The sequence below is a fragment of the Pseudarthrobacter sp. NS4 genome (assembly GCF_024758005.1).
Classification (GTDB): Bacteria; Actinomycetota; Actinomycetes; order Actinomycetales; family Micrococcaceae; genus Arthrobacter.
On sequence record NZ_CP103288.1, the window covers coordinates 57,520 to 115,190 of the forward strand.

Here is a 57,671-nt window from a genome sequence, read left to right on the forward strand (position 1 = left end):
CATGAGCCGCCACGTTCCTCGAGGCGAGCGTGTGGGCGATGGCAGCCCTTAATCGCACCTCGAACTCAAGCAGGCCTTCCTGGCAGATCCGAGCCAACTTGAAGTCGAAGGCTTCCAGCTTCATGACGTGCTCGATGCTCGCACCAGGTATGTAATCGTCTGACCGGTACTGGTGCAGGCGAGCATCGATTGTGTCCGCGGGGAGCAGCCTCCGGAAGACGTATCGGTACGCGCCGGAGCGGAAGTAGCCGACTCGTGTCAGGAAGTTGAGCGCCTCGGCGCGGTCAGGAATCGCGAGGCCACGGACTTCGAGTTGTTGAAGCAGCTCGTCGCGCTCTTTGAATTCCTTCGTATACTCCACACTTCACCGTTTGTCGCACAATGAAAATCGCCCCCTTGAGCCGAGGCTCAGAGGGGGGCGATGTCTGATAAATAGAATCTAACACATTCGCCACAGAGGGGTTTGTATGAGCCTCCGTTTGAAAGAGGAGAGCATACGCGCCGGTGGTGGGGCAGCAGGAGTGCGCCTCATATGCAAGACAAGCTACAAAATGGCTGGCGACTCTGCAGGAGGAGGGCTCCCCGCCTGCTTGGCTTGGCGCAGGTACTGGTAAACAGTCTCCCTGCTAATCCCGTAATCATGAGCAAGAACGACTTTTGGAATCCCGCTGTCAGCGCGTTGGACCATTTCGGCGGCTCGTTCCGGTGTGAGGGTCTTTTGCCGTCCTTTGTACGCGCCGCGTTGCTTGGCCAGGGCGATGCCTTCACGTTGGCGTTCCCTGATGAGGGAGCGCTCGAATTCGGCGAAGGCGCCCATGACGGAGAGCATGAGGTTGGCCATGGGGGAGTCCTCGCCGGTGAAGACCAGGCTTTCTTTGACGAACTCCACGCGCACCCCTTTGCGGGTGAGGTCTTGGACGAGAGCACGTAAGTCGTCAAGGTTTCGGGCCAGCCGGTCCATGCTGTGCACCACCACGGTGTCCCCGTCGCGGGTGAACCGCAGCAGTTCCGTGAGTTGTGGCCTACCAGTGTCCCTGCCCGAGGCTTTATCCGTGAAGACCCGGTCCAGAACCTGGCCTTCGAGTTGGCGCTTCTCGTTCTGGTCCAGAGTGCTCACGCGCACGTACCCGATTCGTTGTCCGGCCACTGTTCCTCCAACCTCTGCCTGTGAGGTTGAGTCCTAGACCCGTCCTGCAACGAAGTCAAGACCAAAACCCTCGGGCGTCAGGTTTGGGTGTGCCTGAACTAGACGAAACGCTTGGCCAAGCGCCCCTGTGGCGCCCTTGTCATCGGACCACCCACACAGACTGACATTCCCGGATATGGAACAGTCTGAGCTTCTCCGCGCCCAAATGCCTAAGCTGCTCAAGGCGCGTCAATAATGGCTAGTTGGCCGGTTGTGTCAGGGACGCCAGGAAATTGCGCGTGCAGCGTCTCATTTGCAGTCATCGGCGCCTCGCCGAGGGAGCGCATGCGAAGAAGTGCAACTGCGGAGATTAGGAACCAGGCGATGTTCGTGACCACGGACGGCCATGCTTCGTGGAAAGCACCATTGACAATGAAGGCGCAAGAGCCCAGGAGATTCGCGGTCTGGAAGCCCCTGCCGGCTTTCAGCCAACCCATGGACACAGCCAGGTAAGCACTGAGTATTGCAATCGCCCCTGCCCAACCTGCGATTTCCCACAGCAGTTCCATGATGTCCTTTCAAAGGTAAGGCCCGGTTGTAACCGTTAGCGGAGTAAAGGGCGGCTATAGGTGTTTGCCTCAGGAGGATCATCGTCGAACCAGCGTTCACACGGCGCTGCCCAAGGATCCGATCCGTTGTACTTCAAGGCAATTATGCGAAGGACTACCCTTTAGATCAATTGCATTTGACTGAAGCCATGGTTTAGAACTTCTTAACATGGATATTGATCCGCGCCGCCTGCGCGTGCTTCTTGCGATTGCTCGTACGGGCGGTGTGCTCGCCGCGGCTGATGAGTTGGGGATTACGGCGTCGGCAGTATCCCAGCAGCTCAGCAAATTGGAAGACGAGACGGGGCACGCCTTGGTTGTGCGTACACCCAAAGGCTCGGTTTTGACACCCTCCGGCCTCGCGATCGCAGAAGCCGGCGAAGAGATCGAACGCGCACTCAATGTTGCCCGCTCCCGCATGGAAGGCGGGGCCAAGGTCGCAGGGGTGGTGCGGATTGGCGGTTTCACCAGCTTTATCCGCACAGTGTTGATCCCACGCCTGCCCGAGTGGCGCAGCCAATACCCCCAATTACAGATCCGGATCGTCGAGGGCGACTTCCCTGCGCTGACGCGGTTGCTCCGTCAGCGCCAGCTCGACGCCGTCGTGGTCGAGCTTGACTCAACGACGGCCGGACAACGTGCACTTTCCGCCGGCATGACCGAGGAACCGCTACTGGACGAGCCATGGAAGCTGGTGGTTCCGACGGGTGCCCTGCTCAGCACCGAAAACATCGACCTTTCCCGTCTGCCGCTTCCATGGCTCGGCGTCGAGTCCTCCGCGGCCAACGCTTCTGTCCTGGGCCGGCTCCGTGAGTCAGCGGGCGCCTGGATTGAAACTATCCACCAGTACCAAGACACACTGACCGCTTTTGCCCTCGTCGCTGCCGGCGAGGGCATCGCCGTCGTGCCCACCCTGGCCTTGAGTGGCATTGTTCAGGATGGGGTGGACGTCCTGGACGTCCCTGGTCTGGGTACACGACGCATCGTTCTGCGGCGGTTCGACCCGCGCCGGTCAACCAGCGCGCCGATAGACACCGTTGCACGCCTCCTACGGGAATCGGCTGCAGCGTTCGACACACGATCGACATCCTGACCGACCTCACGTTCAACCATCGTCATCGTCTTCGCTTGCAGGGTCCGGGCTTCGGCTGGCTTCGGAGGGCGCGGCCACTACGAAGTACATATACCGCATCGTCGCCAAAGCACCCGCCGCTTTTGCCTTTTGCTGACCTGAGTGCAGGATGCGAGGGCGGTAAGTTGCAAGCGAAGCTGACCCCTCTTTCCCAGCGGACAAAGAGTCCTTAAGGTGCGGCTGGCATAGATTTCTTGAAGTAATTACTACTTCTCTATTGCGTTGTTTGTGATCACAGCTAAGTTGGAGGTGGCACTTCTCACGGAGCTTGGGCGGGTTGTGGTTGCTTGCCGCATGCCGTCTTTACCCGCATCGGTCTAAGAAGCAGCGTGTCTCACCGTGCCAAAAGGATTGTATTGACTGACGAACTTACTGCAGTGTGCGGACATGCTGAGATTTCCGCCGACGCGGGCGCGGGTGATGCGAAGGCTCTGAAAAGAGTGACCGTAGGAGCGAACCTCGTCGGCAATCGAGCCGTTGGTCTGGCACGTCTTTTTGACTACGACGACGGATATAGGCCGGCCTGCATTGATGGGCAAGTTCACCCGGCACTCGCCAAGCCGCTCCAGCGGTCATCGACGTTGATACCAGCGGCGGTCTTGCCATGAATGCGACAGTTACAGACAATCTCCGCCATCCGATAGCTCTGGGCAGGAATCCGGCCGAAAGGATATCAATGGGCGACAGCGCCAGTACGACAGTAAACGCACAACAGATCCTTGTCCCGGGGGAAGCACGGGGGGAGGTGGCAGCTAGCGAGCGAATGCTTAGCTTCTGGGGCGGCGTCGATCCGTTGACCGGAATCGTCATCGACCAGCGCCATCCACTTCACGGCGTTTCCCTGGCCGGAAAGATCGTGGTCCTCCCCAAAGGGAAAGGATCCAGCACGGGAAGCTACGTCATGCTTGACGCCTTGGTTGAAGGGGCAGGCCCGGCAGGCATCCTTATGAACAAAGTTGACGAAATTATCTCCTTGGGAGCGGTTGTGTACGACGAGTTCTATTCAAAAACGATTCCCGTTCTGGTGCTCAATGACGAAGACTTCTCGCGTGCTTTGACGGCCACGCATGCAGAAATCCTCGCGGAGGGGCAGGTGGTCCTTCATGGGTAGGCTCCACCAACGTGACGTTCCGGTGTCTTTGCTTTCCCTCTCCAAAGAAGATCTGGAGATGCTCGACGGAAGCCATGGCAAAGCTGCGCAGCAGGCTATGCGAATTATCGTTCGCATGGCTCATATCCAGCAGGCCACGGAGCTGGTCGATATTTCCCACGTGCACATTGGGGGAAGCATTTACACGGGCAAGGGAAGCCTGAACGTCATAGAAGAGCTGGTTTCCAATGGGGCTCAGGTTCGTGTCCCCACCACGGTCAACTCCATTTCCATCGACCGAAGCCAGAGAGGGGTTTGGAACAGCGGCAACGAGTTCGACACCAACGCAGGTCGGTTGGCAACAGCACTTGAAGCAATGGGTGCAAACCCTATCTTCTCCTGCACACCCTACGTGTTCCCAAAGACGCCCCAGTTTGGACAAAACGTTCTGTGGGCGGAGTCCAACGCGATCGTTTATGCCAATAGCGTGATAGGTGCTCGGACAAACCGTCACGGGGACTTCATGGACGTGTGCGCTGCACTGACCGGACGCGTTCCAAAATCAGGCCTGCACCTGAGCGAGAACCGACGCGGAACCCTTCTCGTGCACGTCCCGGATGTAGCCGGTGCTGACCCAAGCTTCTATACCGTTTTGGGATACCTCATTGGGAAGCACGCCGCGGCGGATATTCCTGTAATCGAGGGAATCCGGCAAAAACCCTCTCTTGAAGAGCTTAAGAGCCTCTGCGCGACGCTCGCCACCTCCGGGGCTGTCGGGATGTTTCATATGGTGGACGTGACACCGGAGGCCCCGACACTGGAGGCTGCTCTTGGCAACGTCGAGCCGCAGCGCCGGTTCGACGTGACGAAGGACCAGCTTCGCCAAGTTTGGAACGAGCTATCAAGTGCTTCCAGTACCACTCTAAGCATGGTGGCAATGGGAAGCCCACACGCGACCTTGGGCGACCTGGCCGAACTCAGGGCCCTTGTTAGTGGGAAGAAGAAGCACCCTCGCGTCGAGTTCCTGATTACTACTAGCAGATTCGTGCGTGACCGAGCCCAAGAGCTCGGCATCGTGAAGGATTTGGAAGAGTTCGGAGTGCGGATCAGCACCGATACCTGTTTATGTATGTTCAATAGCAGCCGCGTTCCATCAGACGCTACCGGCATCATGACTAACTCCGGGAAGTTTGCGCACTATGGCCCAGGATTGATCAGTCGGGGAATTTACTTTGGCGCCGCAAAGGATTGCGTTGACTCGGCTATTGCCGGCAAGCCGGTCATTAGCGAACCTGGCTGGTTGCGGTCTTGAAAACCGTTGATACCTCACGCTGCAAGGGGGAGTTGTAACCGATGCGCCGCAGTTAGGCCATTCGGACAGGATTGCAGTAGACAGCCATGCAACTTAAATAAGCTGGCTATGCCGGTTCAAGGCCCCTAGACGATAGGGGGTAAAGAGGATCCGGGCCGGTCGTGGGGCCTGCTTCGGTCCTTCTATGTCATTGCAATCCCCGGCCGCCACGTTCCTTCTGCCACACCGGACTCAGGCCTGTCATGCTGGCGGCTTCCTCCAGACCCGGACCGCGGCGACCAGTGCATCGTGGCCCAGTACAGGTTCTTCATCCGGTCCAGGAATCAGGACATGGAACGGTTCCAATGTAGTGCCGTCTTTCAGCTCTACGGTCCCCGCAAGTACCACGACAGCCACGGGACCGCGTCCGGCCCCGACAAGGAATGGGGCCCTAATCTGCAGCATTTCAATCGAACCGCCGCAGACTTCCCGCCTCGTCATGAGGTTCAGGTTTCGGGTAGGGCCCTGAATGACTTCCACGGCGACGTCCGCCTCGCCGGCGAAAACAGCACGGGAACCCAACGCGAGCTGCCGCGGCCGGCCGTCAATGATCATCTTCAAAGAGCCCTTGGTTCCCATCAGGAAATGGCGGTCGACTCCCGGCAGCGATGAAAACGGGCCGCTTTCGACAATGTCAGCGAGGCTTAAGCGCCAGTCGAAGTCCGCGTACCCGGCACCCTGCGGTGCTAGGGCGATCTCGCGGGTGATTCCACCACCATTTTTCCAGTGCACCGGCGGAAGCAGAGAGGCGTAGAGCACCGACCGGACGGCGCCGGTGGTGCTTCCTGAGGAATTGGATCCAGGCATCGTGCAGCCTTTCAATTGTCGGAGTTTGGTGCCGTCGAGGAAGCGGTTGCTATCGGGGCTGCCAGAAAGGGGATGCCCGGCAGTGGCGACGCCGGGTTTCCTGATTGCCCGACACGACCGTTTGTCCTGCCCGTTACGGCACTGATCAGGAACCTACATGTTGAACAGGACACGGGTCCGGCGGGAGTCTTCGGAGGGTCCGTGGTCTGATGAGGCGCAATTGTTCGCCGGGTATGATCGGCGGCGACCATCAGTCCTCCGTAAGGTTTTTCGCGGACTCCGGTGTCATTACGCGGAAGCCGAATTCATGGTCGTAACCGTGGATCTCCCTGGTATCCAGTGCTGACATGAAGTCGAGGATCCCGGGTGTGATGGTTTGGCCAGGCACGAGAATGGGGAACCCGGGCGGATAGGGGGTAACGAAGCCGGCCGATATAACTTCTTCGCCTGCTTCGAGCCTCTGTCCGATGTCTGTGGCCGAAAGGTACTCGGTTGCGCCGGTTTCGTAAGTGTCGAAATAAGCGGCTCTGAGGTCGCCGTCCGGCGTCTCGGGATGGCAGCGGTACCTTTCGGCAAAGTGGGAAAAGTCCGGTAGGGCCGGGGGAGCGGTGGTGAGCCTCAGGACCCGTGATGCCCGGGCTTCGGTTGCCCGGGGGCTAAGGGCTCGTTGTTCCTCTTCAAGGGCTTCGGCGAGCTTAACCAGGACCTCGATGAGGTAGGCCACCGAACTACGTGACGTGCCGATGTTGGTCATGAAGAGCACGCTGTTCCGGGAGGTCTTGTTGATCTGGATGCCGAACCGGTCCATCAGATGCGTGTGCTTGAATGTGTCACCGTCGATGCCGGTGAGCCCGATATAGAGAGTGAGCCGGCTTGGGTCAACGACGAATTCGTCCCGCCGCCAGGCTTCGTCCATGGCTGCCAGTCCCTCACGGAGGGGGTTTTCGTAGCTTGTTTCCCTGTATTGGCCGGGAACCAGCTCGGCGGTGGAGAGGATGCGGAAGTACTTCTTCAGGAGGCGGTGCTGACTCACGGCTTCAGTGATGCTGATCGCGAGGTCGGCTTGTTTCTGGACCAGTTCAAAGCCTTCGAACTCCGCCTGGCGCCGTCCGATGTCCAGGGAGGCCAGGATTTGGTAGTTCGGTGAGGTCGACGTGTGGGTCATGTAGGCCTCGCGGAACGCCTCTTCGTTCAGGCGGCTGAAGTCTTGGTCGTAGACATGGATCATGGACCCCTGCCGAAGGGATGTCAGTGTCTTATGTGTGGACTGGGTCGCGTAGACGCGCAGGCGTGCCTGCTGAGGATCCGGGATAAGTCGCGTTGTCAGCCACAGGTCATCATTGATTGGTGCGTGAGTCTCCGGGTCGAACAGATCCGTGCGCTGCTGTTCGTACCGGGCTGCGTAGCCAGGATCCCGGAACATGGCTTCGAGTTTGCGCGCGGATGTCATCGCGGTGCGGCGCCGGTACACGGGGTGGAAACCGGCGAACGCGAACCAAGCTTCGTCCCAGAGGAACACCAGGTCGGGTTTTATGGCGAGGCATTCGCTCATGACGCGTTCGACGTCGTACACGATTCCGTCGAAGGTGCAGTTGGTCAGGGCAATCATCTTAACCTGATCCAGCCTTCCGGCCCGGCGGTAGTCGAGCAACATTTTCTTGATGCTGGACAGGGGAACGGCCCCGTAAAAGGAGTACTCGTCCAACGGGTAGGAATCGAGGTAGGCGACTCTGGCCCCTGCCAGCATGAGTGCGTAGTGGTGGGATTTGTGGCAGTTGCGGTCCACGAGCACGACGTCTCCGGGTTTCACAATGGACTGGTGCACGATTTTGTTGGCGGTCGAGGTGCCATTAGTGACGAAGAAGGATTTCTGCGCCCCGAAGGCCCGGGCCGCAAGAGTCTGGGCTTCTTTGATGGAGCCGTGCGGGTCCAGCAGAGAATCCAGACCGCCGGAGGTCGCCGACGTCTCGGCGAGGAACAGGTTCAGGCCGTAGAACTCGCCCATGTCGCTGATCCACTTCGAGTTCACGACGGATCCCCCGCGCGAGAGGGGGAGGGCATGGAAGACGCCGGCCGGTTTCCTGCTGTGGCTCTGCAACGCCGTGAAAAACGGCGTTTCGTAGCGGTCGTTGATTCCCCGGAGCAGGGACAGATGCAGTTCAAGACTGTCAGCCCTGAGGAATATGCGGCGGAAGCGCCGGGTCAGTGACCCGGCGAGTTTCTCGATGGCGACGCCGGCAACAAGGTAGAGATCCAATTCCGGCCGCAGCCCTGCCAACTTGTCGGCAAGCATCAGGATTCGCTGGATCGGCCGGAGGGGATCGAGGTCCTCGCCGGCGAACGCAGCCAGGAATTGACGCAGATCCGGGCCCAGTGGATGCCCGGAGGCAGTACAAAAACCCGGCCGGATAATGCAGGCTTGGATATCGGGATTCAGCAAGATCGCGACCAGGGCGTCCTCAAAGCTGGGGACAACGTTTACTTCGTAGTCAAAGGCGTCGCCTTGGCGGCGCTGGCGGCGCATCTCAGCGCGAAGGGCCTCGCTCTCTTCCACAGGGCAATCGTCGATAACGAGCACTTCGAATTTGGGCTTTAGCCGGCCGCGGGAGGGTTCGTCTCCAGTGACGGTCTGTTCGCCTTCTTCCGGTATGAGGGCATTGCCTTCCTCGATGCTGTGCGGGGACCTCTTGATGCCGCGCTTGACGTTTTCGACGATCTCAAAGGCATCCTTGTACTCGCCGGCCTCCATCTTGGTGCGCAGGTCGCTGACCTGTTGGAGGCCGGGAAATGCCCAGTAGGGCTCGATGGCTTCGAGTAATTGAAGCAATCGGCGGATTTCGCTGTGGAGATGAATGCCGGCGGCGCCGCCCGGGGCGGGCGTGACAAGCTGCTTGGCGGCATAGGAAAGGAAATCCCAAGTGTCGATCCGGAAGCGCCATGCGCTGCTCGGTGTTCCTACCTGTAAATTCTCAAGGATGTTCTGCGGCATTATTCGGTTCAATCTCACTTAGTCGTGTCTGCCTCGTTGCAGGACGGACTGTCGAAGTTCCAGGGATGTGCCGGATGCGGCACTGGGTCGGCGTCCACGGCAGCGCTCAGGTGGGGCTAGCCCAGTGACTGCCCGCCTTGGTTATGGCTTGAGCAGGCCGTGGGCGGCTGCCACCCACGGACCTGTCCGCTGCCCTTATCAGAATGGTCGGGAGGCTAAGGCAGCTCAGCATGGCTGGTCTCGGTTGGCCGGACCAGCCCTTCCAGCGCCTCGGCCAGGGCGTGCGCGCCGGCCTCGGCGTCGTCATTTTCCACGTGTTCTTCGGGTGAGTGGGATATTCCACTGGGGTTTCGGACGAAGAGCATTGCGGTAGGAAGGACCTCGGACAGGACGCCAGCGTCGTGGCCTGCCCCGGTATCCAGAACGGGGGCATCCGGGAGAATTACTTGAAGCCTGTCTTTGAGCTGGCGGTCAAAGTGGACCGTCCTGCTCAAGGACTCCTCGCGCAGTTCAACGGAGCATCCTTCTTCGGCTGACAGAGCCTGGGAGCGGGTGAGAATGTCCTCGATCACGGCTGCGGTGACGGCGTCGTCCGGGTGCCGGACATCGAGCCACAAGTCAACACGGGAGGCGATGACGTTTGTGCCGCCCGGCACAGGCTGGACCCTTCCGACGGTTGCCCGTGCCTGCGGGTGGCCTTTGGCGCTTTCGCGGATGGCGATGATGATTCTGGCGGCGGCAATCATCGGGTCTTTCCGGTCTTCCATCAGGGTCGTTCCGGCGTGGTTGCCCTGGCCGTAAACGGACAGCTTCCACCGCCCGTGGCCAAGGATGGAGGATCCGATAGCCACTGACCTGTCGAGGTCGATCAGGCCGCGGCCCTGCTCAACGTGGAGTTCGACGAATGCGCCGATCTTGGACAAGGTTTCGGTATCCTGGCCGATGAACCGAGGGTCCAGTCCGTTGGCAGCTGCAGCTTCAGCGAAGGTGGTCCCGTCCTGATCGCGCAGGTTGCGTGCCTTGTCCGGGTCGATGGCGCCGGTCATCAGCCGGGACCCAAGGCACGCGACTCCAAAGCGGGAGCCCTCCTCTTCGGGAAAGACAGCTATGGCGATGGCGCGCGGCGGAGCGCTCATCCGGCCGCGGAGAATGTCCAGGGCAACCAAGGCCGATGCCACACCGAGGGGGCCGTCATAGGGCCCGCCGCCTGGTACGGAGTCCAGATGGCTTCCTGTGACCAGGGCGTCGTCCCGATCGCCGGAGGCGGTGTCCCACCACGCCCAGATCACGCCATTACGGTCGTGCTCGACCGAAAGTCCGCGCTTGGTGGCCTGCTCGATGAACCAGGAGCGCAGATCCAGTTCAGCGGTAGAGTACACCGGCCTTGTATAACCGCCCCGTTGGGGATCGGTTCCGGTCGAGGAGATCTGATCCAGGAGACCGGCCACTGATACGGTTTGGAGAGAGGGGTTGACGTTCACGGCGTTCCTTTGAAAGCTGGACGGCATCGGCAGTTAGTGGGTGGCTGGTTGGCTGCGGACGCCGACCCGGAATTCCTCGGGCACCGGGGCGGCCCCGGTGGCAAGATCCGCGGCGAACTGGCCGATGAGGGGCGCGAACTTGGCGCCGTGACCGGAACACGGGGAGACCACGGTGATGTTTTCTGCCTTGTCGATAATGAAATCTTCCGTCGGGGTGTTCGTGAACAGGCACGTCGTCTCCGCGTAGGGTTCCGGAACCAGTCCAGGCAGGTACTCCTTGACGTAGTCGATGACGCGCTGCCGGTTTGCCGGGTCGATGCGGCCGTCCTGCGCGGACGCGGACGGAAGAATTTTCCCGCCGTTGTATTCGGCAACTTTCTGCCCGCGCCACTCCGCGTCGCGGCCGCCGGGCAGTCCGTAGGTCTGGATCCCTTCCCGCTTGTGGATGAAAGTGGGCCAGTTCTCCGCCGGCTCGGGCGAGCCGTCCTTATAGGGGAAGTGGTAGGCCTGCTCCTGCCTGACGTGGATGCGGGGAACCTGTGCCAGGAAGGCTTCCGGCAGGGACAGGTTGCCCAGCAGGTCCGGGAGCCAGCCGCCTGCACTGACGATGATGTTCTCTGCTTCGAGCTGCCGGCCGTCTGCCGAATGCACCGTATACGCCTTGCCGGAGGGCCGCAGGGCGCTGACTTCCCAGCCTGTCTCCAGTTGGGCGCCCTCGGCGACGGCCAGGTCAACCATCGCCGTTACCGTCGTTTCCGCGTCGATGACTCCCGCCCCGGGGTGCCACAGCACGTTGGTGTCGAAGGCAATCTGAGACCAGCGGGAGCGGGCTTCGTCGGCGGAGAGCAACTCGTGCTCCACACCATTAGCCGCCAGAACCGACGCAAGCCGCTCCGGCTGACGGGTCGATCCATAATCAACGGCACCGGTGGGCGTGATGAGCTGCTTGCCACTTAGACGGGCCAGCTCATCCCATCCAACCTTTGACTCCACAACGAGGCGGGTGTAGAAGTCTTCGGGGTAGGCGTACCGGAAAATGCGTGCCGAGCCGTGGGAGCTGCCGGCATGGTTCGCTGGCACAGACCGCTCCAGAATGGTCACTTCATGTCCTTGCGAGGCCAGTTGCCACGCTGTGGCCGCCCCGGCAAGACCGGCACCAACGACGACGTATTTGGAGACTGTCATGTGAAGACTTTCTGCTGAGCGGATCCTCGGTGATCCTGCCGGATGGTGGATTTGGCCCCGCCCGAGGCGGTGGGTCTATTCCAGTTAGCCACCAGCCGCACCACCGCGTCCAATATCTTTTAGCTGCAGATTATTAGCGAATCAGCAATAATCGAAAGATGGAACTGCGACAATTGCGCTATTTTCTCGCCGTAGCGGAAGAGCTGCACTTCGGCCGTGCAGCGGAGAAACTGCATATGTCCCAGCCGCCCCTCACGGTTCACATCCACCGCCTCGAGAAAGAGCTCGGCGCGAAGCTGTTTGACAGGTCGACACGCAGAGTATCCCTGACCCCCATGGGGGAGTCGTTCCACAACCGGGTCAAGGCAGTGCTGGAGGACCTGGAGGACGCCGTTGCGGAAATTCATGATGTAGGCAGCGGGCGACGGGGCCGATTGCGCGTCGGCTTCGTCAGTTCGGCGAGCTATACCGTCATTCCTGAAGCGGTGAGGCGGTTCCGGGAACTTCAACCTCGGATCGACCTCGTGCTGCGCCCCCTGACCAGTGGCGAACAGGTGGACGAATTGTTTGAGGACGCCCTGGACCTGGGGCTGATCCGGGACCCCGAGCCTGCCCCCGGGTTGACGCTGGAGCCGCTGCTTACAGAAAATCTGGTAGCCGTCATTCCGGAAAGACACCCCTTGGCCCTGCGTCAGGAGATCGTGCCCGAGGACCTGGCGGAGGAAGGGCTGATTCTTTTCCCCTACCGCCTGATGCCCGGATTCGTCTCGCAGGTTCTGAGAATTTTCGCGTCGGGAGGTCGCAGACCCACCGTGGTACAACAGGCAATCCATCAGGAGACCGTGGTGGGACTTGTCGCGGCAGGCTTGGGCATCTCCATCCTCCCGGAGTCCATATCGCGGTTCCAGATGGCAGGGATTGTCATCCGGCCGATCACGACCGGCCCCAAAACCTCACTGCTGATAGCGCAGGCAGGCCGACCTGCCCCGGCTGCGGCACAGTTCGTAGCGTGCCTGCACGAGGCAGTGACTGCTGCCGCCGCGGCTGAACCGATACCGGAGGCGTAGCGAAAAGCATCGGCGTCCTATTGCCGGCGTTGGAGCGAGTCCCCTGGATCCAGCAGGAGACCACTTCTCCGGCTGTCAGCACCAGGGCGTCCGGGCCCTCCTTCCTGCCTCCCTGCAAAATGAGGGTGCACCGAACCAGGTGCGGCGGGACACCGGAGTCCTTCCACAGCCGGCCCTCCTGCGGGAGGCCGCTGAGTGGGCTGCCCCGGAAATTTTTCTTTTAAGCCGTTGCGTGATATGTGATCACAAAGTAGGCTTGAACTAGCAGACCACGCAAGCTAAGAAATCCACATATTGCCGCTGCTGCCAAGGCGGAACCCCTACCCGAGCCAACCTAAGGAAGATTGCCATGAAGAAAGTGGCATCAGTGAACGCGAACACCAGCACGATTCTTCTCGAAAATCCCCGCCCGGCTGTGGTGCCCGGTGCGTTGCTGGTGCAGGAGGTTGGGTGCTGTGGGGAGTTCTCCCTGGATTGCCCGTATTGCTGGAGTTCCGATGCTGGGTCTCCGGTCCAGGACATCCAGTACGCCAACCTCTACTAATTCCTCCTCGGGCATTCTCTGTGCCTGGTTGCTGCAGAGCGGCGCCGGATAAGCAGACCGGTAAGAGTCACAACAGATTTGTCTTTCCACTTCTCGTCTACCTCGAAAGAGCCAGCGAAATGATCCAGGTATACCCTTCGAACCGCGACGAGCTTGAGCGGCAGAAATGGCAGCAGGCGAAGTGGAGCACGATTAAGCAAGAAGACCTCATCGCCTTGAGCCTTAGGAACGGGACAGTGGCCGTGGGAACCGTTGACGACCACACTTCCGACCGCTCGGTGTTCTGGCTGTGGCTCTCCCAGACGGGCGAGCGTCGCTACTTTCTCTCGGCTGAGGTAACCGGAGCCTGGGCGCCGCCCCAGTAATCCAGACGAAGGGCCGCTGGTCAGTTTTTCTTTCTCCCTGAACGCTGTTGGCCAATCGCCTGCTTTCACGCGCGATCACCAGGCCCTATGCCTGCCTGTGGCACGGTGTTGCCGGCCACAGGTGGAGGCATCTGCTCGCGTGCTGGCCGGATGGGGCTGATTACGAAGGCGGGCTTCTGACGTGCTCAATCGGGGTGGGGACCTCTCCGCCTGTCATCTGGTCCGCATTGAAGCGGACCGAGGCTTCGTTGCCTACTTTGGGGTGGCCCCCCGCACCCCTTCCCCAGCGCGCACGTCGCCACTGCGTGATGGAGGGCCGGCAGACCTGGCCTGCGGCAGTTTGGCCGGTGCCGAAATCGATGCCTCGACTCGAGGCCAGCGGGTTTCATGCCGCCGGCCGAGTTGTTGCCGTCGGCGGCACCCGGTTAGCCAATGAAGGCCTCCGCCCGCCCGGAGGCCTTCCCCAATACATAGCGAGATGCAGAACGCTGCCTTGCCCGGCGGAATTCAGGGTTGCTGGTGCCCGGAATCACTGGGGCCGGATACCGCGCCCGGCCAGACGCCCCCGGCGGGCATTAGGCGTCGGACAAGGGTGTACGGTCGATGCGGGCAGGCCATTTCTCGGTGAGATGCGAGATCTCCAGGTTCGAGCCGAACGCTGCTGCTTCCGGATCGACCCACGCGAATGCCAAAAAGAGGCCCGAGACCGGGTCTTCGGCGGCGCTCGTGACGTACCCTACGACCGCACCGTCCTTAGACACCGGTGCACCGGGAATGATGGCGTGGCGCTGGTCCTGCATGGTTAGGCGGACAAGGAGGCGGTGTCCAGGGCGGGGCCCTTGGCCGACGGGACAGTTCCGCTGCGGAAGGGCGGCCTCATAGGGATTGTCCTGCGGTCCATACTCGATGCCGAAGGCCGGAAGCCCGTTGGTGATGCGTAGAGCGCCGAATGCTTCGTCCCCTACCGGGACCAGACCGTGCTGTGCACCCGTTTTGACCAGGAGATCCCACATATGGAGACCGTGTTCGGTAGAAGTGTAGAGGGTCCATCCTCCCAGTCCGGTCTCATTTTCGGCGATGACACGGACCGGGACCCCTCCGATGTCGAGCAGCGGCGCTTCGGTTGAGCCCCTTTTTGGCAGCACTCCTCGACTGACCGAGCTAAGCACTGCCGATGCGCCAGGGCCGATAATCGCCAGCCCAGTGGTCGCGGATGTCACGTCTGAGACGATGACACCGTCTGAGTGCGGGGTCTCCTGACGCAGGTGCCACACGTCCTCCGGTGTGCTGCCGATGACCAAAAAGGTGTCGTGTGCGGTCCGGACGAGGGTCAGATCGGCGGCGATGCCGCCGGCTGTGCTTGTCACGAAGACTCCGCGACTATGGTCGACCGGCAGGGCAATGTTCGCGGAGAGGATTTCCTGGAGGTGCTTTTCAACGCTCTCTCCGCGGACCTCAAACGCTTTGACCGCACCCCGGTCGACGAGTCCCACCCGGGCGGCAGCCTGGCGTGCCTCTGCTGTGATGTTGGGTGCCCATCCGTAGGTTCCCCAGGCGTCGCGCTGGACTGTCGGGATGTCGGTGACGGTTGTCGAGGTGTACCAGAGCGGTCGTTCCCAGCCTCCCTGGCAAGTGCCGAATACTGCCTGAAGTGCCTCCTGGCGTCCGTAGAAGGGTGTGGTGGCGAACTTGCGGAGTTGGTTCGACTGCTTGCGGGGGTGGCTGATGTCGTAGACCTCATCGTAGTTCTCACTGGCCCGTGCGATGCTGGCGCTGCGGGTGAGGTGTGTCTGGTCGAACCGGCGGAAGTCCAGGGTTGTTGTGTCGATTCCGGGGTCACCGGTGACGATCCAGTCGGCGAGGACCCCGGCGACGCCGGCGGACTGGGTGAGCCAGACGGACTCGCCAAGCCAGAGTCCCTTGATCCCCGGGACCTCTCCGAGGAGTGGGTTCCCGTCCGGAGTGAACGAGAAAATTCCGTTGTAGCCGTCCTCGGGTTCGCAGCTGTTCGCCTCCGGAACGAGCCTGCGGAGTTCGTCCCATCCGTCAGTCAGATCATCCCAGGTGAGTGCGTGGATGGCGGGTTCGACCCGGGTGCGGGCGAACTCGGTCGGGGAAGCGATCTCGGTCTGGTCCACGGGGATGACGCGATGCTCGTAGGTCCCCCAGGTGAGCCGCTCGCCCATTTGGCGGAAGTATGAGCCGGTGGCCTGGTGCCGGACCATTGGGCGGTCCACTTCGACTTCCTCGCTGAAACCTGACAGGGAGGGAAGCGGGCTGGTGTGGGAGGAGCAGTGTTCCATGGGAACCATGGGAAGCTCCAGCCCCAAGAGTTTCCCGAGCCCGGGTCCCCACAGTCCGGCGCATACGACGACGATATCTGCGGCGAGGAACTGGGTTCCTTCCGGGAGCTTGTCACCTTTGGAAGGATTGCCCGGCACCGGCGGGGTTGCCCGCACCTCGACGCCGGTGATGCGGCCGTTCTCAACCCGGAAGCCGGTGACCTCGGTGTGGCCGTAGAACGTCGCTCCGTTCCCGATGGCACGGCGGGCCTGCCACTCAACCGCACGCACGGCCTTGACCACGCCGTCGGTGGGCGTGTGGAAGCCGCCAAGCACCGTGGACGTATCGAGGCCAGGAAACAGTTCACCGCACTCCTTGGCCGAGACAAGTCGGGACGGGATACCCCAGGACCGCGCCAGGTTGTGCCGGCGGTGAAGGTACGACAGCCTTTCCTCATCGCAGGCCAGCTCAAGCCCGCCCACGCGTTTGAGGATCCACTGCCCGTCAACCGTGGCGCCGTCCAGTTTGTCCAGCGTTCGTCTGGCCAGCTCTGACATTACCGATGAGCCGGTCGTTTGGAACGCAAAACCTGGCGCGTGCGAGGAAGATCCCCCGGTGCGGTAAAGAGGCCCTTGGTCCACCACAGTGACACGGGACATGCCGCGCTGGGTAAGGTCATCTGCCAGGGCTGCGCCGACGACGCCTGCACCGATGATCAGGATCCTTGTGTCTGCTTCAAGCCGAGTGATGGCCACGTATTCTCCCTTACAGTCGGAGACCTCAGCGTCTCCGGATAAAATGTGAGCCGGCTTCGGGACGCGGGATAGGATCCTCGTCAGCGAAGCCGGGGCTGGCACCTTAGACGGGCCAGCCCCAGCAAGATGTCCCCCCAGTGATATGTGATCACAAGTTTCTCGGCAACAGGTTACAAGCGGGGATCCCAATCACACAAGAGTTATCCGAAAAATTTCCACTTGCTTGTCCGCGTGCACACGGCAGCAGTCAGCCTGCTCCTACCGTTTGCCACTTTCTAGGTGGCGGTGGCGCCATGGTCGGCGCTCGGATAGCCGCCATGACCGCGGCAGACACAACCCATATAACCCCTATCGCCGAGACGGCAACTGCGCAGCCACGGCCGGTCGCAGAGGCGGCCACGGCCAGGCCAGGGAGACGAAATTAAGCGGCATGGGGATCTGCCCGGGGAATCCCGTTGCCCCCCATGCCACCGCCGTAAGCACCCTGGAAGCCGCAAACAAAAACAGCGGGCGGCATGCCCTGCCCAAGGCAGCACCTGCTGCCGGGGCCGCGAGACACTGGGCCCCGGGGAGGCGGCAGCCAGCGCACCCCCGACAGCAACATCGTCTAGTTGCTGCACGGCCAGGACGGGGATCGCCACAGCCGAGCCGGCTACGGCCGTCGGGGCGGGATTGAAGCGGCAAGATAGCCAAGCCCACTCATTCTTCGCAGAGACCGTCTTTCAACGAATAAGGGCCTGCGCTCGGACGCCAGGTCGGCGTACGTAGGGGTGGGCGCTCGGCTCCGAGCTGGGGATGCTTGAAATAAAGGAGCATCACCGGGGGGAGCGCGTCCACTGAAAGGCACTGGCATCATGCGCCCACGCCTTCTATGGGTCACCGCAGAGACGATTTACACGGGCGTTACACCCCAGCATTGACCTGATATGTGATCACAGGCTAGGTTTGGTGATCGGGGCCACAAGGTCCACACAATGCTGCGAGTCCGGCAAGACGCTCTGACGAGCCCCATCTGACCTTTCACGAACACTTCCCTCCCTCAAAGGCGGAGGAGAAACGCATGTCATCATCACTGAGCGCAAGGAGCCACCGGTGTCTTCTATAAAGACCACAACACCAGCTACAGACGATGCAGCCACCATGACCTTCAAGCGCCGCTTCCTGACCAAGCTGACCGCAGTCCTGGTCGGAGGGATGTTCCTGGACGGCTACATTCTTGGAATCATTGGCACAGTGATTGGCACCATCGCCACGGAACTGAGCTTCACGCCGATGTGGGAGGGCCTGATCGTGGCCTCCTCGCTGCTCGGCATCTTGGTCGGCTCACCTATAGGCGGCTGGCTCGGGGACAAGTTCGGCCGCAAGCCGCTGTTCATGATTGACATGGGAATCTTCGTCGTCGGCTCGGTTCTCCAGTTCTTCGTCCACGACCCAGGGCAGCTCTTCGTCGTCCGGCTGCTGATGGGAATCGCAGTTGGCGTTGAATACTCCGTTGGCTGGCCGCTGATGTCCGAATTCGCGCCCGCCAGGTTGCGGGGACGACTGATGGGCCTGACCCTGGTCGCCTTCTATGTCGGTTTCATGGTCGCCTTCATTGTGGGCTACGTGCTGACCACTGCCGTCTCCGTGGACTGGCGGATCATCCTCGGCTCGAGCACCCTTCCTGCAGTGATTCTGTTCTTCGCCCGCTTCGGCCTGCCTGAATCACCACGCTGGCTGTGGAGCAAAGGCCGCCATGACGAGGCGCGTGCAGTGGCACACAAGTACATGGAGGCCGGCACCGACATGAACGACGTCGAGCACGAGCACGACCGCCCTGCGGGCAACTTCAAGATGCTGTTCTCACGCCGGTACTGGCGGGCCACTCTCTTCTGCTCGATGTTCTGGCTCTGCGCGGTCACTCCCTACTTCGCGATTGCCACCTTCGCCGAGAGTGTGCTGGAAGGGTATGGACTCGGCCACGGGCTCGCCGGCGGGGTCGGGCTCTCTGCGGTCGCCACCGCCGGCGTCGTCCTCACGGTCATCCTGATCGACCGGGCCGGCCGCCGCGTCCTGACCGTTCCACCGCAGTGGCTGTGCTTCGTGCTCCTGTTGATCATCGGCCTGTGGGTGGGTGCACCGGCCTGGGTTGTCCTGGCCTGCTTCCTGACCTTCTCGTTCTTCAATGCCGGATACAACACGCTGACCGGTATCTACCCTGGTGAGGTCTTCCCGACGGAGATCCGCGGGATCGGCACAGGGTTTGCGACCGCGGTCAGCCGGGTTGGAGCCGGTGCCGGAACATTCCTGCTGCCCTGGTCAATGGCAACCTACGGCACGCAGGTCACCATGCTGATGGCTGCCGGGCTTACCCTCATCGGTGCGATCCTGTCCCAGTGGCTGGCTCCCGAGACCAAAGGGAAATCCCTGACCGAGACAGCTGCGGGCTTCTCCCACTAAAAGGCCCGGCACCTGGTACTCCGACATCTTTCATGGACCATGTCCGCCATACAACCCGAAGTAGGTACCTATGCCGTTCGTACGGATCGATTATCCCGCCGGGAAGGAAAAAGGCTACCGGGAAGCGCTCAGTGATGCTGTTGCGACCGCGCTGACCGAAAGTCTCCACATTCCCTCCAACGACCGCTTTCAGGTCCTGACCGAGCACTCCAGAGGTGCCATTGTTGCAGATCAACGGCACCTGGAAATTGACGGGTCCGATCAAACCATCGTGGTTCAGGCGTTCATTAATGCCGGCCGCAGCACCGAACAGAAGTGTTCCTTCTACAAGGCGACCGCCAGCCACATCAGCCAATTGACCGGGAGCCGCAAGGAAGACATCATCATCAGCATCGTCGAAGTTAGAGGCGAAAACTGGTCTTTCGGAAACGGCGAAGCACAGTACGCCTAGGTTTGCCCTCCCTGCCAGTTCAGTTCCCGGTATCCAGCAGTGGCTGTCGGAGACACTCCGAGCGCGGCTTTCGAACCGCTTGAAAAAGCGAAAGCTGCCGTACAGCTCTAAGCAACAGAAAGTTGGACAAGATGACCCGTATTCATGATGTTGTCGTCATCGGGGCTGGCCCTGCAGGTCTGGCCCTGGCCTACGAACTCCGCGATTTGGATCTCGACATCCAAATCCTTGAAGCCGCCGATGAGATTGGCGGAAGGACACGCAGCGTTCAACTCGCCGGCGCGCCCGTCAATACAGGAGCAATGTTCATTTATCGCGGTACGAGGGCAGAATCGCTGGCGCGGGAACTAGAACAGGAAACCGCTCCCTTCCACCCCAAAACCTATGGCGTCCATATCGACGGCGTAACGTCTGTCGCTCGATCAACTGCAGAGGTCGTGAAACAGCTGCCGCTGTCTGCCGAATCCAAGTCGGCGCTGATTAGGTTCATGGATGACCTGGCAGATGAATATACCGAAAACGTCTCGGAAGGCACCATCACAGACAAGGCGTCCGCGTTGGTCAACGAAACCGTCGCGGCTCGACTTGAAGGGCTGCCTGGACCTGCCCGGAGCATTATTGAGGCCGCAGTTTGCGGCGGCTCGGTAGGGGACGCCGCCCAGCTCTCGGCAAAGTACGCCCTCCGGTACCTGGCCAGCTACATTGCCCACGAACAGGACAACAGGCTTTACCCCGTAAGCGGCATGCAGTCCCTTCCACACGCTCTCGCAGCTAACGTAGCGGAGACCACTACAATCACCACGGGATCCAGGGTCACCAGTGTCAGGGTATCCGGTGACCTGTTCGAAGTCGCTGCCAGCAGCGGAGGCGAAGAAAGGGTTCATCTCGCGCGCCACGTTGTGGCGACAGTACCTGCGCCTCAGCTTTCTCACCTTTGCCCGGGTCTGCCGCAGTGGAAGCTCAAGGCGCTACAGGAAGCGGCAACCCCCGGGAGCACAACTATCACCATCGCAGCCGATGTCCGCGGATTCCCGGAATTCATTCACTGGTCCTTCGTTTCCACAGTGGGGAAGCTGTTCGACGCCGTTCTTAACCCCCAGCCTGGTGTTCTGCCTAGCGACGGGATCATTCGGTTCACTTGCTATGGAAACTCTGCGGGCTTCCTCCCGGGCATCGAGGGGGACGAGGCGCGCATACAACTTTGGATCGACGACTTCCTGGACGTGGCACCGGCGCTTACCGGTCGTATTGTGGGAGCCGAGGTGGCCACATGGGAACACTGCTTCGCAGTGCTGTCACCCGGACGCAACGATGCCTTGCCAGAGCTTCAGCGAAGCGTCGGCAACCTACACTTTGCCAGCGACTACACCTCCGAAACGGCAGGCTCACACGGCGCATATGAGGAAGCACGCCGGGTGGCGGAAAAACTGCGGCGCGTTTTTCAGGAGCAGGCCGGGAAGCCGCCAGCCAATCGATCACTGGCGCATGGATGAGACATCAAAATCATTGCGGCGCGGTACCGATCCCAACTAGCAGCTGAGAACAACGGCCATTCATACTGCATCGAGTGCGGAGGCTGACTCGGAATTCGGTCAGGATGATGTTGCGGGGCCTGCGGCGCTGGTAGGGACCTGCGTCGGTCGGGGAAACCTGGCTGACCAGAGGGATACAGAGGACTAGGGGGTACTTTGTTCCGCCAGCCGTGCCTTGATCCGCTCGCTGGCGTTGACAAGGGAGGCTTCGTTCACCGCGGCGGCGGCGCTCGGATCCCTGTTCCGTGTTGCAGTGATCAGGTCCTGCTGGTAGCGCCACAGCGAGTCATCCTCCGCTGCGTCCAGGGAACCCTGGGCGCCGACAATCTTGTAGGCTCTGCACTGCTGCCATAGTGTCCGGATCATCTGGAGCAGCACCGGGTTACCTCCGGCTTGGTAAAGAATGGCCAGCATCGCCTCGTCGTGATCCAGCAGGGCAATTGCCCGGCCTTCGTCAATCGCCTTCCGCATCAGGTCGTATTCGGACTGCATTCTGCTGCAATCTTCGGCGGTGGCATTTCCTGCGCCCAGGCGCGCGGCCTCCGTTTCCAGGAGTCGGCGAACGTTGTAGACGTGGATCAACTCCTGAAGCGTTAGGCTCTTCACCACAGCACCCTTGTGCGGCTGGCGCACGGCCAGCCCTGCCTCCTCCAGCCGCCGGATCGCCTCGCGTACGGGCGTCACGCTGGTTCCCACCAGCTCGGCGAGGTCGTGTACCTTCAGTCGCGAGCCAGCCGGCAGCTCACCGCTTAGGATCGCGGCATGAATCATTGCGTAGACCCGGTTGGTAAGGAGGGTGGGCTCGACGCGTTGGGATGTGACCACAGATCAAATATACGGTTGTACCTGCAGGGCTCCTCCCGGGGCTCACCGGCGGGGACGTCAGCTCCAGGAAAACTTCGCACCAGGGGTGCTCGCGGTAACTGCTAGTCCGCGTCGTACGTGTTGGCGATGTAGACGTCGCAGTGCGCGTTATGCGCCACGCTGTTGGCGACGCTGCCCAAGACACGTCCGATCCCGTGCATCCTGCGGTTGCCAACCACGATAATGCGTGCCTCTTTGCGGTTTGCTTCCCTGATAAGGGCGTCCGCTGGCCGGCCGGAAACTGCGGAGTAGGTGATCTTGATGTCTCCGCCCAAGGTGTCTGCAACGGTCCTGGCGACGTGTTCTGCCTTGTCGGCGTCGGAGACGATCCATTTGTCACTACCGCTGCCGAATATCCCGGAACGGTCAGCGTCGAAGGCTGACACCACGTGGAGTGTCGCGCTAAGTGCCGTGGCCAGATCCCTTGCAGCCTCTGCGGCTTTTCTGGCCGTGTCGCTGCCATCAACGCCTACAACAATGATTCCACTCACGATCCTGCTCCCTTGCTTGGTTCTGCGACACCGGCTGTAACCTGCATCGTCCGCTCCTTTAATGTTGCTGTTTCACCATCAGGGCGACGCCGGATAGGCTATCCGGCGTCGCCCTGATGCAAGAACGATGCTCCGAGTCAGAGCTCGTTGGGTGCGCCCGGCTCGCCGACTGCGGGGTCCATTCCGTACTTCTCGAGGATCTCCTTGATGGTGCCGTCTTCGCGGAGCTTTTCGATGTTCTCGTCCAGCGCTTTGCCGAACGTGTCGTTCTCGAGGCTGGACGGCAGCATCACCTGGCCCACTGCAGCGAACTCGGGGACATTCGGGTTGGGCGTGACATTGATTACCTGGGCGCCTTCGATCGGGGCGTCCTTAAACCGGTGCGTGGCAGAGGCGGCGGATGCAACGATGGCATCGATGCGGCCGGCCTTGAGATCTCCGTAGATGGATTCTTCGTCCTGGTAGATCTTGAAGTTGTTTCCAAGCCACTGCTGCAGACTGTTGTTGTAGAGGTTGCCGGCGACCGAACCGACCACGTTGCCCTCAAGGTTGTCGCTGGTGATGCCCTTGGTCGAGATGATCGCCTGGGGATCGTTCCACAGGGGCGTGCTCATGTAGACGATCTTCGCCCGCTCTTTGGTGCGCAGCCAGCTTCCCGAGCCTATGTCGGCGCGTCCGGACTGCACTGATGGGATGACCGCTCCTGCACCACCGGAGGTGGTCACCGTGACCTCGAGGCATTCGAGTTTGGCGATCTCGTTGATCAGGTCACCCTCCATGCCGGTCACGTTATCGCCTTCCAGGATCGTGGCGGGTGCATAGTCGTAGCTGGCGACTGTGAGCTCGCCAGGGGTGATTGTCTGGAGGTCATTATGTGCCGGGGTGCAGTCGGTTGCGGTCCCTGCGGTGTCGTTGCCGCCGCAGGCGGTGAGGGAGATGGCGAGCATGCCGGCGGCGGTGCCGGCGGAAAGCGCGCGTACGAGAGTACGAGGATTTCGTGACATGGTTTTTTCTTTCTTTGCTGGGCGGTGGTGGAGGGGCGGAGTGCCCGGAACGGTGGAATGGTGGTTGGGTTCAGTTGCGTTGCAGGTGGCGACTGAGGCGCCGTTCCAGCACCCGGACGAGGCCAAGGAAGACGAGGGTGATGGATCCGTAGATCACTGCAGTGAGCATGTAGACGCTGAGGTATTCGAAGCTGATGGATGCGATCTCGAAGCTCTTGGACATAAGTTCCGGCACGGCGATCACGAACGCGAGTGCACTGGCCTGGAACACGAGGACGGCGAGTCCGGCTAACGGCGGGGTGGAGATCCGCAGGGCCTGCGGCAGGATGACGATACGGAACCCTGTCCAGCCGCTGAGCCCGGAGGTGAGTGCCGCTTCTTTCTGCCCCAGCGGTACTGCGGCAAGTCCAGCGCGGAAGTACTCCGACGCGTAGGCGCCGGCGTTCCAACTCAACGCGATGATTGCTGTAGTCAAGGACGTTAGGGTGATCCCCGCATCAGGAAGGCTGAAGTACAGCAAATACAACAGCACCAGAGCCGGCAGTCCCCGCCCGACCTCCACGAACAGGAACGAGATCCATTGCAGGGGTGCGAGTTTTGCCGCCGCCATTACGGCGAAGAGCAGGCCGAGCGGGAATCCGATCAGCAACGCGAGTCCGGTTAGCTGAAGGCTGACAACCAGTCCTGGAGCGAGGTTCGGCAACCATCCAAGCCACTGGGTAAGCATGTCCATCACGCCACTCCAATCTTCTTGCGCAGCACGAGGTCCGTCCGCCTTGCGACGACGGCGATAATGAGGCTGATCACGATGTAGAGCGCCCCGGCGGTGATGAACGAGAGAAGGCCTTCATGCGTCTGCCTCGCGCTTTGCTGGGCATAGTAGGTGATCTCACGTACCCCGATCGTGGATGCCAGGGCGGAATCTTTCAGAAGCCCGATGCCGTAAGTGGCGATCGAGGGCAGCGCGACACGGAACGCCTGCGGGGTAATGATGTGGCCTACGGTGGTTATCGTGCCCAGCCCGAGCGCGTGGGCGGCTTCGCGTTGGCCCTCGGGGATGCTGAGCAGTCCCGAGCGGTAAATCTCGGCCATGAACGCTGAGGCGATGATGGAGAACCCGATGATCGCGGCCTGGATCGTTGACAGCCGCAGCGCGTACTGGGGCAAGCCGAAGTAGATCAGGAACAGCCACGTGATCGGCGGGATAACGCGTACCACATTGATGTAAAGGGTAGCGATGCCCCGAATGATCGCGAACGGTGAACGCGCGGCCCCGACGAGCACCAAGCCGATGATGCCTCCATACAGGAGCGCGGAGCCCGTTACGTAGAGCGTGAGTCCAACACCCTGGGCAATCGCTGGCAAGAGTTCCAAAATCATCGCCGTCTCACCTGTCCAGTACGGCTTTGAGAAACTGCCGGGTGCGTTCGTTCTGCGGCTCCGACATCACCTGCTGACTGGGACCGATCTCCAACACGCCGCCATTGCCCATGACCATGATGCGGTCCGAGACGTCACGCGCGAAGTGCATTTCGTGGGTGACCACCAGCATGGTCATGCCCTCGTCGGCCAGGTCGCGCATGACCGCGAGAACCTCGAGGCCGATCTCGGGATCGAGGGCGGATGTCGGCTCGTCGAAGAGCATGATCTTCGGCGAGAGGGCGAGAGCGCGCGCGATGGCAATGCGCTGTTGCTGCCCTCCCGAGAGGCGGGCCGGATACGCCTTGGCCTTTTCAGGCAGGCCCACCCGCTTGAGCAGCTTCTCCGCGACTTCCTGCGCCTGCTCCTTGCTTGCACCCAATACTTTTCGCTGTGGCAGGGTGATGTTCTCCATCACGGTGAGGTGAGGGAACAGGTTGAAGCTTTGGAAGACCATTCCGGTGACGCGCCGAAGGTGGTCCAGGCTCGCCTTGTCCGGCAGCTTCCCGCCAGCAACGACGTGGGCCCCACCAATCGAGATAGTTCCCTCTGTTGGAGTCTCCAGGTAGTTCAAGCATCGCAGGAAGGTGCTCTTGCCCGCCCCAGACGGCCCGATGACCGAGACTACTTCGCCCTCGTTCATCACCAGATTCACGTCAGACAACACACGGTGGGCTCCGTAACTCTTGCCGAGCCCGGAGACCACGACGTCCCCCGAGAGCGCGATTGGGGGAGCTTTAGTGCCAAAACTTAAGCCCATTTTTCGTTTCCTTCGGGTAGTCGGACGCATCAGCCCGAGATCGGACTGAGAACGTGCGTCACAATGTTTACTAATCCATGCAGGTCGACGCAGCTGGTGTCATCAGATACCACCCGTCAAACGCGAGCTGCTCATCGCCATTTACGGTGGGTGGACCGCAGGGCCGCGCTACTTGTACTGCGCCGGAACAAGATGTGAATTACCCCACACCATGTGCCTTCCATCACTCTAGTCGGCGGCGGGTTCGCTGTCTAGATCTGTGATCACATATTTCTGTTTCCTGAGGAGTGCCGGTCCGCAGGGCCCTTCCTGAAGATGGTGTGGCGCACCTGCTGGTCTTCATGCCGATCCCGCAGCCACGGCATGGCGGCTTTCGGAACACCACCTTCTGTGTGCTGGACCAGGGCCCCGGTGCATACAAAGGATGGAAAAGACCCTCACACCCGAGGGCAGTGCCCAGCAAGGGCGATGCCTTCCCTTTGGCGTTCCCGAATGGCAGAGCAGGCGAATTCAGCGAAGGCCTCCATGACGGAGAGCATGAGGTAGGTCAATGTGGGAGTCCCCGCGGGGAAGAAAAGGCTCTCTTAGATGATCTACACAGCGCGGCTTTGCGTGAGACGTTGGGCGAGGGCGCCCAAGTCGTCGGGCGTATGACGGGCCTGTCCCTGCTGTACTCCGCGACGACTACCCCGTGGCGCGCTAACCACAGCAGTTCCGTGAGTTGCGCGGCAGGTCGGGGCAACTGCGCCTGTTCACCTGGAGCCCAACGCTGGCGGTTTGGTTTCCCGACGGACCTCTAGGATCCCGGGCGCGACCAGGCACGGCACCACAGATCCGGATGGCCACTAGGGGAACAAAGGTCCCGCAGCGGTGGTTGCTGCTTTGCAGGGAGCAGGGCAGCCTTGATAATCAGCGGAGCAGGGTCGGAGGAACCGGTCCTGCTGTCGCTGGGTGTACCACGGGCCGGGCTTCCACTTGCGGTGCCCGCCCCTGCGCCATCATGCCACCGTCGATATTGAAGATCTGCCCCGTCACGTACGCTGATTCTGCGGAAGCCAGGAAGATAACTGCAGCAGCAACATCCTCCGGTGTACCGGGACGGCCCATGGGAATCTGGGCGGCGCGGAGGTGCTCTTTGCCTTTTGGCGCGGGCGGCTCCCCGTCGACGGCGATCGCGCCGGGGCGCAGGGCATTGACGCGGATGTTCCAGGGGGCGAGGTCCACAGCTACAGCCCGGGTGAATGATTCCATTGCGCCTTTGACGGAGTCGTAAGGGATGCTGTTGCGGTGTGCGCGTTCGGCTCCGATTGAGCTGATGTTGATGATGGAGCCTTTTCGGCCGCTGGTGGCAAGCCCTCGCGCGGCCCGTTGGGTGCAACCGTAGAGCATGTTTAGATTCCTGCTCACGAAGACTTCCCAGTCGGACGGCTCTACAGACAGGAAGTTGTCCCAGACCGTCTGGCCGATGCGGGCGTAGGCGTTGTTTACCAGGACGTCTACAACGCCGAGCGTATTTTCGGTCTGGGCGAAAATCTGGTCCACTTGGGCGAAGTCGGACATATCGCCGACGGCCGGTTGCGCGTCCACCCCGACGTCCCGCAGCTCGCTAACGACAGCTGCTGCGGCCGTTGCATCGACATCGTTAACTGCAACGCGGGCACCCTCCGATCCGCACCGCAGGGCAATGGCTCGTCCGATATTGCGGCCGGCCCCTGTAACCAACACGGTCCGGCCGGTAAGGGCACGATTGCCGGTCGTAACTGCGGGGGATACCCAGCTGGTAGTTGCTTGATCGTGGTTCATGCCGTCTCTTTCAGGGCAATCAGGGTGACCGGGACTTGCTTTAGGCTTGCCGTCCAACGACGCCTGTGATCACCTCTGCAGAATGGTGCTGTGAAGCGTTGGATTGTGTTGCCGTGACTCAAACGAGGGGTCCACTTAGTGTGACACCAGGCGTTTTTCAAGGCGTCGGCGGGCACTGGCAAGGGACTGCTTGGTTAATTTTGTAGCTGCCTTGACATCCCTTGCCCGGGCAGCATCGAGGATAGCTGGCTGCGGGGTCCAAAGACTGGCATCGTCGTGATCGATGGCCTCCGTGGCACCGATGACCTTATAGGGCCGGCATTGCAGCCAGAGGCTTTCTATGACGTCCATCAGTACCGGATTACCGCCGGCTGAGTACAGGGTCCGGAGCAGGTCTTCGTCATCGTCCAAGGCATCCCAGACGCGGCGTTCAGCGACCGCTTTTTGCATCCGGGCGCAAGCTGCCTCCATGCGGGTGAGGTCAGCGTCCGTGACCTTGGCGGCTCCCCGGCGCGCGGCTTCGATTTCCAGGGTGGCTCTGACTTCGTAAATGTGGATCAGTTCTTCTACGGTGAATTGACGAACAATTGCCCCCCGATGGGCCGCTACCCGCGTGGCGAGTCCCGTCTCTTCCAGCTTACGAATGGCCTCCCGGACAGGCATCACGCTGGTACCGACCATAGCTGCAACATCCCGAACCCTCAGCGGAGAGCCTCCGGCCAGTTCCCCGGTGAGGATAGCGGTCCGTAGTGCCTCGTAGACCTGATCCGCGACCAGGGCGGGAGTGACAGCGAGAGCTGGAGAAGATTGCAAGGCGGACATCGGTGCAGACGTCTTGGTCTCCGGGTGCTGTGGAGCTTCCGCAATTTTTCCTGGCATGGGAGAATCCTAATTCGAATCCGCGGTTGGATGCGCAGCCGCCCACAGGCAGCCTGGCACCGGGCCGGAGGGCTGTCGCTGGATTGCCCGTTGTGCTGCTGGAGCCCTGAACCAAGCCGCCACCGCCCAGCGGCTGGCAGCTCCCGGGTGGAGGCGCCTTGTCCGATCCGTTCTTTCCTTCTCCCCGGGCCTTCGACGCATGGGAACCGGCGCCGAGGATCAGCCGGGTGAATCGACCTTGCTGAGGTCCAGAGCCGCTTCACATGTGGAGTATATGAACTGCGTACGAGCGTCGTCAGTCCCGGCCCGTTCAAGGGGAACCATCGTGGTGACTACGCCGGCGAGGCCGCCCGTTTCGTTGAAAACGGGAGCGCTGACGCCCCAGATTCCCGGTGCGAGGGCCCCGGAGCTGGTTGAATAACCGCGTTCACGGATGTTCTCCAGGTCAGCTCGGATGGCACCCTCCTCGTCCTTTGTCAAAAACTGTGCTGCGAACATCTCACTAACTTCCTCGTCTGGCAGAAACGCAAGGATGGCGCGGGCGCTGGCCCCGTGCAACAGCGGGCGCGAGCGTCCCGCGGCATAGCTGCAGCTAAGGATATGCTCGCTCTCTACGGATTCAACGCAGAGAGCTTCGCCGCCGCTCTGAACCAGGTAGGCAGCCAACTCTCCGGTCTCTTGAGAGAGCTGTTCAAGTCGTTGCCGCACAACTCCCTGTGCCAACGCTTCCTGGCGGTAGTTGTCAGCCAAGCGCACAACTTCCGGGCCGGCGGAATAGCGTCCTATTACTTGACTCTCAACTACGAAGCCGGCCTGCAGCAGAGTTTGGAGGTGTCTGTAGACAGTGGAGGCAGGGATCCGGAGTAGGCCCGCGATCTGGGAGCTGCTGAGGCTCCGGTGGCGGGCAAACAGCAGCAGGATGGACATCGCTACCCCGCGCTCATCCCGCTTCTTCAGGGACGCTGCGGCTGCAGCCTGGCTTGAGGCTGCCATGATACGGGAAAGGGTTCGCTTCTTCATGGAAAACTTCCGAGGCTGGGTGGAAGACCGGAGAGGGGAGCAGCCGCCGCCTGAGCAGAAATCAGGCGGCGGCTGCTGGAGGCCGTTCGGATCATTGCGAGGGAGTCCGACGGCGGTTGGAAGGCCGAGTGGGCAGGTGCCCACCCGACCTTCCAGTGGAGGCGCTGTACCGCACGCCTTCTTGTCGGGACGGGTCCCGCTTACTGGGCCAGGTAGGGCATCCGCCATTCCGTGGAGGGCGAGAAGTTCTCGTGGATGAACCGGCCGCTAAGCCACCGCTGCAGGGCCAGGCGCGAACCGGTCTTGTCGTTGGTGCCCGATGCCCGGCCGCCGCCGAAGGAGACCTGTCCCATCAGGGCGCCGGTCGGCTTGTCGTTGATGTACGTCATGCCAGCAGCATTGCGGAGCTTGTCCAGCGCCAGGGATACTGCCCGGCGGTCGTTGGCGAAGATGGACAATGTCAGGGCGTAGTTGCTGGTCTGGTCCACCAGGTCCAGCACAGACTCCCATTCGCTGTCCTCGTAGACGTAGACCGTCAGGAGGGGGCCGAAGAATTCCTCGCTCATGGTGAAGGCATGGGGATCAGTAGTCTCGAAGATCGTTGGTTCAACGAACCAGCCCTCTTCAGGAAGGACGTTGCCGCCGGCGAGCAAGGTGTGGCTCGGGAGGGCTTTGGCCTTGTCGATTGCAGCCTCGAGCTTCCGGAGAGACGTCTCGTCGATGACTGCTCCGAGGAATGTCTCGTGCTCGGATGGATCACCCAGGCGGAGCGACTTTGTGGTCTCGACGAGTTCGTCTTTGATCTTGTTCCAGATGCTGCGTGGGATGTAGGTGCGCGAAGACGCGGAGCACTTCTGGCCGGCATATTCGAAGGAGCTGCGGATCAAGGCAGCGCGCAGGGCATCTGCGTCGGCGCTCGGGTGGGCCACCACGGCGTTCTTGCCGCCGGTTTCACCCACCAGGCGGGGGAAGGAACGGTACTGGTCGATGTTGTCTCCGGCCTTTTTCCAAAGGCTGCGGAACACGTCGGTAGAGCCCGTGAAGTTCAGGCCCGCAAAGTCCGGGTGGCTCATCGCCTGGTCGGAGATAGCACGGCCCGAGCCATGGACGAGGTTGATCACGCCCGGCGGAAGCCCGGCTTCCTCGAACATCCGCATGAGGACGTCGTTGCTGAGCGCCGCCTTTTCCGAGGGCTTCCACACAACGGTGTTCCCCATAAGGGCCGGCGTGGTGGGCAGGTTGCTTCCAATGGCAGTGAAGTTGAACGGTGTGATCGCCAGGACGAACCCTTCCAGACCGCGCTGGTCCAGCGAGTTGCCTTCGCCCTGCAGGGATCCCGGCTGATCAGCGAAGATCTGCTGGGCAAGGTGGGCGTTGTAGCGGAAGAAGTCAGCTACCTCGCTGGCGGCGTCGATCTCTGCCTGGTGGAAAGTCTTCGACTGGCCAAGAATGGTGGTAGCTACCAGCTCGTCACGGTACTTTCCAGCGGCAAGGTCGCCGGCGCGCAGGAAAATTGCGGCCCGTTCCCACCAAGGGGTGCGGGACCATTCGTGCTGTGCGGCCAGGGCGGCGTCGATCGCAGCTTGGACTACCGCCTCATCAGCGGTTGGGATACGGGCCAGCACCTGGGCGTGGCGGTGGGGTGCGGTGACGTTGCGCAGCTCCCCGGTCATGGAGCGTTCGCCGTTGATGACGTGCGGCAGTTCGCGCACGCTGGCTGTGATCTCCGCAATCACTTTCTTGACGGACGCCGCTTCAGGTGAGCCGGGGCGGAATTCCCGCGACGGCTCATTGTGCGGCGTTGGGACTTTGAAGTTTCCAGTAACGCTGACTGTCTGGGACATTATCTGGGTATCTCCTCTTTGATTTCCCGGCCTGTGAGGCCGCGGGGTGGTTAGTGGGTTTCCAGCCGCAGCTCAAGCCGGCGCAGTGCGCTGGCCAGGGACTCGGCGGTGATGGTGGTGGCTGCGGCGGTGTCGCCGTCCATGAGTGCCTGGACCAATGCCGGCTGCGGGGTCCAGAGCGTGTCGTCGTGCTTGGCCACGGCTTCCGTCGCGCCGATCACCTTGTAGGGCCGGCACTGAAGCCAAAGCTGTTCAATGGTGCTGACCAGGACTGGATTGCCGGAAGCCCGATACAGCGTTCGAAGCACATCCTCGTCCAGGTCAAGCGCATCAACAATCCGGCCTTCCTCCACTGCTTGCTGCATCTTTGAGCAAGCGGCCTGCATCAGCTGTGTGTCTTCGCGGCTGATGTTGGGAGCACCTTGGGTGGCCGCTTCCACCTCCAGAATGGTCCGGACGTCATAGATGTGGATCAGCTCTGCTGCAGTGAAGGTTCGGACTACGGCGCCCCTGTGGGGGATGCGGGTTGCCAGCCCGGCCTCCTCCAGCCGGCGGATCGCCTCCCGGACCGGCATGACGCTGGTTCCTACCATGGCTGCCAAATCCCTTACACGAAGGGGCGACCCTGCTTCCAGTGAACCCGTCAGGACCGCGTTCTCAAGCACCTCGTAGACCTGGTCCGCCACCAGGGTGGGCGTGACAGATCTTGGTATTTGAAGGCTCATGGAGTGCTCCGTTTCCCGGCAGTGCAGCGTGATATTTGATCACAGTCAAGCTTACGGCATGCCCTGTCAGCCTTCGAGCGGCTTTTTGTAGGTGTCGTGGCCCAACTCTCTTCCGAGCTGTGAAGAAAAGACTATCCTGTGATCACAAATCACACAAGGGGGGTCCCGTTGTTTACGGAAGTAAAGCGGTCACTGGCCGGCAGGCCCTCGTTTATCAGCCGGGCAGGAATCACCCGATGCGATGCCGTCAGTGGTTTTCCGCAACATCCCGTGAACGCGCTCGGCTTTGTTGCCGCTCATGGCTTGGACTACCGCCTCGGCTACAATCAGGTCCTCCCATGACATCCCCGAACTTTTGAACAGGACTGGAATGGACGTATCCAACTCGACAGCTCCGGTCACCACGGCCCTGATGGGGATCAGGTCCTCGGCTTTCAGGTGTCCCTCCTGTATCGCCATGATGACATCCCCGGATTCGCGCAGAGCGGTCCGGACATCTTCGACCACCACCTGGGCTCGGCCGCACAAAGAAGCGTCTACTTCCCGGGCATGCGCTTCATGGGAACCTACAGCGATGACGATCGAGTCCGGGCGCAAGAGGGAGGAATCAAAGAGCGGTTCGTGAGCGGAGGTGGCGCAAATAACCAAGTTCGCTGCGGCCACCGCACTTTCTGCTTCAGCTGAATCCAGGCCTACTACGTCAGCGACCGCCGAAGGCGGGAGGCGCACCCGATCAGGGCTGCGGACGATGTACGTGACCCTCTCGATTTCCCGGCGGCCCTCCATGACGTCCATGACAGTTTCTACGTGTGCGACGCCTTGCCGTCCCGCGCCGAAGACAGCCAGCTTCAACGGCGCTGAACCCAGGGCGAGGGCGGGCAGGATGGCAGTGACCGATACCGCCGGCGTTCGCAGAGCCGTGAGGGCACTGCCGTCCAGCACTGCCTGCGGGGTAAGTGTCTGCGCGTCGAAAATCAGGTAGAGCGCCTGGATCCGGGGCAGATTCAGGTCGGGATTTGCCGGTGCAACGGTGGCCACTTTCACGCCCGCATATTCACCCGACTCCGCGGGCATGATGAGAAACTGCCCTTGCCTTAGAGGCAAGACGCGCCGGCTGGGATCCGTGGCAGGGTCCAGGCCGGAGAGAAGGGCATTGGTGATGGCTGCGGTCGCCTGTGCAGGCGAAAGCAGACTGCGCATTTCAGTTTCCGTGATGAATTCCACGTGCATTGCGTCTCCCGCCCTTGGTGTCTGTCGTCCTTGGCCTAGGCTCTGCTTCCAAAGCGTCTCGCAGGAGCTCAAGTAATCTACCGCAAACCATTGACCACAATGTGATCACATATTACGTTGGTCACATAGCGAGGGATTTGTCGGACCGGCACATGTCCCTGCCTACGCTTGCCCTAGCTTCACTTCTAGTTATGGTCCCACGCGCCTTCGTGTGCGCCCCCTTGAGAGGACTGCCCCAAATGACCACCATCCCCAGCGAAGAACTGGCCGAAATCTGTCGGCGCGCACTGGAGCGCGCGGGTGCAGACAGCTCGTCCGCAGAAATTCTTGCCAAAGCCACCGTGGAGGCTGAACTTGTCGGCAATCGCGCCGTGGGCGTCGGGCACCTCTTCGACTATCTTGACGGCTACGGGACTGGGCGCATCGCGACAGACGTCCAACCTCGGATACATCGCTCCGCGCCGGCGGTTATTGACGTTGACGCCTCTAACGGCCTGGCTCAGGCAGCCTTTGAAGCAGCGCTCCCAGACTTGCTTGGGGCTGCGCGCGAGGCGGGTATCGCCGCATTGTGGGTCCGGCGCTCCTACACCTGCGGAGAACTCGGATATTACCCCCGCCGCCTCGCCCAGGAAGGCTTCATTGCAATGGCTTCGGCCAACAGCCCTGCGCTGATGTCAGTTGGTGGCTCTCCTCAGCCGGTCCTGGGTACGAACCCCTTGGCCTACGCTATTCCCCGGCCTGGCAAGATGCCTTTCGTGATTGACCAGGCATCTTCATCGACTGCCTATGTCAACATAAAGCGCGCCGCTGAAAAGGGCGAGCCTATTCCTGCAGGGTGGGCGCTGGGTCCTGACGGCAAACCAACGCAGAACGCCAGCGAGGCTCTGCAGGGGACGTTGTTGCCTTTTGGCGGACACCGCGGGGGGAACGTTGCCCTCCTGATGGAAGTCCTCGCTACGCTTTCAGGTGCGAATTTTTCCGTAGATGCTGCGCCCTTCGATCATGGCGCAGTTTCGCCAGGTATCGGAGTGTTCTTGTTGGCCATCGATCCCGCACGGTTCACGGGGTCTGTCGACCGTATCGGGAAGCAGCTCGAGTACCTTCGGGACGAACACCAGGTTCGCCTCCCAGCACTGGAACTCACCGCCCTGCCCGATCATGTGGAGATCGACGACGATGCCCTTCTGCGGCTGCGGAAAGCTGCTGAAGCTGCCTGATGCAGGCCAGGCGGAAGCTCCGCAAACTTACGGCTGAGCCGGACAGGCTGCAGGGCACGCCTATTGATCCAAATGCGATGAGCGTAATAACTACTCTTGGCATCAGCCAAGCCAGCAAAGAAGGTGGCCAGAATGTCCTATAAAAGAATGATCCAGTCTGTGGAGACCCACTCCGGTGAGCCGATGCGCGTTATTACCGGCGGGGTCCCTCACATTCCCGGTGACACCGTATACGAGCAGATGAAATGGCTTGAGCAGAACGACGATCAGCTCAGGAAGATGATGTTGCGTGAGCCGCGGGGATACGCCCCGTTGTGCTGCAACCTCATTGTGCCTCCGAAACATCCAGAGGCCGCAGCGGGTTTCATCATCATGGAACAGGTGGAATACCCCGTTATGAGTGGGGGAAACACCATCGCGGTGGCAACAGTCCTTCTCGAAACCGGCATGATCCCCATGCAGGAGCCGCTCACGGAGTTCAAGCTAGAGTCCCCCGCGGGACTCATCGGCATTAAGGCCGAGTGCCGCGACGGCCGGGTTCACAACGTGACGCTGGAGAACGTGCCTGCCTTCGCTGTCCATCTTGATGCCGTCATTGACGTCCCCGAGCTGGGCAAAGTGACGGTTGACGTTGCCTGGGGCGGCATGTTTTATGTCATCGCCGACGTGGATCAGTTCGAGTCCCTTGAACTTGTACCGGAGCGGGGACGGGACATCACTCGCATCTCGGCTTTGATTCTGCGGGCGGCCCAGGATCAGCTGCCTGTTGAGCATCCGGACTATCCGGGAATTGGGATCACCATCGCCCAGCTTTCCGGTCGGACTAATAATCCAAATGCGGACAGGAAGAATGCCGTGACCGTTTCAAGCGGTCCGGTTGACTTTGACAATCCCGCCACGTGGACCGGCGGCGTGGATCGGTGCCCCTGCGGTACGGGTACGTGTGCAAAAATGGCCACCCTTTATGCCAGGGGCCAGCTGGGATTGAACCAGCCTTTCCGTCATGAAGGGATCCTGGAGACTGTTTACACCGGCGAGCTGGTGGAAGAAGTTCGTATAGGCGACCGCGTAGCTGTCGTCCCTACAATTAGCGGCCGGGCGTGGATCACAGGGTTCAGCACGCATGTCCTTGAATATGATGATCCATTCCCCAATGGCTTTACCATTGGCGACATCTGGGCTCCGCAGGCCCAGGAGCAGGGCTTGGGCGAGCCATCGGCGGGCACACCGTCATTTACTGGTGCTGTACCAGCCGGGAAGGTGTCAGAAACTGCGCACTGAGATCGACGGCGCCGCCGGGAACACCCCCCGCTACTTAGAGTGACCGTCAAGACGATGGCCCCGGGACACCAACGTCCCGGGGCCATCGTCATTTCTGCAGTCCCACTCGTACTTGAAAAATTGTTCCGCGTTCGATGCAGCCGTTGGGCTTTCTAGTTCTCATAAAAGGACCGAGCAACTACTTGAACCGGGCTGTCGCTGATGCTGCCCCCAATCCTCAAGCTGTTTAGCTGTCCCCTTTATGTCGGCTTACAAGCCGAGTGGAATCGTGAGAAAATTTCGTCCACTGGCTTCTCCCAGCGGCTTTGTGCTTCACACCACGGGCCCGGCGACCTGGTCCGGAGATTGCGGCGAGTGCCGGCGAGCCCGACAGGTTCCGATTCAGATAAAACGTCTCCGCGCCGGCTCCGCTAGTTCAAAGAACTTCACGGTCAGGGCAAGACAAGAAACTGGCGACCGCGTCTATCGGATCCGCCTACGGCCCGCTTCCTAAAAGGGGAGCACGTGGCGCAGGACGCGTAGGCCAACTTCTGACTCAAAAATCGTAGCGTGGCCGGCTTTTCTCGCCGCTCTATGGCTACTGCAGCTCTGCAACTTCCACCAGCAAGCCACTCTTGGTGGGCCCGCGCCGCGGCGGTTGCGGAAACGTTCGGGCTTCACGGCTCAGACAGCGCAAACCTGTGGGGACCACCACCTTCTGGGCAGGGCAGTGGTCGCGCCCTGCCAGGCAACATAATGTCGCCACTGTTGTGCCTGCGCCGTGCCGTGTAAGGGAATGCCTTTGCTCCCTCCGACACGTTGTTCTGGTAAGTGAGTGCAGGCCTCTATGCGGCTTCTTTATACCCCGGCCACTTGGCGGTCCTCACTCAGTTGACTAAACCGGCTCTTCGCAGATGAGCATGGGTAGGGCGGTCTGAAGCTGGCGCTCGTACGTTGGCTGCGGCGTGGTGCAGGGGGAATGAGGTCAGGGCCTCTTTGAATTGGTAGCGACCAAGCAAACCAATACGCAAAGAGACCCTGACATGAATAACTCTATGTCTTGTTCCGGCGGGCGCTGGTGCATGCGGGCAGATGCCTTGCTCGATGTCGAGGGCGTCCACATCAGTGCCGTCACTGCAACCGTGACGGGCTTGCTTCTGCACGTCGAGACCGGCGAGGACCTCACCGGGTGCCCTGACTGCGGCGTCGTCGCTGTGGGGCACGGCCGCCGCCAGGTCCGCCTCCATGACATTCCGTGTTTCGGCCGGCCAGTGCAGCTGCTATGGGCCAAGCGCGTCTGGCGATGCCCCGACAATGACTGTCCGCGAACGACGTTCACCGAGGAGCATCAGTTGGCCGGACCTAGGGCGAAGCTCACGGCCAGGGCCGCCAGATGGGCAACCGATGGGCTGCAGCGTTTCGATACGTCTGTCTCTGCCCTGGCCCATCAGCTCGGCGTTTCGTGGCATACAGCGTGGGACGACGCCATCAGGGCAGAAGCCACACGGCGCATCGCTATCACCGAGCGGCTGTCCGGGGTGAACGCGCTTGGTGTTGACGAACATGTCTGGTCCCACACAGGTCCGCCGGGGTCCGGCATGGTCACCGGGATCGTGGACCACACCCGTGACGCCCACGGTCGAGTTCATGCCCGGTTGCTGGACCTCGTTCCGGGCAGGTCGGGGAAGGCCTACGCTGACTGGCTAAAGGACCGAGGCGCCGGGTTCACCGCCGGCATCAAGACCGCGGCGCTGGACCCGTTCCGCGGCTACGCCAACGCCATCCGCGACGAGCTGCCCGAAGCGATCACCGTCCTGGACGCCTTCCACGTCGTGAAACTGGGATCGGCCATGGTCGACGAGGTCCGCCGCAGGGTCCAGCAGGAGACCCTGGGCCACCGGGGCCGCAAGGGAGATCCGCTCTACGGTATCCGGCGGACTCTGCAGACCGGCGCGGAACATCTGACCGAGAAGCAGGCCGCCAGGCTCTCGATGCGAAACTCACCGCCGGGGACCACGGCCACGAAGTCACCCTGGCCTGGCAGTGCTATCAGAAGCTACGGAACATCTACCACTCCCGCCCGGAACGCGGCAGGGGGCTCGTCAACGAGGTCATCGCATCGTTCCCGTCCTGTCCGATCCCGGAAGTCGCCCGGCTCGGTCGAACACTCAAACAATGGAAGGCCGCGATCCTGGCCTACTTCGACACCCGCGGCGCCTCCAACGGCCCCACAGAAGCAATCAACGGCGTCATCGAAACCACCCGCCGTATCGCCCGTGGGTTCCGTAATTTCCCCAACTACAGACTCAGATGCCTACTTGCCGCCGGCGGCCACCGACCCTACCGAATCAAACAGACGAACCATGCCTAAATGCGAAGACCCACTAAACCCCGAATGGGTCAGACGCAACTAAATGGGGCCGGACATGCGTCAATGTCTAGTCGGTTTCCGGGCCCGTGCAGTAGAAGCATTGCCCGTCTTCTACCTCCAGGTGGCAGCTATCGCGGTCGAGAGTCGCGAGTTGGGTATCGATAAGGGTGGTGGGCAAATCTTGGACAGTCATTTTTGGCTTTCCTGCTCGTATGAATCACTGCAGTTGGAAAGCCGGGGCAGGATCCGTGATACGGATCCTGCCCCGGCCGGCTCTTAGGGCGCGTAGCTGGAGAGGTCCAGGTAGGGATAGGTCCAGCCCGTTGCGGGGGAGAGGTTTTCCTTGATGAAGCGCCCACTGACCCATCGCTGGAGCGAAAGGCGGGACCCGGTTTTGTCGTTGGTCCCGGATGCACGGCCTCCGCCAAAGGACACCTGGCCCATCAGCGCACCGGTGGGCTTGTCATTGACGTACGTCATTCCCGCCGTGTTGCGGAGCGCAGTCAGTGCTGTCGAGATGGCGCTGCGGTCAGAGGCGAAAATTGAAAGCGTCAGCGCGTAAGGGCTTGCCTGGTCAACGAGGGGCAGTATGGCTTCGAACTCGCTGTCCTCGTACACGAAGACGGTGAGCAGGGGACCAAAAAATTCTTCTGACATCGTGAACGCCGTGGGATCAGTGGTAACGAAGATCGTAGGGTCAACGAACCAGCCTTCTTCCGGCCGCACTGTCCCGCCAACAAGCAGGGTGTGGCTCTCCAGTGCCTTGGCCCTGGAGATGGCGCCCTCCATACGCCGCAGAGCGGCTTCGTTGATCACTGCACCAACAAATGTCTCGTGTTTGGCCACATCGCCAACTTTGAAGCTCCGGACGGTGTCCACAACGTCATCTTTAATCTTGTTCCAAACGCTCCTGGGCAGGTAAGCGCGTGAGGAGGCCGAGCACTTCTGGCCCTGATACTCGAACGAGCTGCGAACCAAAGCGGTCCTGACAGCGTCGGCATCGGCGCTGGGGTGGGCGAGGACAGCGTTCTTGCCACCGGTTTCGCCGACCAGTCGGGGGAAGGAGCGGTAGTTGTCGATGTTTTCCCCTACGGACTTCCACAGGCTGCGGAAGACGTCGGTGGAGCCGGTGAAATTAAGCCCAGCGAAATCCTTATGCTTGATGGCGATTTCGGAAATGTCTTTTCCTGAACCGTGCACCATGTTGATCACGCCGGCGGGGAGGCCGGCTTCTTCCAGCAGGCGCATAATGACGTCGCTGCTGAGTGCCGAGGACGCCGACGGCTTCCAGACAACCGTGTTTCCCATCAGGGCGGGAGTGGAAGGCAGGTTCGCAGCGATAGCGGTGAAGTTGAACGGCGTGATGGCCAGGACGAAGCCTTCAAGCGGGCGCTGGTCCAGGCTATTGAAGTCCCCCTGAAGGGAGGCGGGCTGATCGGCATAGATTTGCTGGGCGAGATGGGCGTTGTAGCGGAAAAAGTCAGCGACCTCGCTGGCGGCGTCGATTTCTGCTTGGTGGAAGGTTTTGGACTGGCCCAGCATGGTGGTTGCGACAAGCTCGTCGCGGTACTTGCCTGCGGCCAGGTTCCCGGCCCGCAGGAAGATCGCTGCGCGCTCCCACCAAGGCGTAAGGGCCCAGTTCTCCTGGGCCTTCAATGATGCCTCGATGGCGCTCTGTGTTGTCGCCGCATCCGCGCTGGGCAGCTTACCCAGGACAAGGGAGTGCTCGTGCGGGGCAACTACGTCCGAGGTTTCACCGGTAAAGATACGTTCCCCGTTGATGACGTGCGGAAGGTCGCGGACGGCGCTCTTCACCTCAGAAATCTTCTTGAGAACGTCTTGGGCTTCCTGGGAACCCGGCGCAAAGTCTCGGGAGGGTTCGTTGGCAGGAACTGGCACCCGGAAATTACCGGCTACGCTGACGGTTTGAACAGGCATTATTACTCCTAAATTGGGTTGTGCCCTGAAAGGGGCCTACACGAAGGCGAGCACCTGGCCAGGCTCAGTGTGGAGAAAGGCGCTCCGCGGTCCATACACGCACTTACGAGGAATTGTTCTGTGCTGGATGTTGCTGCTCTAAGGTCGTCTGCCCTCACCCGTTTTGCAGGAGGGCCAAGACCACACCGACAGATCGTTGCCTCGGGCAGATTCCCTATCCGCCGATGAGGGAGCGCAGGAACAGCAGGAGGTTGGCCGGCTTCTCGGCCATGCGCCGCATGAGGTACGGGTACCACTGAGTGCCGTACGGAAGGTACACCCGGACCCGGTAGCCGTCCCGGACAAGTTCGTCCTGCAACTTGCGCCTTACCCCGTAAAGCATCTGGAACTCAAAGGACTTCTTGTCCAGCCCAAGTTCCCTGGCCGTTTCCTTGACTACGTCGATGCACTTGTCGTCATGTGTGCCGAACGCGGGATCCGGAAGGTGGGTAAGAGCCCACCGCGACAGGTATTTGTACTGCTCGGTGACCTCGTCTGCGCTGCGGAGAGCATTGTCCACGGTCTCATCGAAGGCCCCTTTGACCAGACGGATGCGTGGCTTTATATCTGTGAATGAAAGCAGGTCCTCGGGGGTCTGCCGCATATTGGCCTGAATCGCAAGGCGTGTCTGGGGATAATCGGAGAGGATGCCTTTGAATATCTGCAACGTGGCGCGTCCCACCGAACTGTGTTCCATGTCGACTTCAACCTGGACTCCCTGGGCGTCAGCTGCCTGAAGCAGGCTCTTCAGGTTATTCGCACACTGCTGGGGATCGATTGCGACCCCCAGTTGTGAGAGCTTCACGGAGACTGTGGAGCCGGGGGCTCGTTTGTTGATTTCTTCGATGGCGCCCAGATACTCCTGTGTTGCTGCCTTGGACTGAGCCAAGTCAAATACCGACTCTCCAAGCAGGTCCAGGCTGACATCGATGCCCGCCGAGTTCAGCTTCTCGGTGACACGCCAGGCGTCGAGCAGGCCGTTTCCGGCGACATATCTCTCCACGATGGGCCGGGTAAGGCGGTTTTTCGTGGCTATAGCCTCTAATTTTTTATTTTCTGCCACATGAAGCAGGAGCCGGTTCGGCATAGTGGTGGTCCTTTACTCGTTCCCCTTCTGGGGCACGGACGGAGGTCGAAGCAGATTCGGGACGTGATCTGGCTCTCATTAGGTCCTGATGCTTAAAAGATACCCTGTGATCACAGATCACACAATGTCTTTCTGGCACGTTTTCGGACAGGGGAGGCCCGCACGAAGTCACCAACTTGGGCTCGTCGGGGGGCGGGGGAGTGCAAGCGTGGCTTTGGCGGTTCTAATGACCGCAATGGGCGCCTTATTTCCCGCCACCGAGGGTGTCACCCTGGGCAACCGGAGCTCGGTTACCTCCGCCGCGGGGTAGGTGCGGGATCAGCGTGGCGCGGGAACCGGGAAGAAAGGCAGCAGCACCCCATCTGGTCGGAGCTCCGGGTGCTGGTTCCGCGCCCTGTGGATTGCGAAAGCGCCCAGATCGTGTGCCTCGAACCTACAGGGGGAGCATTACAGCGGCCTCCGTGATTGAAGCGCCAGAGGTTGTGGAGCCCAGATGGACGGGCAGCAGAGCAGGGCCTCCATCGGGGGTTATCTGCTGTCCCCAGGTGAGGCTAACAAGACCTTTGTCTGCAGCCTCACGGAACCGGGGTGAGATTTGTGCGGCCGGAGTTATAGCCCGGATTTTTCATGAAGGTCGGGTTGGCCGTCAGGCTTCGGCTTGATTTTCGTCCGGGTTGATTCTTTGGTTTTGAGCGCGCAAACCGGGCCTGTTGTCGCTGGTTGGGCGTCGGGTTCCACGTCTCCGATGGGTCGTGCTGGTCGTTGTTGGGCTGGCGGAGTTGTTCTCAGGCCAGAAGTGGGACTCGTTGTCGGAGGCTGTTTTTCAGCTCGGTGATCGCTGACAGGATCGTGGTGATCGTGCCGGCTTCCGGGGCTTCGTCAGCGATCAGCAGCCGCGTCCGCCGGGCCCGGGTGATCAGTTTCCCGGCGGTGGCGAAGAGCCGGTAGCGCCACCGTTTCATGTCCCATCCCCGGGCACTGTGGCCGGTTGGAAGCGCGGTAAGTTGGAGCCAGGAAACCAGGTTCATGGCCAGGGCGGCGATGTTGGCCCAGGCCTGATTACCGTGAAAGTCGAAGAACGGCAGCTTACCGAGACCGGTGTTCTTCAGGGTTTTGATCCGGTTCTCACACCGTCCCCTGGCCCGGTGTCTGGCATCCAGGGCGGGCCCGTGCCAGGACGGTGAGTTCGTCAGGAAAGCCGTGACTCTGTGCCCGTCCATATCCAGCAGGGTCGCTTGCGCTCCGGGATGCAGCGGCTCGGCACGCAGGTACAGGTTCGTGCCAGGCGGGTAGTCGGTGAGTCCGAGGACGTCGGTGGCGTTAACGACCCACGCGTCGGTGCGTTCGTCGCCGCTCTGGTCCAATGCCGGTTGCCAATACTGTTTGTCGTTGATCCACGCGACCATGCGGGCCTTCATCACCGGGACCGGGTAGGAAACACTGAACTGCACGCCCAAGGATGAGAGGTAGTGCAGGAACTTCCGGGAAGCCCCGGCGCTGTCAGTTCGCACGAGGATTTTCTCACCCATGAGCTTTCCCTTGTGGTCGTAGAAGTCGTCCGGGAGTTGGGCGATGGCCTGGGTGAAGACCTTGATGTGGTCATCCGCACTATTGGCCCCGGCATTACCCGGGCGCAGGAGCACGGCCAGGACCTCCCCGGTCCCGTTGCCCGTGCCGTAATCGACGCTGGCGACGAAGGGAGCGAACCCGTACCCGCCCTTGTACGTTCCGACAGCTTTCTCCTTGTCGCTATGGGAAGTCACGAGCGTGGCATCCAGGTCCAGGATGAGCGGGTCCAGTGCTGTGGCCTTCAGGGCCGGGTTCCGGTCCCCGGCGGCTTCCCACGCTCGCGAACGCAACTCCCGTGTCAAAGTCGTGAAGCCGTAGCTGAAGAGGTCGGGGTTGGTCACGGTCCGCTCGAAGAACCGCGAGATCGTCGCGTTCGAAGCAACGTTCCCGAAGACCCCGGCACCGGTCCGCAGGATGTCCAGATCGGAGACGTGCTCCCCGCCGCCGGCGAGAATGACCGCCAACGAGCCCACGATCGTGCCGGGCCGGTGGCGGGCACCGGATGGGACGAACTGGCCCAAACGGTCCTCGCACAAGCCGCGGAACCCGAGCGCGTCGACAAGGGACGTCACCACGTTCAGCCCGGCGTGGGAGACCAGTTGCTGTCCCGTCGTGGCGACAGGAAGGGACGGGAAAACTCCGGTATTCTTGGACATCAGAAAGGTGCTTCTTTCCGCCGGTAGAAAAGTGCGTCAACAACACTATTTTCCCAGCTCAGAAGCACCTTTCGTCGCTTTAACACACCCAGCGGGCGTCAACCTCATGAAAACCCCGGGATAGCACGTGGCTTTGCTGCACTTCTGGACACGAGATTCCATCCGTCATTACAACATGCAAAGATTCAATGTAATAGCAATTCTTCCGCCTCTTGGTGGGTGAGGTCCGGGCAGGAGGACGCGGCGATGGACAGTACTGCAATTTCCTCGTCCGCCCTTGACTTGCTGCTGCTCTTGCGCGGAAGTGAGCCTGAGGGCTTAGGTCGCGCCGACCAGGTTTCCTATCAAATTGAGACCGCAATCCTCATGGGCATCCTCACCGAGGGGGACCGGCTTCCCACCGAGTCCGTTCTTGCCGCCGAACTCGGAATTTCGCCGATAACCCTGCGCCAGTCCCTCGCGGCACTCCGCACGAAGGGCCTCATTGAGACCAGCCGTGGACGCAGCGGCGGAAGCGTGATCCGTCGCCAGATCGAATTGACGGACACTCAGCTTCAACACAAGCTCCGCGAAACCAGCACGGAGGCGCTAAGGGATCTCGGTGACTTGGGAGCGGCCATAGCCTCGATGTCGGCCCGCCTGGCTGCCGGGCGCGCTGATCAGCAGAACGTTGAGCACCTTGACGAGCTGATGCGGCGGCATCGGGACAGTGTGGACGAGCGGGCCCGACGGCGGATGGACAGCCGGTTCCACGTTGCAGTCAGCATTGCTGCGCAATCGAGCCGCCTGACCTCGGCAGCACTCCAACTTGAAGCGGAGCTGATGACCCTTTGGTGGAGCCTCTCCGGTCGTGACAACGCACATGCCAACACTTCGGTTCAGCAGCACGAGGCCATCGTCGATTGCATTCGAGCCGGCGACGCCGATGCGGCGGCATCGGCTGCTGAGCTCCACAGCAGGAGTGAAACCGAATACCTGATAGAGCAGCATCTGCGATTGTCGATGCAGTCCGGCGAAGGTGAATAACGTGGAACCCGTACAAGCAACTCTTCACCGGACAGCAGCGGTCATCTCGTCCACTATCGGCAGCGTCTTCGAAGACCTGGAGAAAATCGCCGCGGCGGTTTCTGAAGCGGCAGCCAGTGCCTCAGGTGTTCCGCGGCGCAGTGCCTTCCACTTTCTGAAAAAGGAATTTGCAAATCTCATCAGCCAGCACTCGGGCGTGATCATCGGAGCTGGAATCGCATATGCGCCTGGAAGCCTCCCGGAAGCTCGCAACTGGCTCGAATGGTGGCGGGTGCAGCACCCAGATACCTCCCGTGAAGCTCGCTTCGTTACGCACGACCTCAACCCGGACTCGTTGAATTACTACGATTACGCAAGCCGGGAATGGTTCACCGTCCCTTCCGCCAGCGGCAAGCCGGTAGCAGTGGGCCCCTATGTGGATTTTGGCGGCATCAACGTCAACATCATCACCCTGTGTGTTCCCGCCGCGACCCCTCAGGGAACGCATGTACTGGGCGGTGACCTGACCTTAGCGAAGCTCGAGGGCGCCTTCCTCCAGGCGCTCCAATTGCACGACCCTTCAGTGGTTCTGCTCGGCCCGAACGGCAGGGTCATCGCATCCAATGACGCACGCATAGCTTCGGGTACCCTGCTTCGCGATCAGGACGTCCGCCGTGTGCAGGACTCGGTCGACGTCTCTCCGGACAATCCGACGCGTCTGCCCTGGAAGCTGATCAGTCTCAGGAAGTAGCCACTTCCTACTCCGCTGCCCCCAGTACCGCAACTGACGCGCCGCATCCCCCGCTCCAAGGAATCTCTGGGTTTGCTGTCCAAAGTCCCCTGCACCAGGCCCCCAAAAGACTATTGCATTAATCATACAATGATGTAGGCTTTATTGTGATCGGAGGCACAGCCCCTGCTGGAGGCGATCTCCGGCGGAGTCCAAGGGCTCTGAGGATCAGATTCAGCCCGTCGTCGTGTGTGTAAAACCCGATCCTGATCCTGGACCACCCACACCTCGTCATCACGGACGGACGCGCCTCTGCTCAGAGCCACCCTGGGCAGCTCGAGGCCCTTAAATGGAAAGTGCAGACTCATGAGAGATGTAGTTGTTGTTGGCGCCGGACTCGCCGGCCTGTCTGCGGGCTGGCGCCTGCGTCATTGGGATACGCTCCTGCTTGAATCGGACACGCGCGTGGGCGGGCGCATCCGTTCAGAGCGCCGGGGCAACTACTGGCTCAACTGGGGGGGACATGTCTTCGCAGGCGCCGGATCCTCCACGGCCTCCCTGCTCAATGAAGTCGGCGTCATGGCCGTCCAGATCCCCGGTTCTCTGCAGGCCCTCTCAATGAACGGCAAGTTCATTAAAAAGGGCCATATCGCCACCTACCCGTTCCGGATTCCCATGTCTCTTTCCGCCCGGATCGACACGCTACAGGCCGGCATGAAGGTTGTCAGTGGCGTCGCCAAATACACCGGCGTTGTCAGGAAGCGTGCCGGAGAATCCGGGGCAATGCGCCAGCAGCGCATCTATGACTTCCAGAACGATGTCTCCTTCCAGGACTTCATCGGGAACCTGTCCGAGGACGCAGCTGCTCTGTTCAAAACCACTGTCACGCGCTCAGCCGGTGATATGAATGAAATCTCCGCCGGCGCCGGCATCGGGTACTTCAGCCTGGTTCTGGGCATCGGTCAAGGACTTAGCCAAGGCATCGTTGGTGGCCCTTCCACCCTGACCGAGTCAGTCGCCGCAGCACTCGGTGACCGGATCCAGCTCGGAGCGACTGTGCAGGAGGTTGTGCACAAGAAGGATTCCGTCCTCGTCCGCTACAGCCAAGGCGGCGTCGACCATGAAGTGGAGGCCCGCGCCGTTGTCCTCGCCACCACCGCTGATGTGTCGCACAGGATTGGCGTGGATCTTCCGGAAGACCTGCGCGGTGCCCTCAGCCAGATAAAGTACGGCCCCCATGTCAGCACGGCCTTCCTGACCAACGAGACCTCGGCCCGGCCCTGGGACGACATCTATGCCATCGCGGCGCCAAAGCGCTCGTTTGCGATCGCACTGAACCAGGCCAGCATCGTCCGCGGTACCGAATCCGTGCGTAAGCCCGGCGGCAGCTTCATGACGTTCTCACCCGCCAGCTTGGGCCGCGCGTTGCTGGAGAAGATCGATGAGGAAGTCATCCAGACCCACCTTCGCGACCTCGATCAGGTCCTCGGTCACGGGTTCGCCGACAGCGTTGTCGAAGCCGAGACGGATCGGTGGAAGGTCGCCTCGCCCTACTCCTTCCCCGGACGGGCCAAGCTCCAGTCAACGCTGATGCGAGGGACGGACCGCGTCTTCCTTGCCGGGGACTTCCTCGGAACCCTCTACACCGAAAGCTCGATCACCACCGGATTCTCGGCAGCCCAGGAAGCCGCCAGCCTGCTGGCCACACACCGCCAGACCCCGCCCCATTCCGGCATCTCGATCGTCGCCTGAACCAACATCTCCCAGAAAAAGAAGAGGAACCATCCATGGCTAAAGAACTCAGCGGTGTCCTGACCGCACTGTCCACCCCTTTCAACCAAGACGAAACCATCGACGTCCACACCCTGCGCCGCATCGTCGACCGCTCCGTCGACGCCGGCGTCAACGGCGTTGTCGCAGCCGGCTCCACCGGCGAAGTCGGTGCCCTGTCCTCCGAGGAACGCCTACTCCTTATCAACACGGTCATCGAGCAGGCCAACGGACGTGTCCCGGTCATCGCCAACACCGGCGCCACCTCGACAGCCGAGGCCATTCACCTCTCGCAGGCTGCCGAGAAGGCCGGCGCTGACGTGCTCATGCTGATCACGCCGTACTACGAGCCGCTCTCCCTGGAGGAAACGGTCACGTACATCAAGGACGTCGCCCGGTCCGTGAACATTCCGGTCATGCTCTACAACATCCCGGCCGTCACCGGCGTCAACCTGGACCCGGAAACTGTGCGCGCCCTGGCAGAAGAAGTGGACAACATCAAGTACATCAAGGACTCCAGCGCGAACTGGGAACAGGCACTCCAGCTGATCCACCACCACAGCGATGTCATCGGCACCTTCATCGGCTGGGATGTCTACCTCTACAGCGCCCTCGCCGAAGGCGCAGCAGGCGTCATGGCCGGCACCGCCAACGTCGTCCCCGACGAAATCGTCGCCGTCAACCGACTGATCGCCGAAGGTGACCTCACCGGTGCCCGCGAACTGTGGAATGACGTGTACCCGGTCATCGACGCACTCCTCAGCGTCCCGTTCATCCCGGCCGTGAAAGCCGGGCTTTCACTGCAGGGCCTCCCCGCCGGCTCGCCCCGGCGTCCCACCGCCGACCTCAGCGCAGAAGACCTGGCACGGGTGCAGCAAGCCCTGGCCGCCCTTCCTCAAAAGGTGAAATAAGCCATACCCGCTGCCGTCAAGTAGCCCCTCGGGGCACACAGCCATCGCCAATGACAGCACTGAAGGAAATGATTATGACCGAAACAGCATCATTCACCGTCCGCCGAGCAGGGAATGCGCCAGTTCCTTCCCTTCCTCCCTTCGGCCAGTTCATCGGCGGGGCGTTCATCGCATCCAGTTCGGCCTCAACCGTCGATGTGGAGAACCCGGCCACTGGCGAAGTTTTGACCCAGGTCCCCGCCGGCACCGTGGAGGACGTCGACGCCGCCGTCGCTGCTGCCGTCACAGCCAAAGCAGGCTGGGCAGCGAAAACGCCCAAGGACCGCGCCGCAGTCCTTCTTCGGATCGCAGACATCATCGAGGGCAACCGCGACCTCCTCGAAACCCTCGAAGCTGCCAACACCGGGAAACCGGCAGCCGTTGCTGAAGACGACATCTCAAGCGCGATCGACACCTTCAGGTTTTCAGCAGGCGCGGCACGAGCGTTCACCACACCCGGAGCCGGCGATTACGCAGAGAACCACACCTCGGTGATCCTCCGCGAGCCCGTGGGTGTTGTCGGCGTGATCACCCCCTGGAACTACCCGCTGCTGATGGCCGCGTGGAAGATCGCCCCGATCCTGGCCGCCGGCAACGCCATGGTCCTCAAGCCCTCAGAGCAGACACCATTGGCCACTCTCAAACTGGCCGAACTCATCGCCTCCGAGGTTCCCTCCGGTGTCCTGAACATCGTCACCGGGCCCGGCCCGGTGGTGGGGAACCGCATTTCAGAGCACCCGGATGTCGACCTGGTTGCCATCACCGGAAGTGTGGGCAGCGGCCAGAAGGTGGCCGCAAGCGCGGCCTCCACTGTTAAGCGGGTCCACCTGGAACTCGGCGGCAAAGCGCCCGTCGTCGTCTTCGACGACGCCGACCTGGAAGCCGCCGCCAAGGGTGTCCGCGCCGGCGGGTTCTGGAACGGCGGCCAGGAATGCGGTGCCGCGACCCGTGTCCTGGTCCATGAATCCGTTGCCAAGAAATTCATCGAAGTGCTGGTACGGGAGGTACAGGAGATTACCATCGGCGCACCCGGTGCCGAAGGGGACGCCGAAATCGGTTCCATGATCTCAAGCGCACACTACGACAGGGTCCTGGCCGCACTCGAGGACATCCGCAAAGACGGCCTGACGATCGCTGTCGGCGGCAACGCCATCGACGGTCCGGGCTACTTCATCGAACCAACTGTCGTGACCAACGTCCCTGCAGGCGCCACAATCGCCAGCACAGAGATCTTCGGCCCGGTCGTGTCGGTGGAAACCTTCAGCACCGATGAAGAGGCCGTCACACGAGCCAACGAAACCGTCTACGGGCTGGCAGCATCAGTGTGGACCACAGACTCTGCCCGTTCCTTCTCCATTCCCCGCCAGCTCGACTTCGGCACGGTCTGGGTCAATTCACACCTCGTCATCGCCAACGAGATGCCCTGGGGCGGCTTCAAAGGCTCCGGCTACGGCCGGGACCTCTCCATCTACGCCCTGGAAGACTTCTCCCGCACCAAACACGTCATGTACAACCACGGCTGATAACAGGCGCTTCGATGGGTATCAGTGGTCTTGAACCCGCAAGGTCTTCCCGGTGCAAGACCCACTCATGAAAGGACCACGAGTTATGCACCTGAGGCATATCGCCGACTGGACGCAATTACCGGGGTCTTGTGTAGAAGTACGGCAGCAAGGAGCCCACGTCTGTAGCGGAGTCGTCGATGCTGTCACCGACGACGGGAAGATCCTTTGGATCCAGTCCCCGGCAGAACCGAAGGCTCTTCGAAAAAGATGATTCCTACGAAGCCTGGGTAACAGAAGAGTGCACGGGCTTTCACTACGAAGTCACGGCGGGCACAAATACCCCATGAGGCGCATACCGAACTGAGCGCACTGGCGTAAGCCGGCCGTTCAGCTCGAACCGCATTTTCGCACCCTACTGACCCGAAGGTCACATCATGCGCAAGCGCGCCAACTACCCATTGCAGTGAACAAGGCGGAATTTAATTTATGCATCCCACACATCAGGAGCACGCAGTGTCAGCGATAAAAAACACCAATGCCAGCCAAGGGGGTGCCTCAGCGGCCAGCAAACGACGCTTCCTGATTAGAATGGTCACCGTCCTGATCGGCGGCATGGTCCTGGATGGCTATGTCCTTGGCATCATCGGACCAGTCGCGGGGACCATGGCCGAGGACCTGCAGCTCACCCCTTTCTGGCAGGGTCTGATCGCCGCAGCTGCTCTGGTTGGAATCCTGATCGGCGCACCTCTGGGCGGCTGGGCCGCCGATAAGTGGGGGCGCAAGCCAATTTTCATGTTCGACATCGGCCTGTTCGCTATCGCGTCGGGAATGCAGTTTTTCGTCGACTCGCCGGCGTGGCTGATTGTGGTGCGGCTGTTGATGGGCATCGCGATCGGCACCGAGTACGCGGTCGGTTGGCCCCTGATGGCTGAGTTCTCACCCACCCATCTGCGGGGGCGGCTCATGGCCGCAATGGGAATCGCTTGGTACGCCGGATTCATGATCGCGTTCCTGATCGGCCATCTGCTCAACGAGTACACCGACCTGAGCTGGCACTTCATCCTGGGTACGAGCACGTTCCTAGCGGTGGCCATATTCCTCGCCCGGCTCGGCATGCCGGAGTCACCGCGGTGGCTGTGGAGCGTGGGCCGCAAAGACGAGGCCCGAACCCTCGCTAACAAGTACATGCCCGAGGACGCGCTCGACGACCTCCAGCACGAGGACGTTCGCAAGGGCAGCTTCGGGATGCTGTTCTCCAAGGAGCACTGGCGCTCCACACTCTTCATCTCAGGTTTTTGGTTTTGCGCCGTGACACCATACTTCGCGATCGCCACCTTCGCTGACAGCGTGCTAAATGAGTACGGTCTCGCTGGCGGGCTCGCCGGGGGAGTCGGGCTCTCCGCAGTCGCGCTGGCCGGAGTCGTCGTCACGTTCTTGCTGATCGAGAAGGTAGGTCGACGCCTGCTGACCGTCCCGACCCAGTGGCTGTGCGCCGCCGTCCTCGCGGTCATTGGCCTGTGGGCCGGCGCGCCCGCGCCCGTCGTCCTCATCCTCTTCCTGGTCTTCTCGTTCTTCAACGCGGGCTACAACACGCTGACCAACGTCTACCCAGGCGAGGTTCTCCCGACAGAGATCAGAGGCATCGGAACAGGTTTCGCGGCCGCTGCCAGCCGTGTCGGAGCCGGCATCGGCATCTTCCTCCTCCCGATGTCGATGGAGACCCTCGGTGCCGGTCCCACTATGCTGATCGCGGCCGGAGTCGCCCTCGCCGGTGCCGCGCTATCGCAGTGGCTCGCTCCAGAAACGAAGGGCAAGACCTTGACGGAGGCAGCAGCAGGATACGCCCACTGACCCTGCCTACACGAACGAAAGCTGCGACTGAATGGGGCTTCCCTGAAGGGTCCTGGCCACCTCTTCTAGACAGCCCTTGCGCTGCAGCCGGGGACCGGGACAGTCCTGCCCTGCGGGCGCCTGAAACTCGCTTCACTCAGATTCGGAGGGAGAGGGGCGAACGGCAGAATGCGAATCATGCGTTGCTGCTAATACCGCGAGGTCCTGAATGAGCTGTTGTATCTCACGGTCACGGTCACGGTCTCGAGGCGGGCTTTGTGAAAGCTGGACGAATTTCCCGGGGTGAAGGAGAACAAGAGGCCGGCCTGGGGACGGCACTGCAGCCTCCTCGGGCCCAATTGGGTCCGAAAACTCTGGTTGTCCCACACAGCCTCCCTTAACGCGTTTCTGCCGATGCTGTTCCGAGTGCGGCGGGAGGGTTTTCCTGAATCGTCATTGATAGATCCCTTACGTCTGGAGGGATATTCCCTGCAGCAGACTTTAGTAAGGCCTTGGCTACTCTAATTTGGAGGGCTCCAACAAAAATATGCCTGTCATTTCGGTGCAGATGCACCGGTTCGCCCTATGCTGCGAGAGGCGAGAGGTCATCTGGTTCGGTTCCTTCACCGCCATGACCGCCATGACCGCCGCAACCGGAACTGCCCTGCTCATCACCGCCGCGCCGCATGTGAGAGGCCTCTATTGGAAAGGACGGTCGGAAAGTCGATCGTTCACCGTTCCCTGAGCAGATGCCGGCCCTATCGGGTGAGACCTTTCTGTGTTTGCTTGGTGGCGCCAATTGCTGCGCGGTTTTGCGGGCGGTGGGGGCTTTGCTGTGCGGGACCTGCCTGCCCGCGTCGCAATCGTCGCGCCGCTGAGTCTTTCAACTTCCGTTGGCCTACCTAAGTAATTTTTTGGGCACTGCAAGTCGGCTAGACGAGGTATTGGAATGCACTCCAGCTCTCGCGACTCCGGACGTCAGAACTGCTCAACTGGACCCACTGGATGCCGTGGGGAACGGGGTGCACCGGGCCGCCGGACAGCCACGGGCGGAGGAAGAGGAATTATTGGGCCACGGCGACTAACCGCTGGGCCTGACCGGCGCCATGTGCAGCCCGAGCACGATCACGGATGTCGTCCTACGCTGACCGCCGGCCGCGGCCGGCCGCCCCCCGGGACCTGCCCTTGTTCCCGTCGCGCCAACGGCCTACAGTTTGGCCATGACAACGGAGGACGATCCCCGGCCAGGACCCCGCCCGGAAGGGCCCGCACATGGGGAGGTGCCGGAGAAGCAGCTGCACCGGTGGAAGGGCGAAGGCGGGGCACTGCCGCCGGAGCCCGAACCGGACCCTGAAGACGAGGACGACGGCAACAACTGAGGCGAAGCGACCGGCAGATTCGAAACAATTGACAGCATCGACGAGGACCAGCAGGCAGTCCCGCTGGAGCGGCTCCTCATCGGGCGGTAGCGGTGCCATTTAGACCCTCTCCCCCGCCCATTTTTAAAGAGCCGATAATTTAGATTCCGTTAACTTGCCTCTCTCGGCCAAGTCGGTCGGCTACGACGTCGCACGGGCGTTGGCATAGGCCTTTCCTCTTCCCGATTAATAGGGGAGGGGGAGGAACAGCACCGCTTTTTTGGGGAATTCTTCCCATGTCCTGTACGTTGCAGGACCGGTAACCCACCCCAACAGAGAAGAGATGCACCGCCGTGGCAACCGATTACGACGAACTGCGCACCGACGTTAAGGAGTCCCAGGAAAATTCGCTGGAGGCCCTGAAGTCCGCCAAAGCACCGGATGCCAAGTCTGTAGTTCAGGAGCTCGACGAGGCTGACACCCTCGACGGCCTCACCCCGGGCGGCGAGTTCATTGCCGAAGAGCTCGTTGTGCAGGTCATTCCGCAGGCTGAGGATGAGTTCACCTGCAACTCGTGCTTCCTGGTCCGCCACCGTTCGCAGAAGGCGCGCGAGAAGGACGGCCATGCCTACTGTGTCGAATGTGAGGGCTGAGCCCCACTACTGGCCGGCTGTCCCGGAGCAGGTCTGGGACAGCATCCGCGACGAATTTACCCTGCCAACCGCTGCAGACATGGAGACCCACTTCCGTTCTCTCGGCGGGCCCGAAGGGATGCGCCGGACCGTCCGGGTGTTTATCGGCGAGGAAACCTTCTGCCCGGGCTTCCAGCTCAAAGACGGGGTTCTCCACGAACCCGTACTGCGGCTCTTTGACCACGCCATGGCGCTGAAGGTCCCGCACAACGTGTTCGCCGCGTGGATGGTCAGCCCGCTGTCAGTCGGGGCGTGCTCCAGACCCGTGGACATGCTGGACAGCATGACGCTGCTCCAGAGCTCCCTCGCTGCTTTCGCAGACAGGCACCGCCCGGTCGAAAAACGACGCTGACGCCTTGATGGCTACTCTCTTTGGCCAGGCGTGCATGATTCGAGGTCTTCAGCTGGTTTTGGGTTCTGATCTTCAGCAGTGCCACGTGAGGCTCGACTCTCTTGGAGCGAAAAAGGAATAGGGAAGCCTTCCAGCGCCTTGTTGCTGATGGGGCCGCTGACCGTTGGCTGCCTCATTCGAAAGGACCCTCTTGCCCACAGCTTTCATTCCCTTCACCATGCGCGCCTCAGCCCGTAATGACCACCGCGGCACCTTCCGCACTGACATTGAACGACTGAGCGCCGGACACCGGCACTGGGCGCCCCTGGACGTGCTCAGATCCACGAATACCCAGGCTGTTTTCCGCGGTGCTGTCCCGAAGGGCGTACACACCGCGACTGATGCGAGCCTTGCACGCTTCCTCCAGGACCGTCTCGCCACTGTTGACATCCATCTGGACCTCAGCGTCACGATCGAGCGATAGCCGGCCCCAAAGCCCCGGACCACGGTCCGGGGCTTTTCTTGTGCCCGTTATAGTCACGAGTCCGGTCAGGCCAAAGGAATGCCAAAAGAACCGCTGCTGACAGGGTCTCGGAGATCGCCTCGCCGAAGAGCCGCATTGGACAGCCTGGCAGACAGCGCGTGGCCACTTGCGGCCGCCGATCGGCCGGCCTCACCTGGCAAGCGAAACTCGACGCAACGATCGGCGTGGCGTCAGAATAGGGCGAAATTTCCGTTTTATTGACAGTCGCTCATGATGTTCTCAAATCCCACCCTGACAGTCGAATGGCAGGAAACCGAGGTGCGGTAGCCCGAGAATCATCGAAATAGGCCAAAGAATCGGGACTCGATGAGACTCGCTTGCGGCCGGAGCTGACGAAGTCCCCTCTTGCGGCTCGACAGGTGTCTGAGAACGAGACCGAAGCCCCACCGGCAGGTGAATCCTCCCTTGTGAAACCGCCTTTACGTCAGGCTGGGGTGTGCTCAACTGGACTAACTTCCGGGCGTGAGGCAGGTTTTTGGACCCAAGGAGGGTTTGGCTCACTGAAGCGGCGTCCGACCTCGGCCTCTGACCCGGGTTCCGGCCGGTCGTTCCCCACTTGGTTCGGGCACGCAGCCTGACCGGGTTGCGCGTGACAGGAATCACGGTTAGCCTGTTTAGGCAGGCGATACAGCCTGAAGGATTGTTACTCGGATACGAGGCAAGACCTGAGACGCACGGAGACGTGTGGCTCGGGTCTTTTTTTGTGCCCGGAAACGGAACGGACAGAAAGGACTGCCATGGCTTCCGTGAATTACCGGTCGTTGGCCGCTGACATTTTGGAGCATGTCGGCGGCGAAGAAAACATCGTTGGTGCTACTCATTGCGCCACCCGGCTACGGCTCAAGCTTCGCGACGATGCAAAAGCAGACACCGCCGCCGTCGAAAAGCTCCCCGGTGTCATTACGGTCATGAAGGCCGGTGGACAGTACCAAGTGGTGATCGGCAACGATGTTCCCACCGTTTTCGCCGAACTGGGCAAGATCAGCCGCTTCGGTAAAGACGACACGGCGCATGAGACTCCTTCCGAGGGCAACCTGCTCAACCGTTTCATCGACATGGTGTCCTCCATCTTCACGCCGGTCCTGTGGCCATTGGCCGGGGCCGGATTGCTCAAGGCGTTCCTCAGCATGGGCACCACCTTCGGCTGGGTGGCCCCGACCAACCAGACGTATATCATCCTTTCCGCCGCCGCTGACGCGCTGTTCTACTTCCTGCCGATGTTTTTGGCCGTCACGGCAGCCCGCAGGTTCAAGACCAATCAGTTCACCTCCATGGCGATCGCCGGCGCCCTGGTCTACCCGAGCATTGTTGCCATGGCCGCCGCAGGCGAGCCGGTAGCTTTCGCCGGTATTCCGCTGGTGATGATGAACTACACCAGTTCGGTGATCCCGATCATCGTTGCCGTCTGGTTGCAGGGCTACCTGGAGCGGTTCCTGCTGAAAATTCTTCCGTCCGCCGTCCGAAACTTCCTTACCCCCCTGCTGTCCATCGCCATCATGGTTCCGTTGACCCTGCTCACGGTAGGCCCGCTCACCACCCTCGCCGCTCAGGGCCTCTCCTCCGGCATCACGGCCATCTTCGCCTTCGCCCCCTGGTTGGCCGGTGCCGTCATGGGTGGTTTGTGGCAGGTGTTCGTGCTGTTCGGTCTGCACTGGGGCCTCGTCCCGATCATGACCACTGAGCTGGCGAGCAATGGCTACTCCCTTCTCATGGGTCCGCTTGTCCCTGCTGTTTTGGCGCAGGCCGGCGCAATGGTTGCTGTTGCCATCCGCAGCCGCAGCGCCAAGCGACGCCAGGTCGCTGCACCCGCGGCCCTTTCAGGTTTCCTCGCCGGTGTCACCGAACCCGGGATCTACGGCGTGAACCTTCCGCTTAAGAAGCCGTTTTACTTCGGCATCGCGGGTGGCGCCCTGGGCGGTGCCATTGCTGCGGTTGGCGGAAGCGCCTCCAGTGCATTTGTCTTCCCGTCCCTACTTGCCCTTCCGGCGTTCACCTCGGTAGGCAGCTTCACGCTGCAACTGGTGGGAACCGGCGTCGCCATCGTCGTCGCCTTCACGCTTACTTTCTTCTTCGGCCCGCGCGAACAGGCCGACGACGCTGCCGCGCCGGCAGTGGACCGCCCCGCAGGCGAAGGTGCTGCGGCCCCTACCGAATCCGCCCCGGGCGCAGGCACCGGAAGCGTCAAAGCACTGGCCCCTGTCTCGGGCACTGTCGTAGCCCTCGCTGATGTGCCGGACAAGGTGTTTGCCTCCGGTGCCATGGGTGGCGGCATCGGCATCATCCCCGAAGATGACCGCGTCCATTCGCCTATCTCCGGCACCGTTCAGGCGGTCATGAAGACCGGTCACGCCTACGGCATCAAGTCCGACGACGGCGTTGAGGTCCTGGTCCACATCGGCATCGACACCGTTCAGATGGACGGCGACGGCTTCGAAGCCGCCGTAACCCGTGGCCAGCGCGTGGAGGCAGGAGACCTGCTGGCCACTGCGGACAGGGCAAAGATCCTTGCTGCAGGCTACGACTCCACCACGCTGATGGTAATCACCAACACGAAGGCTTTGACCGCCGTCGTTCCTGTCACCAAGGGGCACCTGACGCAGGGTACCCCTGCACTTGACGTCGAACTCTAAACCCTGTTACGAAAGGACCAAAGGCACTATGAGCCACGCAGCAACGAAGGCAGCAACCGGACCATTTCCCGAAGGATTCCTGTGGGGAGGCGCAACTGCCGCCAACCAGCTTGAGGGCGCCTATGCCGAGGGCGGCAAGGGCCTGTCCATCCAGGACGTGATGCCCAAGGGCATCATGACCCCTCCCACCGAGGGCCCGACGCCGGACAACCTCAAGCAGGTGGGCATCGACTTCTACAACCGCTACGCCGAGGACATCGCGCTCTTCGCCGAGATGGGCTTCAAGGTATACCGCTTCTCCATCGCGTGGAGCCGCATCTTCCCCAACGGGGACGACGAACAACCCAACGAGGAAGGCCTTGCCTTCTACGACCGGGTGCTGGATGAACTGGAGAAGCACGGCATCACGCCGATGGTGACCATCAGCCACTACGAGACGCCGCTGAATCTGGCCCGCACCTACGGCGGCTGGACCAACCGTAAGCTGATCGCGTTCTACGAGCGCTACTGCCAGGTACTGTTCGAGCGCTTTGGCAGCCGCGTCAAATACTGGCTGACCTTCAACGAGATCAATTCGGTCATCCACGCGCCCTTCCTCTCCGGCGGCATTCCCACCCCGCGCGAGGAACTGACCGAAGCGGACCTGTACCAGGCCATCCACCATGAGCTGGTTGCCTCTGCCCGCGCCACTCGGCTGGCGCGGGAAATCATGCCCGGTGCACAGGTGGGCTGCATGATCCTGGCCCTGCCGGTCTACCCGCTGACGCCATCTCCTGATGATGTGGTAAAGGCCATGGACACCGCCCACGCCAGCTACGCCTTCGGTGACATCCACTGCCGGGGCACGTACCCCGGCTACCTGCTGCGTTACTTCCGCGACAACGGGATCCGGTTGGATATCACCGATCAGGACCGCGAGGACCTGCTGAACACGGTGGACTTTGT

General features: G+C 61.3%; 46 protein-coding genes and 1 pseudogene (2 of these 47 only partly in view). 24 read left to right on the forward strand and 23 right to left on the reverse strand.

Annotated features, from left to right (window positions below):
- From NXY83_RS00290 to NXY83_RS00300, 3 genes are all read right to left on the reverse strand, one after another.
- Positions 1–361, reverse strand: partial view of an Abi family protein gene (locus NXY83_RS00290; protein WP_258804137.1) — the 5' end (the start) only. 656 nt of this gene lie to the left of the window's left edge; 361 of the gene's 1,017 nt are visible here — the first part of the coding sequence; its start codon is at positions 359–361; the stop codon falls past the left edge of the window.
- A gap of 183 nt (positions 362–544) precedes the next feature.
- Positions 545–1,147 (reverse strand): recombinase family protein, encoded by a 603-nt coding sequence (locus tag NXY83_RS00295; protein WP_258804138.1) that lies wholly within the window; start codon positions 1,145–1,147, stop codon positions 545–547.
- 218 nt (positions 1,148–1,365) lie between these two features.
- Positions 1,366–1,695, reverse strand: a complete 330-nt coding sequence (locus NXY83_RS00300) for a CBU_0592 family membrane protein (RefSeq protein WP_397427541.1) — start codon at positions 1,693–1,695, stop codon at positions 1,366–1,368.
- 208 nt (positions 1,696–1,903) lie between these two features.
- On the opposite strand from NXY83_RS00300, the gene NXY83_RS00305 reads away from it, so the two are divergent.
- The 3 genes from NXY83_RS00305 to NXY83_RS00315 all read left to right on the forward strand — a co-directional run bounded on the left by NXY83_RS00305 (position 1,904) and on the right by NXY83_RS00315 (position 5,268).
- A complete protein-coding gene (locus NXY83_RS00305; RefSeq protein ID WP_258804139.1) occupies positions 1,904–2,827 on the forward strand; it encodes a LysR family transcriptional regulator in 924 nt (307 codons plus the stop codon).
- Positions 2,828–3,542: 715 nt separating this feature from the next.
- Positions 3,543–3,977, forward strand: a complete 435-nt coding sequence (locus NXY83_RS00310) for an aconitase X swivel domain-containing protein (RefSeq protein ID WP_258804140.1) — start codon at positions 3,543–3,545, stop codon at positions 3,975–3,977.
- A gap of 22 nt (positions 3,978–3,999) precedes the next feature.
- Positions 4,000–5,268 carry an aconitase X catalytic domain-containing protein gene (locus NXY83_RS00315; RefSeq protein WP_258804141.1) on the forward strand — a complete coding sequence of 423 codons (1,269 nt, stop codon included), beginning with the start codon at positions 4,000–4,002 and terminating at the stop codon, positions 5,266–5,268.
- Positions 5,269–5,508: 240 nt separating this feature from the next.
- Here the strand turns inward: NXY83_RS00315 and NXY83_RS00320 are convergent, their stop codons facing one another.
- From NXY83_RS00320 to NXY83_RS00335, 4 genes are all read right to left on the reverse strand, one after another.
- Positions 5,509–6,114 (reverse strand): HutD/Ves family protein, encoded by a 606-nt coding sequence (locus NXY83_RS00320; protein ID WP_258804142.1) that lies wholly within the window; start codon positions 6,112–6,114, stop codon positions 5,509–5,511.
- A gap of 250 nt (positions 6,115–6,364) precedes the next feature.
- Complete coding sequence (locus NXY83_RS00325) at positions 6,365–9,103, reverse strand: aminotransferase class I/II-fold pyridoxal phosphate-dependent enzyme (RefSeq protein WP_258804143.1); 2,739 nt, start codon at positions 9,101–9,103, stop codon at positions 6,365–6,367.
- 215 nt (positions 9,104–9,318) lie between these two features.
- On the reverse strand, positions 9,319–10,611 hold the full coding sequence (locus NXY83_RS00330; protein ID WP_258804144.1) for an allantoate amidohydrolase: 1,293 nt from the start codon (positions 10,609–10,611) through the stop codon (positions 9,319–9,321).
- A gap of 6 nt (positions 10,612–10,617) precedes the next feature.
- Positions 10,618–11,769 carry an FAD-dependent oxidoreductase gene (locus NXY83_RS00335; protein ID WP_258804145.1) on the reverse strand — a complete coding sequence of 384 codons (1,152 nt, stop codon included), beginning with the start codon at positions 11,767–11,769 and terminating at the stop codon, positions 10,618–10,620.
- 158 nt (positions 11,770–11,927) lie between these two features.
- On the opposite strand from NXY83_RS00335, the gene NXY83_RS00340 reads away from it, so the two are divergent.
- The 3 genes from NXY83_RS00340 (at position 11,928) to NXY83_RS00350 (ending at position 13,745) form a co-directional block, all read left to right on the forward strand.
- Positions 11,928–12,836 carry a LysR family transcriptional regulator gene (locus NXY83_RS00340; protein WP_258804146.1) on the forward strand — a complete coding sequence of 303 codons (909 nt, stop codon included), beginning with the start codon at positions 11,928–11,930 and terminating at the stop codon, positions 12,834–12,836.
- 349 nt (positions 12,837–13,185) lie between these two features.
- The gene (locus NXY83_RS00345; protein WP_258804147.1) at positions 13,186–13,380 is read left to right on the forward strand and encodes a hypothetical protein; all 195 of its coding nucleotides are present in this window, start codon (positions 13,186–13,188) and stop codon (positions 13,378–13,380) included.
- 119 nt (positions 13,381–13,499) lie between these two features.
- Positions 13,500–13,745 (forward strand): hypothetical protein, encoded by a 246-nt coding sequence (locus tag NXY83_RS00350; protein ID WP_258804148.1) that lies wholly within the window; start codon positions 13,500–13,502, stop codon positions 13,743–13,745.
- A 575-nt stretch (positions 13,746–14,320) separates the two neighbouring features.
- Here NXY83_RS00350 and NXY83_RS00355 read toward each other — a convergent pair.
- Positions 14,321–16,783 (reverse strand): FAD-dependent oxidoreductase, encoded by a 2,463-nt coding sequence (locus NXY83_RS00355; RefSeq protein WP_258804149.1) that lies wholly within the window; start codon positions 16,781–16,783, stop codon positions 14,321–14,323.
- Between the two features lie 1,092 nt (positions 16,784–17,875).
- Between NXY83_RS00355 and NXY83_RS00360 the strand changes: the two genes are divergently transcribed.
- The 3 genes from NXY83_RS00360 (at position 17,876) to NXY83_RS00370 (ending at position 21,166) form a co-directional block, all read left to right on the forward strand.
- The gene (locus NXY83_RS00360; protein ID WP_258804150.1) at positions 17,876–19,222 is read left to right on the forward strand and encodes a sugar porter family MFS transporter; all 1,347 of its coding nucleotides are present in this window, start codon (positions 17,876–17,878) and stop codon (positions 19,220–19,222) included.
- Between the two features lie 70 nt (positions 19,223–19,292).
- Positions 19,293–19,673 (forward strand): tautomerase family protein, encoded by a 381-nt coding sequence (locus NXY83_RS00365; RefSeq protein ID WP_258804151.1) that lies wholly within the window; start codon positions 19,293–19,295, stop codon positions 19,671–19,673.
- A gap of 131 nt (positions 19,674–19,804) precedes the next feature.
- Positions 19,805–21,166 carry a flavin monoamine oxidase family protein gene (locus tag NXY83_RS00370; protein WP_258804152.1) on the forward strand — a complete coding sequence of 454 codons (1,362 nt, stop codon included), beginning with the start codon at positions 19,805–19,807 and terminating at the stop codon, positions 21,164–21,166.
- 183 nt (positions 21,167–21,349) lie between these two features.
- On the opposite strand, the gene NXY83_RS00375 is transcribed toward NXY83_RS00370, so the two are convergent.
- The 12 genes from NXY83_RS00375 to NXY83_RS00430 all read right to left on the reverse strand — a co-directional run bounded on the left by NXY83_RS00375 (position 21,350) and on the right by NXY83_RS00430 (position 33,214).
- Entirely contained in the window at positions 21,350–22,030 is a 681-nt protein-coding gene (locus tag NXY83_RS00375) for a GntR family transcriptional regulator (protein ID WP_258804153.1), read from the reverse strand.
- A gap of 101 nt (positions 22,031–22,131) precedes the next feature.
- Positions 22,132–22,560, reverse strand: a complete 429-nt coding sequence (locus NXY83_RS00380; RefSeq protein WP_258804154.1) for a universal stress protein — start codon at positions 22,558–22,560, stop codon at positions 22,132–22,134.
- A 137-nt stretch (positions 22,561–22,697) separates the two neighbouring features.
- Positions 22,698–23,564 carry a substrate-binding periplasmic protein gene (locus NXY83_RS00385; protein WP_258804155.1) on the reverse strand — a complete coding sequence of 289 codons (867 nt, stop codon included), beginning with the start codon at positions 23,562–23,564 and terminating at the stop codon, positions 22,698–22,700.
- Between the two features lie 70 nt (positions 23,565–23,634).
- The gene (locus tag NXY83_RS00390; protein ID WP_258804156.1) at positions 23,635–24,297 is read right to left on the reverse strand and encodes an amino acid ABC transporter permease; all 663 of its coding nucleotides are present in this window, start codon (positions 24,295–24,297) and stop codon (positions 23,635–23,637) included.
- Positions 24,297–24,938, reverse strand: a complete 642-nt coding sequence (locus tag NXY83_RS00395; protein ID WP_258804157.1) for an amino acid ABC transporter permease — start codon at positions 24,936–24,938, stop codon at positions 24,297–24,299. The genes NXY83_RS00390 and NXY83_RS00395 overlap by 1 nt, the downstream gene beginning before the upstream one ends.
- 13 nt (positions 24,939–24,951) lie before the next feature.
- Positions 24,952–25,743, reverse strand: a complete 792-nt coding sequence (locus NXY83_RS00400; protein WP_258804158.1) for an amino acid ABC transporter ATP-binding protein — start codon at positions 25,741–25,743, stop codon at positions 24,952–24,954.
- Positions 25,744–26,652: 909 nt separating this feature from the next.
- A complete protein-coding gene (locus NXY83_RS00405) occupies positions 26,653–27,546 on the reverse strand; it encodes an SDR family NAD(P)-dependent oxidoreductase (protein ID WP_258804159.1) in 894 nt (297 codons plus the stop codon).
- A 135-nt stretch (positions 27,547–27,681) separates the two neighbouring features.
- The gene (locus NXY83_RS00410; protein ID WP_258804160.1) at positions 27,682–28,425 is read right to left on the reverse strand and encodes a GntR family transcriptional regulator; all 744 of its coding nucleotides are present in this window, start codon (positions 28,423–28,425) and stop codon (positions 27,682–27,684) included.
- A 219-nt stretch (positions 28,426–28,644) separates the two neighbouring features.
- Entirely contained in the window at positions 28,645–29,445 is an 801-nt protein-coding gene (locus NXY83_RS00415) for an IclR family transcriptional regulator (protein ID WP_258804161.1), read from the reverse strand.
- 200 nt (positions 29,446–29,645) lie between these two features.
- Positions 29,646–31,289: an L-glutamate gamma-semialdehyde dehydrogenase gene (gene pruA, locus NXY83_RS00420; RefSeq protein ID WP_258804162.1), complete on the reverse strand. Its 1,644-nt coding sequence runs from the start codon at positions 31,287–31,289 to the stop codon at positions 29,646–29,648.
- Positions 31,290–31,339: 50 nt separating this feature from the next.
- Positions 31,340–32,014, reverse strand: coding sequence for a GntR family transcriptional regulator (locus NXY83_RS00425; RefSeq protein ID WP_258804163.1), 675 nt, complete (start codon positions 32,012–32,014; stop codon positions 31,340–31,342).
- 189 nt (positions 32,015–32,203) lie between these two features.
- Entirely contained in the window at positions 32,204–33,214 is a 1,011-nt protein-coding gene (locus tag NXY83_RS00430; protein ID WP_258804164.1) for an ornithine cyclodeaminase family protein, read from the reverse strand.
- 269 nt (positions 33,215–33,483) lie between these two features.
- Between NXY83_RS00430 and NXY83_RS00435 the strand changes: the two genes are divergently transcribed.
- The 3 genes and pseudogenes from NXY83_RS00435 to NXY83_RS21160 all read left to right on the forward strand — a co-directional run bounded on the left by NXY83_RS00435 (position 33,484) and on the right by NXY83_RS21160 (position 38,092).
- Positions 33,484–34,461 (forward strand): Ldh family oxidoreductase, encoded by a 978-nt coding sequence (locus tag NXY83_RS00435; protein ID WP_258804165.1) that lies wholly within the window; start codon positions 33,484–33,486, stop codon positions 34,459–34,461.
- A 96-nt stretch (positions 34,462–34,557) separates the two neighbouring features.
- A complete protein-coding gene (locus NXY83_RS00440) occupies positions 34,558–35,742 on the forward strand; it encodes a proline racemase family protein (protein WP_258804166.1) in 1,185 nt (394 codons plus the stop codon).
- Positions 35,743–36,764: 1,022 nt separating this feature from the next.
- Positions 36,765–38,092: pseudogene (locus NXY83_RS21160) on the forward strand (ISL3 family transposase).
- Between the two features lie 276 nt (positions 38,093–38,368).
- Here NXY83_RS21160 and pruA (NXY83_RS00450) read toward each other — a convergent pair.
- From pruA (NXY83_RS00450) to NXY83_RS00460, 3 genes are all read right to left on the reverse strand, one after another.
- Positions 38,369–40,030: an L-glutamate gamma-semialdehyde dehydrogenase gene (gene pruA, locus NXY83_RS00450; RefSeq protein WP_258804167.1), complete on the reverse strand. Its 1,662-nt coding sequence runs from the start codon at positions 40,028–40,030 to the stop codon at positions 38,369–38,371.
- A 214-nt stretch (positions 40,031–40,244) separates the two neighbouring features.
- Complete coding sequence (locus NXY83_RS00455; protein ID WP_258804168.1) at positions 40,245–41,072, reverse strand: proline dehydrogenase family protein; 828 nt, start codon at positions 41,070–41,072, stop codon at positions 40,245–40,247.
- An 869-nt stretch (positions 41,073–41,941) separates the two neighbouring features.
- Positions 41,942–43,381 carry an IS1380 family transposase gene (locus tag NXY83_RS00460; RefSeq protein WP_258804169.1) on the reverse strand — a complete coding sequence of 480 codons (1,440 nt, stop codon included), beginning with the start codon at positions 43,379–43,381 and terminating at the stop codon, positions 41,942–41,944.
- Between the two features lie 246 nt (positions 43,382–43,627).
- On the opposite strand from NXY83_RS00460, the gene NXY83_RS00465 reads away from it, so the two are divergent.
- The 12 genes from NXY83_RS00465 to NXY83_RS00520 form a co-directional block, all read left to right on the forward strand.
- A complete protein-coding gene (locus tag NXY83_RS00465) occupies positions 43,628–44,407 on the forward strand; it encodes a FadR/GntR family transcriptional regulator (protein WP_258804170.1) in 780 nt (259 codons plus the stop codon).
- 1 nt (position 44,408) lies between these two features.
- Positions 44,409–45,137 carry a PDC sensor domain-containing protein gene (locus NXY83_RS00470; protein WP_258804171.1) on the forward strand — a complete coding sequence of 243 codons (729 nt, stop codon included), beginning with the start codon at positions 44,409–44,411 and terminating at the stop codon, positions 45,135–45,137.
- A gap of 345 nt (positions 45,138–45,482) precedes the next feature.
- A complete protein-coding gene (locus NXY83_RS00475; protein ID WP_258804172.1) occupies positions 45,483–46,868 on the forward strand; it encodes a protoporphyrinogen/coproporphyrinogen oxidase in 1,386 nt (461 codons plus the stop codon).
- Positions 46,869–46,903: 35 nt separating this feature from the next.
- Positions 46,904–47,797: a 4-hydroxy-tetrahydrodipicolinate synthase gene (gene dapA / locus NXY83_RS00480; RefSeq protein ID WP_258804173.1), complete on the forward strand. Its 894-nt coding sequence runs from the start codon at positions 46,904–46,906 to the stop codon at positions 47,795–47,797.
- A 74-nt stretch (positions 47,798–47,871) separates the two neighbouring features.
- Positions 47,872–49,359 (forward strand): aldehyde dehydrogenase family protein, encoded by a 1,488-nt coding sequence (locus NXY83_RS00485; RefSeq protein ID WP_258804174.1) that lies wholly within the window; start codon positions 47,872–47,874, stop codon positions 49,357–49,359.
- 495 nt (positions 49,360–49,854) lie between these two features.
- On the forward strand, positions 49,855–51,192 hold the full coding sequence (locus NXY83_RS00490; protein ID WP_258804175.1) for an MFS transporter: 1,338 nt from the start codon (positions 49,855–49,857) through the stop codon (positions 51,190–51,192).
- 1,199 nt (positions 51,193–52,391) lie between these two features.
- Complete coding sequence (locus NXY83_RS00495; RefSeq protein ID WP_258804176.1) at positions 52,392–52,550, forward strand: hypothetical protein; 159 nt, start codon at positions 52,392–52,394, stop codon at positions 52,548–52,550.
- Positions 52,551–52,882: 332 nt separating this feature from the next.
- The gene (locus tag NXY83_RS00500) at positions 52,883–53,182 is read left to right on the forward strand and encodes a DUF4193 domain-containing protein (protein ID WP_258804177.1); all 300 of its coding nucleotides are present in this window, start codon (positions 52,883–52,885) and stop codon (positions 53,180–53,182) included.
- Complete coding sequence (locus NXY83_RS00505) at positions 53,154–53,573, forward strand: hypothetical protein (RefSeq protein WP_258804178.1); 420 nt, start codon at positions 53,154–53,156, stop codon at positions 53,571–53,573. The genes NXY83_RS00500 and NXY83_RS00505 overlap by 29 nt, the downstream gene beginning before the upstream one ends.
- Positions 53,574–53,763: 190 nt before the next feature.
- Complete coding sequence (locus tag NXY83_RS00510; RefSeq protein WP_258804179.1) at positions 53,764–54,036, forward strand: hypothetical protein; 273 nt, start codon at positions 53,764–53,766, stop codon at positions 54,034–54,036.
- A gap of 797 nt (positions 54,037–54,833) precedes the next feature.
- Entirely contained in the window at positions 54,834–56,726 is a 1,893-nt protein-coding gene (locus NXY83_RS00515; protein ID WP_258804180.1) for a beta-glucoside-specific PTS transporter subunit IIABC, read from the forward strand.
- Positions 56,727–56,754: 28 nt separating this feature from the next.
- On the forward strand, positions 56,755–57,671 hold the 5' portion of the coding sequence (locus NXY83_RS00520; RefSeq protein ID WP_258804181.1) for a glycoside hydrolase family 1 protein. The gene runs 514 nt beyond the window's last position; the window shows 917 of its 1,431 coding nt (coding positions 1–917); the start codon lies at positions 56,755–56,757; its stop codon lies beyond the right edge, outside the window.

What these genes read in the sequence shown, in the direction of transcription:
- pruA (WP_258804167.1), bottom strand. Translation starts at nt 40,030, where the DNA reads ATGCCTGTTCAAACCGTCAGCGTAGCCGGTAATTTCCGGGTGCCAGTT.
- NXY83_RS00330 (WP_258804144.1), bottom strand. Translation starts at nt 10,611, where the DNA reads ATGCCGTCCAGCTTTCAAAGGAACGCCGTGAACGTCAACCCCTCTCTC.
- NXY83_RS00475 (WP_258804172.1), top strand. Translation starts at nt 45,483, where the DNA reads ATGAGAGATGTAGTTGTTGTTGGCGCCGGACTCGCCGGCCTGTCTGCG.
- pruA (WP_258804162.1), bottom strand. Translation starts at nt 31,289, where the DNA reads ATGTCCCAGACAGTCAGCGTTACTGGAAACTTCAAAGTCCCAACGCCG.
- NXY83_RS00300 (WP_397427541.1), bottom strand. Translation starts at nt 1,695, where the DNA reads ATGGAACTGCTGTGGGAAATCGCAGGTTGGGCAGGGGCGATTGCAATA.
- NXY83_RS00305 (WP_258804139.1), top strand. Translation starts at nt 1,904, where the DNA reads ATGGATATTGATCCGCGCCGCCTGCGCGTGCTTCTTGCGATTGCTCGT.
- NXY83_RS00435 (WP_258804165.1), top strand. Translation starts at nt 33,484, where the DNA reads ATGACCACCATCCCCAGCGAAGAACTGGCCGAAATCTGTCGGCGCGCA.
- NXY83_RS00310 (WP_258804140.1), top strand. Translation starts at nt 3,543, where the DNA reads ATGGGCGACAGCGCCAGTACGACAGTAAACGCACAACAGATCCTTGTC.
- NXY83_RS00365 (WP_258804151.1), top strand. Translation starts at nt 19,293, where the DNA reads ATGCCGTTCGTACGGATCGATTATCCCGCCGGGAAGGAAAAAGGCTAC.
- NXY83_RS00485 (WP_258804174.1), top strand. Translation starts at nt 47,872, where the DNA reads ATGACCGAAACAGCATCATTCACCGTCCGCCGAGCAGGGAATGCGCCA.
- NXY83_RS00340 (WP_258804146.1), top strand. Translation starts at nt 11,928, where the DNA reads ATGGAACTGCGACAATTGCGCTATTTTCTCGCCGTAGCGGAAGAGCTG.
- NXY83_RS00370 (WP_258804152.1), top strand. Translation starts at nt 19,805, where the DNA reads ATGACCCGTATTCATGATGTTGTCGTCATCGGGGCTGGCCCTGCAGGT.
- NXY83_RS00385 (WP_258804155.1), bottom strand. Translation starts at nt 23,564, where the DNA reads ATGTCACGAAATCCTCGTACTCTCGTACGCGCGCTTTCCGCCGGCACC.
- NXY83_RS00350 (WP_258804148.1), top strand. Translation starts at nt 13,500, where the DNA reads ATGATCCAGGTATACCCTTCGAACCGCGACGAGCTTGAGCGGCAGAAA.
- NXY83_RS00515 (WP_258804180.1), top strand. Translation starts at nt 54,834, where the DNA reads ATGGCTTCCGTGAATTACCGGTCGTTGGCCGCTGACATTTTGGAGCAT.
- NXY83_RS00390 (WP_258804156.1), bottom strand. Translation starts at nt 24,297, where the DNA reads ATGGACATGCTTACCCAGTGGCTTGGATGGTTGCCGAACCTCGCTCCA.
- NXY83_RS00430 (WP_258804164.1), bottom strand. Translation starts at nt 33,214, where the DNA reads ATGCGCAGTCTGCTTTCGCCTGCACAGGCGACCGCAGCCATCACCAAT.
- NXY83_RS00410 (WP_258804160.1), bottom strand. Translation starts at nt 28,425, where the DNA reads ATGCCAGGAAAAATTGCGGAAGCTCCACAGCACCCGGAGACCAAGACG.
- NXY83_RS00415 (WP_258804161.1), bottom strand. Translation starts at nt 29,445, where the DNA reads ATGAAGAAGCGAACCCTTTCCCGTATCATGGCAGCCTCAAGCCAGGCT.
- NXY83_RS00460 (WP_258804169.1), bottom strand. Translation starts at nt 43,381, where the DNA reads ATGTCCAAGAATACCGGAGTTTTCCCGTCCCTTCCTGTCGCCACGACG.
- NXY83_RS00320 (WP_258804142.1), bottom strand. Translation starts at nt 6,114, where the DNA reads ATGCCTGGATCCAATTCCTCAGGAAGCACCACCGGCGCCGTCCGGTCG.
- NXY83_RS00400 (WP_258804158.1), bottom strand. Translation starts at nt 25,743, where the DNA reads ATGGGCTTAAGTTTTGGCACTAAAGCTCCCCCAATCGCGCTCTCGGGG.
- dapA (WP_258804173.1), top strand. Translation starts at nt 46,904, where the DNA reads ATGGCTAAAGAACTCAGCGGTGTCCTGACCGCACTGTCCACCCCTTTC.
- NXY83_RS00465 (WP_258804170.1), top strand. Translation starts at nt 43,628, where the DNA reads ATGGACAGTACTGCAATTTCCTCGTCCGCCCTTGACTTGCTGCTGCTC.
- NXY83_RS00425 (WP_258804163.1), bottom strand. Translation starts at nt 32,014, where the DNA reads ATGAGCCTTCAAATACCAAGATCTGTCACGCCCACCCTGGTGGCGGAC.
- NXY83_RS00505 (WP_258804178.1), top strand. Translation starts at nt 53,154, where the DNA reads ATGCCTACTGTGTCGAATGTGAGGGCTGAGCCCCACTACTGGCCGGCT.
- NXY83_RS00345 (WP_258804147.1), top strand. Translation starts at nt 13,186, where the DNA reads ATGAAGAAAGTGGCATCAGTGAACGCGAACACCAGCACGATTCTTCTC.
- NXY83_RS00325 (WP_258804143.1), bottom strand. Translation starts at nt 9,103, where the DNA reads ATGCCGCAGAACATCCTTGAGAATTTACAGGTAGGAACACCGAGCAGC.
- NXY83_RS00335 (WP_258804145.1), bottom strand. Translation starts at nt 11,769, where the DNA reads ATGACAGTCTCCAAATACGTCGTCGTTGGTGCCGGTCTTGCCGGGGCG.
- NXY83_RS00405 (WP_258804159.1), bottom strand. Translation starts at nt 27,546, where the DNA reads ATGAACCACGATCAAGCAACTACCAGCTGGGTATCCCCCGCAGTTACG.
- NXY83_RS00495 (WP_258804176.1), top strand. Translation starts at nt 52,392, where the DNA reads ATGACAACGGAGGACGATCCCCGGCCAGGACCCCGCCCGGAAGGGCCC.